The following is a 55,380-nucleotide window of genomic DNA, read 5'->3' on the forward strand; positions in this document are numbered from 1 at the left end:
CGATGGGTCTCGTCAATGCGGTCGTTCCTGACGACAAGCTGGATGAGGAAGTGGAGGCCTGGTGCGCCGAACTCGTCGAGCGCAGTCCGACGGCGATTGCCATCGCCAAACGCTCTTTCAATGCCGACAGCGACAATATCCGTGGCATCGGCGGCCTCGGCCTTCAGGCCTTGCGTCTCTTCTACGAGACCGAGGAGTCTAAGGAAGGCGTGAAGGCACTCAGCGAAAAGCGCAAACCGGAATTCCGGAAGCATATGAAGTAGGTGGCATCTCGGACTTGGCATTCACGTCCGACCAGGAAGCCATTCGCGGCACGATTTGCGCGTGAGCGGCTTGCGCCCGGCTACAGGGCGCGCGCTGATCGGCCTGCAATGCCCCGGATCGGCCGCCGCCTCGCTGGAAGAAACCTGGAAATACATCACCGAGCGGACGGCCTTTGGCAATCCGCTCGCAAAATATCAGGGCGTGACGGAGCCGCTCGCCGAAGCCGAGACCTTTCTCGAGGCCGCCAGACTGCTCTGTTACAAGACGCTCTGGCTCAGGGAAATGGTCTGCCGCATACCGCCGAGGCGGCGATGTGCAAATGGTGGGTGCCCAAGACCGCTTTCCAGACGATTCACCGCTGCCTGCTGACACATGGTCATGGAGGCTACAGCACCGATCTTCCGCATCATCCGTGAACGACAGGGTCGCACCAGATCCTTACACGATTCCGCTCGACCGGATCGACGTCAGCGATCCGGAGCTCTACAGATCGAACCGGATGTGGTCTTACTTCGCGCGGCTGCGCCATGAAGACCCGGTGCATTACTGCGCCAACAGCGCTTATGGTCCTTTCTGGTCCGTGACCAGGTACAAGGACATCATGCACGTCGAATCCAGTCACGACGTATTCTCATCCGATGTCGCTTATGGCGGCGTTACGCTGCGCGAAGGCAATGCCGGCCTGATGCTGCCGATGTTCATCGCCATGGACCCGCCCAAGCACGATGTGCAGCGCAAGGTCGTGAGCCCGGTCGTTGCTCCCTCGAATCTGGCGAAGCTCGAGGCCACCATTCGTGAACGCGCCGGGAAGATATTCGACTCGCTCCCGCGGAACGAGCCCTTCAACTGGGTGGACCGCGTGTCCATCGAGCTCACGACGCAGATGCTGGCGACGCTGTTCGACTTCCCCTGGGAGGAGCGTCGGAACCTCACCCGCTGGTCGGACATGGTGACGTCGGAAGAAGCCTATCTGAGCAAGGAAGCCGAAGAGGAGAGAACGGCGCAACTCGGTGAGGCCGCCGCCGCATTCCTCGGCATGTGGAACGAACGCGTCAACGCGAGCGAGCCGGGCGGCGATCTCATTTCCATGCTGGCGCATGGCGAGGCCACGCGGAACATGTCTCAGGAAGAATATCTCGGAAACTGCTTTCTCCTGCTCGTCGGCGGCAACGACACGACGCGCAACTCGATCAGCGGCGGCCTGCTGGCATTGAGCCAGAATCCGGACCAGTACAAGAAGCTGCGGGACAATCCAGCGCTCGTCGAAAATATGGTCCCGGAAATCATCCGCTATCAGACGCCGCTCTCGCATATGCGCCGCACGGCGCTCTGCGACACCGAGCTCGGCGGCAAGCAGATCAGGAAGGGCGACAAGGTCGTCATGTGGTACGTCTCCGGCAACAGGGACGAAGACGCGATCGAAAATCCCAACAGCTTCATCGTCGAGCGCCCCCGGCCGCGCCAGCACCTTTCGTTTGGCTTCGGCATTCATCGTTGCATGGGAAACCGGCTTGCCGAGATGCAGCTCAGAATTGTGTGGGAAGAGATCCTGAAGCGCTGGCCGGACAAGCCTATCGAGGTGGTGGGCGAGCCGAAGCTCGTCTTCTCCAACTTCATCAAGGGCATCGAGGAATTGCCCGCGATAATCCGGGATTGATCCCGCGCCGCGCGCTACTTTCTGCGCGGCGCGAGGCCGTTCACGAGCAGGGCGATATATTCCTCGATCATTTTCTGGCCGGCGAGTTCGGTGTCGCGTTGATGCCAGTGACCGATTGAATTGAGCGCGCCCGCGAGCGCGAAAGCCGTGATCTTCGGGTCTGACGGGGCGATCGAGCCGTCGGCGATGCCATTGGAAATCAGCTCGCGAAGTTTGCGGTCGATCTCGGTTTTGACGCGCCTGACCTTCTTGCGGCTGGTGTCTGACAATTCGGCGTCGCTGATGCGAACGGCGCAACGGCCGAAATCCGTTTCGTTGATCCCGGCATAGCGTTTGAGATAGGCGACCAGGCGATCCAGGCCCGTCGTCTCCTCTGCGTCCGGCATCGCCTCGCCCGCGGCTTCCAGCGTATCGAGCCCGTGCTGGATGCAGGCAAACAGCATCGCTTCCTTGTTCTTGAAATAATAATAGAGCGTCGGCTTTGTCACGTTGAGAATCTGCGCGACTTCGTCCAGCGAGGCGCGGTGATAGCCCCGCTCCGCGAATACCCGCGCCGCCGCCGCCAGGACAGCCTCTTGCTTCAGGTTGCGTTCGCTCCTGCGATCGGGTGCCTTTTTCCACGGCGACGAGATTGCCTGACCCGACATCGATTCTTCTCCTTGTTCTCGGATTCGCGAGCATAGAGCGGGGCTTTGATTTGACAAGATACCATCCAGAAACTATGTTACCAAGAAGTAGAAACGGTCGTCGGAAATCGGCCGGTGGGGAGATTTGTCCTTGTATTTGACGCAAGCCATTCATCGCGCCGCCGCGACGACGCCAAGCGCCGTTGCAACGACATGCGCAGGCCGCAATCGCAGCTGGACCGAGGTGAAGGAACGCGTCGCGCGTCTTGCCGGCGCCCTGCAGGCTCTTGGCGTCGGCACGGGTGACCGCGTCGCTATACTGGCAATGAATTCGGACCGCTACTTCGAGACATATTTCGCCGTGCCCTGGTCGGGGGCGGTCATCGTGCCGATGAATGTCCGATGGTCGGTCGCAGAGCATGTCTATTCGATCGAGGATTCGGGCGCGACGATCCTCATCGTCGACGATGTCTTTCTTCCGACCGGTCTGGCCGTCCGGAAGGAATGTGAGCGCATCCGCCATGTGATCTATGCCGGTGACGGGCCTGTCCCCGAAGGTCTTCTCGGATATGAGGCGCTTGTCTCGGAAGCCGCCCCCGCACCCGACGCGGGACGCAATGGCAACGATCTCGCCGGCATCTTCTATACGGGCGGCACGACGGGTTTTCCCAAAGGCGTGATGCTGTCGCATCAGAGCCTGTGGACGAGTTCGCTCAGCATCGGCGCTGGCATCGGCCTCACCTCCTCGGTGCGTTACATTCACGCCGCGCCGATGTTTCATCTGGCTGACGGCGGAATGACCTATGCCGCCACGATCTATGGCGGATCGCATGTCTTCCTGCCGTCTTTCGACGCGAGCGCCTTCATCGCCCTCGTCGAGGCCGAGCGCGTCACCCATGCCTTGCTCGTCCCCACCATGATCCGGCTTCTGCTCGATTGCCCCGATCTGGCGAGCCGCGACATTTCATCGTTCGAACGCCTCGTCTACGGCGCCTCGCCCATGGCGGAGTCGCTGCTGCGCACGGCCATGGAACTCCTGCCCGGCATCGGCTTCGTTCAGGCCTATGGCCAGACGGAACTCTCGCCATTGGCAACGGTTCTCGGCTCCGAATGGCATGTCCTTAAAGGCCCGAAGGCCGGCAAGCTGCGTTCGGCCGGGCGGCCCGGACTATGTGTCGAGATCAGGATCGTCGGTGCGGATGGCAGCGAAGTGCCGCGCGGCTCGGTTGGCGAGGTCTGCGTCCGCGGTCCGAACGCAATGCTCGGTTACTGGAACCAGCCCGAGCAGACGGCGGCAACGCTCGTCGACGGCTGGATTCATACGGGCGACGGCGGATATCTGGACGAGGACGGCTTCCTCTACATCGTCGATCGCATCAAGGACATGATTGTTTCCGGCGGCGAGAATGTTTTCTCGGCGGAAGTGGAAAACGCGCTGATGCAGCATCCCGCCGTCAGCGAATGCGCCGTCATCGGTGTGCCCGACGAGAAATGGGGCGAGCGGGTGCACGCGATCGTCGTGCCGAAAGAGGGACATGCCGTGACGGCCGACGACATCGTCGCCCACTGCAAAGCGCTCATCGCCGGATACAAATGTCCCCGCAGCGTCGATGTGCGAAGCGAGCCTTTGCCCAAATCCGGCGCGGGAAAAATTCTGAAAGTCGACCTCCGCAAACCCTATTGGGCGGACAAGGGTCGAAACGTCAACTAGCGAAGGAACGGATCGATGAGTAATCGCGTCGTCGTGGCGGGGGTTGGCATGCTCCCGTTTGTAAAGCCTGGAGCGAGCGCCAATTACGACGAGATGGGCGCCGAGGCGATCCGTCTCGCGCTGGCGGATGCGGGGCTCTCTTATGAAACGATCGGGCAGGCCTATGCCGGCTGGGTCTATGGAGATTCAACCTCCGGTCAGGCCGCGCTCTACAAGGTCGGCCTTACCGGCATTCCGGTCGTCAACGTCAACAACAATTGCTCGACGGGCTCGTCGGCGCTCTTCCTCGCGCGCCAGGCCGTCGCGAGCGGCATCGTCGATTGCGCGCTTGCCTTCGGTTTCGAGCAGATGTCGCCGGGTGCACTCGGCACCGTCTTCAACGATCGTCCGGGACCGCTCGACGAATTCCTGAAAATTGCCGATGAATCCTTCCAGGGCGCCGATACGGTGCCGATGGCGCTGCGTCTCTTTGGCGGCGCGGGATATGAATACCAGCAGAAATACGGCGCGAAGGACGAGACCTTCGCCAAGGTGCGCGAGAAGGCAAGCCTGCATGCCATCCATAACGAGCGCGCGATCTTCCGGACCCATGTGACGGTCGACGAAGTACTCCAGTCGCCCAAGATGTTTCTCAATCTGACGCGGCTGCAGTGTTGTCCGCCGAGCTGCGGCGCGGCGGCGGCCGTCATCTGTTCGGAAGATTTCGCGCGCAAGCACAATGTCGATGCGCGGATCAGGATCGCCGGTCAGGCAATGACGACGGACTACCCTTCGACCTTCTCCGAGCGCAGCCTCATCAAGGTCGTGGGCTCGGACATGACGAAGGAAGCCGCGCGCAGCGTCTACGAGCAGGCGGGCATCGGACCGGAAGCGGTCGACGTCGCGGAACTGCACGACTGCTTCACCACGAACGAAGTCATCACCTATGAAGGTCTCGGCCTTTGCCCGGAAGGCGGCGCCGAAAAGTTCATTTGGGACGGCGACAACACCTATGGCGGCAAGGTCGTGACGAACCCGTCGGGCGGCCTCCTGTCCAAGGGGCATCCGCTGGGCGCCACCGGGCTCGGCCAATGCGCGGAACTCACATGGCAGTTGCGCGGTGCGGCCGGCAAGCGGCAGGTCGAAGGCGCGCGCGTTGCCCTTCAGCACAATCTGGGTCTGGGCGGCGCCTGCGTCGTCACCATGTATGAGCGCGCGGAGTAGACGTCATGATCGACAGGAATTTCATCGGCCATGAATTTCCTCCGGTCACCGTCGAGGCGGAGAAGGGGCGGCTGCGCTTCTTCGCCAAGGCGACGGGAAGCACGGACCCGATCTATTCGGATGAAGAGGCGGCTCGGAAGGCCGGGTACCGCGCCTTGCCGGCGCCCCCCACGTTTCTCTTCTCCCTCGAGATGGATCGGGACAATCCCTTCGACTTTCTCGAGCTTCTCGACATCGACATCGGGAAGATTCTGCATGGCGAGCAGGTATTCACCTATCACGCGCCGATCTGCGCGGGCGATCGCATCACCCTCAAATCGAAAATCGCGGATATCTACGACAAGAAGGGCGGCGCGCTCGAATTCCTGGTGATCGACACCGAAGCTCGAAATCAGGATGGCGCGCATGTTGCCGACATGCGCCGTTCCATTGTCGTGCGGCATGGCTAGGGGATGGAAATGACGAATATTCGAACGGCTGAAAAAGGCGCGGTCATCGGTCAGCTGACGACGGCCCCCATCATCCGGCACACGCTTGCGCTCTATTGCGGGGCCTCTGGCGATCACAACCCGATTCATGTCGATATCGACTTCGCCAGGGCGGCCGGCATGCCAGACGTCTTCGCGCACGGCATGTTGTCGATGGCCTATCTCGGTCGCCTGCTCACCGATCTTGTGCCGCAGACGACCTTGCGCAGCTTCTCGACGCGCTTCACCTCGATCACGCAGCTCGGCGCCGCAATAACCTGCACGGCAAAGCTGCTGGAGCGTTTCAAGGAGGGTGGGGAAGACCGCGCCCGCCTGGAACTGAGCGCCGTCGACCAGAACAACGACGTGAAACTGCTTGGCGAAGCCGTCGTCGCCTATTCAAGTTGAGGACAGAACAATGAAGAAACTCGAAGGCAAGGTCGCGCTCGTTTCCGGCTCGGGCCGCGGCATCGGCCGCGCGGTGGCGTTGAAGCTCGCAAGCGAAGGCGCGCGCGTCGTGATCAACGATATGGACAAGGACCCCGCGCAGGAGACGATCGAGGAGATTCGCGGTCTGGGCGGCGAGGCGACCGCCTGCATCGGCAGCGTCACCGAGGCGGATTTCGGCGACCGCTTCGTCAAGACGGCGCTCGATACCTATAACGGTCTCGACATCATCGTGAACAATGCGGGCTATACCTGGGACAGCGTCATTCAGAAGATGAGTGACGACCAGTTCCAGGCCATGCTCGACGTTCATCTCATGGCGCCATTCCGCATCTTGCGGGCCGCCGCCGAGCCCATCCGCATTTTCGCGAAGAACGAAGCGCAAAGGGGTGAGGAAGTCTTCCGCAAGGTGGTGAACATCTCTTCTCTGGCAGGGCTCGGGGGCAATGCCGGACAGGTGAGCTATTCCTCGGCAAAGGCGGCTCTGTCCGGAATGACAAAGACGCTCTCCAAGGAATGGGGGCGCTACAAGGTCAACGTCAACTGCGTTGCCTTCGGCCTCATCAAGACCCGCTTGACGCAGCCATTGACGGGCGAGGGCGCCAACATCGATGTCGAAGGCCGCAAGATTGCGGTCGGGGTGCAGCCCGCCTTCATCGACGCGATGGAAAAGCAGATGATCCCGCTTGGCCGTGGCGGTACGCCGGAAGAAGCGGCGAACGGCGTCTATCTCTTCTGCACGCCCGAGTCGAACTACATCAGCGGCCAGGTCATCGCTGTGAGCGGCGGCGCATCGCTCTAGAGGGTGTCGCATGACCTGCTCGCACATCCTCGTCGAACAAAAGGACGGCATCGGGCGGATCACCCTCAATCGGCCCGATATTCTGAACCCGCTCTGCACCGACATGCTGGCCCAGTGCCGGGAGGCGCTTGCCGGACTTCGCGAGAGCGGTGCCACCGTCATTGTCCTGACCGGCGCGGGCCGTGCGTTTTGCGCGGGCGCCGATCTGAAATTTCTGGAGCGAATGCTGCAGGAGAGCGAAGCCGGCGAGGACAGGCGCTACGAGGAAATGAACGGCACGCTGCTCGAAGGCCATGCGCTCATTCGGGATTTGCGGGCGTTTCCCGGCCCGGTCGTCTCGCTGGTGAACGGTCCCGCCGTCGGCGGCGGCGTCGGGCTCGCGCTCGCAGCCGACATCGTGCTGGCAGCGAAGTCCGCCTATTTCAGCCTTCCATTTGTGCCGAAGCTCGGCCTTGTTCCCGACCTCGGAGGCTTCGCCTCTATCCAGAACAGGATCGGCGCGGCCCGCGCGATGGGCCTCGCCTTGCTGGGCGACCCGCTGGATGCCGAAACGGCGGCCGATTGGGGATTGATCTGGCGTTGCGTCAAGGATCGTCACCTCGAAGAGGCAGCTGCGGAGCTTGCCGGCCGTCTGTCGTCCTCGCCGAAATCCGCGGTCGTGGCGCTCAAGCAGATGTCGGCACAGGCTTTGACGGATACCTTGCCCGCCTTTCTCGATCACGAACGGATGTTGCAGGCGAGCCTTTTCGCTGGCAGCGACGCAGCCGAGGGCCTCAGGGCCGTCATCGAAAAACGTCGCCCGGACTTCCGGCCGGCGTGACCGGTCTCGCCGCTCACACGAAGCTTGTCGCGACCTCGCCGATCCCCTGATCGAAGCGGCAAAGAACTTCGTCGCCCGCCGTCACCGGAAGCACGCGCACGAAGGAGCCCGTGAGGATCGTGTCTCCCGGCTCGAACGACGTGCCGAACTCGCCAAGCTTGTTCGCGAGCCAGGCGACGGCGGTCACCGGATTGCCGAGCACGGCGGAGGCTTCGCCCTCCAGTTCCTTCTTTCCGTTCATGTGCAGCGCGCCGCTGACGCGCCGGATGTCGATCTGGTCGAGCCGCCGCGGGTTCGCGCCCAGCACCACCGCGCCGCAGAAGGCCATGTCCGCAATATTGTCGATCACATTGAGACCCGGCTCGCGCTGAACGCGGAAATCGACGATCTCGATGGCCGGAAGCACGAAGTCCGTCGCGCGGATGACATCGACGGGCAGCACGCCCGGCCCCTTGAGCGGCTCCTTCATCACGAAGGCGATTTCCATTTCGACCATCGGCGCGAAAAAGCGGGACATCGGAATGGGCGTGCTCTCCGGCACGAAGAAATCGTCGGTGACGGCGCTGAAATCCGGCTCCGTCGTGCCGGAAAATTCCTGCATCGCCTTGGAGGTCAGGCCGACCTTGTAGCCCTTCACCTTGCCGCCTGCGGCAATCTTCCGCGCCACGAAGGCCTGCTGGATCCGGTAGGCGTCCTCCACCTCGATCCCCGGCCAGGTCTTGGTCAAAAGCGGCATGGGCTGCCGGCTGCGATAGACCTCGAAGAAATCGTCGACGATTTTTTCCCGCGTCGCGTTGTCCAGCATCTCAGTTTCCTTCTTTCTGCGCGGCCTTCACCGCTTCGAGATCGCCGCGCGCCGCCATGGAAAGGGCGTTGATGTCGGTCGTGGTTGAAATCATCTGGAAGCCCTGTTCGATGCGTAGCGGCGCGACCTTCGCATTCGACAAAACGGCCGTCGCGATATGGGCGGCGCGGGCGGCGGCGGACACCCGGGCGATGGCCTCGTCGAAGGCGAGTTTGCCGTCATTGTCGCCCGGCGGCAGGCCGAGCGCGATCGACAGGTCGAACGGGCCGACGAAAAGCGCGTCGACGCCCGGCACCGCGGCAATCTCTTCGACGGAGGCCAGCGCCTCCGGCGTCTCGATCATCGGGACGACGGCAACGCGGCTGTTCGCTTCGAGGAAATAGCCGGGCCCGTCGCGCATGCCGACGCGAACGGGGCCGAAGCTCCGCCGCCCCTTCGGCGGGTAGAGACACGCCTCCACCGCGTGCTTCGCGTCCTCGGCCGTCTGGATCATGGGAATGACGACGCCAAGCGCGCCCGCATCGAGAACGCGGCCGATGATGCCGGGGTCGTTCCACGGCACGCGCACGATGGGCACGGCGGGCGTCAGGTCGATGGCGCGGATCATGTTGAGCGCCGTCTCGTAATCCATACAGCCATGCTGCATGTCGACGAGCACCCAGTCGAAACCGGCGCGGCCGAGCGCTTCGGCGGTGAGAGGTTCGGGTATCATGCACCAGGCGCCGAGCGTGACCTCGCCCTTTGCCCAGCTTGCTTTCAATGACTTCGACAAGACGACGCTTCCCCCGGGAGCGCGGCCACCTGCAGCCGCAATTACTGAGTGTAATCAGAATTGATGAAAATCAGCAATAGGGCTTCGCCGCCGCGCCGCCTACGGCGCGATGCGCCGCTTCGCCGTCTCCACGCCCTGCAGTCTCAGCCCGTCGATCGAAAGCGCGAGCTTCGTGCGCAGCCTTTTCAGGAATGCCTGCTTCGTCGTCTGCCCGCTGAGCCAGCCGATGAGCCCGAGATAGTAGATGCCGAAAAAGGTCTCGCCGGCGAGCGTGAGGTCGATGTCGGACCTGATCTTCTCCCGCGCCCGGATGTTGACGATGATGTCGCCGATGCCGTCATAGATGATGCGCATCAGCAGGCGCACGTCTTCGCGACGCTCGGGTCCGGACAGGATGGTGATTTCCCGGATGAGCGCCCGCGCGAGCGGGAGGTCGCGATTGTGATAGGCGACCATGGCGCCGAAGACCTGCATGAGCTGATCGATCAGCGGCGCATCGGATGAGACTTTCCGGAAGGCCGTCTGCGACGTCTCGATCATCTCGTCCTTGAAGACCATGATGAGCAGGTCTTCCTTGGTCTTGGCGTAGAGAAAGAGGGTCCCCGTGCCGATATCGGCGCGATCGGCGATTTCCTGCGTGGTCGTCTCGTTGAAACCCTTGGCGGCGAAAAGATCCTTGGCGGCAGCGAGGATACGGTCGAGCTTTTCCTGCTTGTTGCGCTCGCGCCGTCCCATCGGAGGTGCCTTCTGGGGCGCGCGCTTCGCCGCCGGTTTCGTCCCTGCCTTGGTCACGCCGAGCCTGCTCTTTCTCGCAAATCCGTCAGGAGTTTCGATAGCGGAACAACTTGGCTGATCGTACCCCATTGTCAATCGCGCCTCTCGCATTCGCAGCACATTCTCCGGCTTGACTCCCGGCATAAAAATGAGTGTAGTCACAAATGAATTGAATCACAAACGGCGCGCCCCTGCAGGCGAAGCCGCTAATCGAGGGGAGGAGCCGCCATGCCGGCACGGACAGGCAGTGAGTTTCTGAAGGGACTGAGGGGAAGCCGGGAAATCTGGCTCGGTTCCGAAAAGGTCGCGGATATTGTCGACCATCCGGCCTTTGCCGGTGCGGCGCGCGGTCTCGCCGCCTTGTTCGATCTCCAGCACGAACATGCCGATGAGTGCCTGATGCCCGATCCGGAAACGGGCGAGATGATCAACGCGAGCCACATGATCCCGCGCTCGAAGGACGACATTCTGCGCCGCCACAAGGCGCTGCAGCGTCACGCCGAATATACCGTCGGGGTCATGGGCCGCTCGCCGGACTACATGAACGTCACCTATGCGGGCTTCGCCGGCCGCGCCGACGAATGGGGCGCGAACGGCAACGAGGAAGGCGCGGAGAATCTCGTCAATTATCAGAAATTCCTGCGTCGCAACGATATCTCGCTCACACACACGATCATCCACCCGACCGTCGACAAGGCGAGCGGCGATCTCGTGGGCCCGCCCAACGATGTGCCCCTGCACAAGGTCGGGGAGACGGAGCACGGCATCATCGTGCGCGGCGCCCGCGTGCTGGCGACGCTTGCGCCCTTCGCGGACGAGCTCGCCGTCTATCCGGCGCATCCCGTGCGCCCCGACGCGCATGACTACGCGCTCGCCTTCTGCATCCCGATGAGCACGCCCGGTCTCAAGTTTCTCTGCCGCGACAGCTGCTCGGGAACGCTGAACGTCCACGACCATCCGCTGTCCTCGCGCTTCGACGAGCAGGATGCCTTCGCGATCTTCGACGACGTGGAAGTGCCGTGGGACCGCATTCACATCAATTGCAATGTGCAGGTCTACAACCAGGTCATGTCGACGGGCTGGTTCCCCAACGTCATGCAGCAGACCATGATCCGGGCGCAGACCAAGCTCGAATTCGCCTGGGGCATCGCCACGCGCATGACGGAAGCCGTCGGCGGACTTCAGCCGCCCTCCGTCCAGATGCTGGGCGAACTCTGGAGCTACGGCGAATTCGCGCGTTCCTGCATCCACAGGGCCGAAGAAGACGCCTACGAGTTCGGCAATGGCGTCTGGTTCCCGCATGGCGCGCCGATGACGGCCCTGAAGTCGATGCTGCCGACCTGGTTCCCCCGGGTGAACGAAATCATCCGCCTCCTCGGCTCGCACAATCTCCTTGCCGCGCCCACAGAGGCCCAGCTCGCCAATCCCGAGCTGCGTCCCCTGATCGACCGCTACATGCATGGCGCGAACGGGATCGACGCAGAAACGCGCTCGCGTCTTTTTCGCCTCGCCTGGGACTTCACGGGCAGCGCGCTCGGCAGCCGCGGCGAGCAGTATGAACGCTTCTACCTCGCCTCCGGCGCGCGCAACCAGCAGGTGGCGCACATGATCGCCGACCGCGCCCGCGCGGACCGGCTCGTCGACCGCTTCATCAAGGAAGACACGGTCCTGGCGCCGGAACTTCAGCTCGCGGAGGCGGTGTGATGGCCGGTACCGTGAAAGTTGCAGGCGTCGAGGTTTCGGCCGATCACTGGATCGGCGGAAAGCGTGTCGCCTCGAAGCAGAAATTCGCCGACTTCTCGCCCGTCGACGGCTCGCATCTCGGCGACCTGTCGGCAGGTGGCGAGGCGGAGGCGGATGCGGCGGTCGCAGCGGCGCGCAAGGCCTTTCCGGCCTGGGCGGCGCTCGGCCCGAAGGGGCGTCTGCCGATCCTCAAGAAGTTCGCCGAGGGCATCAAGGCGCGGGTGAACGAACTCGCTGCGGTCGAGACCATGGACAATGGCTCGCTCCTCATGGGCAACGTCCATCGCGTCGTGCCGCGTGCCGCGCAGAATATCGAGTTCTTCGCCGACTGGGCGCTGACGCTCGACGGGCATTCGATCGAAGGGCCCGAAGTCGTGAACCATGTGAAATACGATCCTTCCGGCGTTGCCGTGCTCATCACACCGTGGAACGCACCCCTGATGCTGACCACATGGAAGGTCGGTCCGGCACTCGCGGCGGGCAACACGGTCGTCGTGAAGCCGCCGGAATGGGCGCCGCTCACCTGCTCCCTCATGGCCGATATCGCGCATGAGGCCGGTCTGCCGGCCGGCGTTCTCAACGTCGTGCAGGGGATCGGCGAGGAGGCGGGCGATGCGCTTGTGAACCATCCCGACGTCGACCGCATCAGCTTCACCGGCTCGACCGACACGGCGAAGATCATCGGTCAGGCCGCCGCGCGTTCGATCACGCCCATGAGCGCCGAGCTTGGCGGCAAGTCGCCTTTCATCGTCTGTGCCGATGCCGATCTCGATGCAGCCGCGCAAACGGTCGCCGGGCAATACATGAATGCGGGTCAGGTCTGCCTCGCGGGCACCCGCATCATGGTCGAGAAGAAGATCGAGAAAGAGTTCCTCGAAAAAGTGCGCGGCGCCGCAAGCCACATGATCGTCGGCGACCCGCGTGACAAGGATACGCGCGTCGGTCCCTTGATCCACAAGGAGCACTTCGAGCGCGTCGCCGGTTTCGTCGAGCGGGCCAGGGCGGATGGCGCCGTACCGCTCTGGGGCGGGGGACGCTCCAACTTCGGCGAACTCTATTTCGAACCGACGCTCTTTGCTCATGTGACGCCGGAACTCGAAATCGCGCAGCGCGAGGTCTTCGGCCCGGTCCTCACCTGGCAGAGCTTTTCCTCCGACGACGAGGTGATCGAGCTTGCCAACAACACGCGTTACGGTCTCGCAGGCACCTTGTTCAGCCGCAACGAGAAGCGCGCAATGGACATTGCCTCGCGCGTCACGGCCGGCACGCTCTGGGTCAACTGCTTCTTCGTCCGCGATCTCGCGGCGCCTTTCGGCGGCGCGAAGGACTCCGGCCTTGGCCGCGAGGGCGGCACCTGGAGCTTCGACTTCTACACAGACATAAAAAACATTTCGGTCCGCAAGGGATCGTTCGCCTGAGGGGAGGCATACATGGTTCAGGTAACGGAACTCGGCTACATGGGGCTCGGCGTGAAGAGCCTCAACGACTGGAAGGACTACGCAACGAAGATCCTCGCCCTCGAGGTCGCCGATGAGGGCGAGGCGGGCCGCTGCTATCTCCGCATGGACTACTGGCATCACCGCATCATCCTCGAAGAGGACGGCACGGACGATCTGAATTTCCTCGGCTTCCGCGTCGCGGGCGTCGAGGAGTTTCGGGAGATGCACAGGAAGCTCGTCAATGCCGGTATCGACGTGCGGATCGGCTCTTATGAAGAAGCGGCGGACCGCCGCGTCCTCGAAGTGATGAAGCTCAAGGATGCAAGCGGCTTCCCGATCGAGATTTTCCACGGGCCGCAGGTTCAGTCCGACAAGCCTTTCCATCCCGGGCGGCGCATGCATGGCCGCTTCAAGACGGGCGAGGGCGGGCTCGGCCATCTTATCCAGAAGGAAACGGTCGGCTTCGACAAGACCTATGAGTTCTACAAGCTGCTCGGCATGCGCGGCGGCATCGAATACCGCATTCCCTTCCCCGGCCTCGACAGGCCGTTCGACCTCATGTTCATGCATTGCAACACGCGCGACCACACGGTGGCCTTCGGTCCGCCCGGCGAAAAGCGCATCAACCACCTGATGCTCGAGGTGGAAAGTTTCGACGATGTCGGCCTCACCTATGAGATCGTCCGTCAGGCGGGCATCCCCATCACCATGACGCCGGGGCGCCACGCGAACGATCACATGTATTCCTTCTACTTCCTCAACCCGTCCGGCTTTATGTGCGAAGTGGGCTGGGGCGCGCGCGAGGCGACGCATCAGTCGGAATATTACCAGCGCGACACCTACGGCCATGAGCAGAACGAAGAAGTCATGAAAAAGGGGCTGATGGAAGTGTGACGCGGGCGTCCATTCCACATCGCCGAACAAAAGAGGGAGGAAAACATATGTCGGTTCTGGACGGTCCGCGCGAGGAATGGCGGCGCATCCTGCATCAGGGAACGCCTGTCTGGGTGAAACCGGAGGAGGGCGGCAAGCTACGTCTCGGAGACGGGCGGACGGTGGAGGAAGCAAGTGCGACCTATCTTCCGCCCTGCGATCCCACGAAAATCATCTGCATCCATCTGAACTACGATTCGCGCCGCGTCGAGTTCAAGGCGCCGCCGCTCGTCACGCCGACTTACTTTCAGAAGCCGCTGACGACGCTCAATTCCCATCGCGGCTTCCTGAACCGTCCGGCGGATTGCCGCTACCTGAACTACGAAGGCGAGATCGCGGCGATCGTCGGCAAGCCCATGCGCAATGTCGCACCCGACGAAGTGTGGGACTGCCTCGCGGGTTTCGCCCCGGCCAACGATGTCGGCGCGCAGGATTTCCGCGACACGGATGCGGGTTCCATGTTGCGCGTCAAGGGGCAGGACGGCTTCTGCCCCGTCGGTCCGGGCATCGTGCGCGGCGTCGACATCCGCAAGGAGAGAGTGCGCACCTATATCAACGGTAAGGCGGTGCAGGACGGTCCCGTCAGCGAAATGACCTTCCCCATCGACTATATTTTCGCCGACCTTTCGCGCCACATCACCTTCCTGCCGGGCGACATCGTCTTGACGGGCACGCCCGCCAACTCGCGGCCCATGAATATCGGCGACGTCGTCGAGGTCGAGGTCACGGGCATCGGCCGCATCTCGAACACGGTGCAGGAAGCGCCCGCGCCTGCGCATAATGTCGGCCACCAGCCGACCGACAGCGACGCCGTGCGCCGCGTGGCGCTCGGACAGTTCTGACAATACGTGCTCGCGCTGTGGAATGGGACCGCCGGACGGCGGTCCCTTCCGTCGTGCCTTGCGTCTTCTCCCCAAAGCTCTGCTATCCTCCCGGAAACGCATTTCGGCCGCCCTCGCGCCGGGCAGGAAAATCAGGGAGACGTCCGATGACCGATACCGCCTACACGCCGCCGAAGGTCTGGACCTGGGAAAAGGACCGGAACGAAAACCGCTTCTCCAACATCAACCGGCCGATCGCCGGTGCGACGCATGAGAAGGAGCTCCCTGTCGGCAAGCATCCCCTCCAGCTCTATTCGCTGGCGACGCCGAACGGCGTCAAGGTCACGGTGATGCTGGAAGAACTGCTGGAAGCGGGCCACAAGGGCGCCGAGTACGACGCCTGGCTCATCAATATCGGCGAGGGCAATCAGTTCGGCTCGGATTTCGTCGCCATCAATCCGAATTCGAAAATTCCCGCCCTCATGGACCGCAGCACGAACCCGCCGACGCGCATCTTCGAGAGCGGCGCGATCCTTCTCTACCTCTCGGAAAAATTCGGCGGTGCTTTCCAGCCCAGGGATCTGACGAAGCGCGCCGAATGCTGGTCCTGGCTCATGTGGCAGATGGGCTCGGCCCCCTATCTCGGCGGCGGCTTCGGCCATTTCTATGCCTATGCGCCGGTCAAGATCGAATATGCCATCGACCGTTTCGCGATGGAGGTGAAGCGCCAGCTCGACGTGCTCGACAGGCGCCTTGCCGAAAGCGAATACATCGCCGGCCCCGACTACACCATCGCCGACATGGCGATCTGGCCGTGGTACGGCGCGCTGGCAAAAGGCCTCCTCTACGGCGCGGCCGAATTCCTCAGCGTCCACGAATACAAGCACGTCAACCGCTGGACCGAGCAGATTTCAGCGCGCCCCGCCGTTCAGCGCGGCCGCATGGTCAACCGCACCTGGGGCGAGCCCGGAAGCCAGCTTCCCGAGCGGCATGATGCCTCGGACTTCGAGAAAGTCGCGAAGGCCGAAAGCTGACCGCATCTTTTTCCGCTTTCGTATCGAGGACAGGAATGCTGACGACCGAAAAGCTTGCCGAGCCGCTTTCTCTCGCGCACGGACCGGCCATGAAGAATCGCTTCATGCTGGCGCCGCTCACCAACACGCAGAGCCATGCCGATGGCCGCCTCTCCGACGATGAATTCCGCTGGCTCACCATGCGCGCGGAAGGCGGCTTCGGCCTCACCATGACCTGCGCGGCCCATGTCCAGGCGGGCGGACAGGGCTTTCCCGGCCAGCTCGGCGTCTGGGACGACAGGCACCTCGAAGGCCTCACCCGTCTCGCGGCCGCCATCAAGGCGCAGGATTCGGTTTCGTCCCTCCAGCTTCACCACGCGGGCATCCGCTCGCCGAAGGACATCGTGGGCGATGTCGTCGGCGCTTCGGACGACAAGGACACCGGCGGTCGCGCGCTCAAGACTGCCGAGGTCGAAAAGCTGCGCGACGATTTCATTGCTGCGGCAAAGCGTGCGGAGAAAGCAGGCTTCGATGGCGTCGAGGTTCATGGCGCGCATGGCTACATTCTCGCGCAGTTCCTCTCGCCGGAGGTGAACCAGCGCAACGACATCTATGGCGGCTCGCTCGAAAACCGCGCGCGTCTGATTTTCGAGATCGTCAACGGCATCCGCGCCGCCTGCCGCCCGGACTTCCAGCTGGGCATCCGCCTGTCGCCGGAGCGTTTCGGCCTGAAGCTCGCCGAAGTGCGCGACGTCGCGACCGAACTTCTCTCCGCCGCGAAGATCGACTTCCTCGACATGTCGCTATGGGACGTGAAGAAGGAACCCGTCGAGGAAGAATTCCAGGGCCGTTCGCTGATGAGCTTCTTCACGGACTTGGCCCGCGGCAATGTCCGCCTCGGGGCGGCGGGCAAGATCATGAGCACTGAGGACGCCGCCGGCGTCATCGAGGCCGGATGCGACTTTGCGGTGATCGGCCGCGCCGCGATCCTGCACCACGATTTCCCGCGCCGGGCCCTGGCAGACGCCGCCTATGTCGCGCCCTCGCTCCCGGTCACGGAACAGCATCTCCGCGACGAGGGGCTCGGCTCTGCCTTCATCGCCTATATGAAGGGTTGGAAGGGCTTCGTCGTGGAAGAAGCCGCCTGAGCCCTCACCACGTATCGATAAACGGGCGAGACGGCTTCGCTTCCATCGGCGGCAGGGACTTCAGTCCGCGGACGATCCAGTGCCGCGTCTCCGCCGGGTCGATCACCGCATCGATCTCCAGGAACGACGCCATGTTGGTCGCCTTGCCGTTCTCGTAATAGCGGTCGACCATCTTGCGGTAGAAGGCGTCGCGCTCCTCCATATCCTCGATCGCCTCCATCTCGCGGCGATAGCCGAGCCTCACCGCCCCTTCGAGCCCCATACCGCCGAATTCGCCCGTCGGCCAGGAGATATTGAAGAAGGGTGCGTGGAAGCTTCCCGCTGTCATCGCCTGCGCGCCGAGCCCATAGCCCTTGCGCAACACAACCGCGAACAGCGGCACGGTCATATTCGCCGCCGTCACGAACATGCGGCTCACATGCCGCACCTGCGCTTCTTTCTCGATCTCGGGGCCCACCATGAAGCCCGGCGTATCGCAGAGCGACAGGATCGGCAGCCCGAACGCGTCGCAAAGCTGCATGAAGCGCGCCGCCTTGTCGGCCGCTTCCGCGTCGATGGCGCCGCCCAGATGATAGGGATTGTTCGCGATCAGCCCCATCGGCCGCCCCTCCATGCGGATAAGCGCTGTCTTGATGCCGATGCCGAAATCCTTGCGCAGTTCGAGCACCGAGCCCTTGTCCGCCAGCCCCTCGATCACGCGCCCGACATCATAGGCGCGCAGGCGGTTCTCCGGGATCGCGTGGCGCAGCAGCCGCTGGTCGCCCGCTTCCCATGTCTCCACAGGCCCCTGGAAATAGGAGAGATATTTCTGGCAGGCCTCGATCGCCTCTTCTTCGTCCTGCACGAAAATGTCGATGACGCCGTTCTTGCGCTGCACCTCGGCGGGGCCGACTTCTTCAGGCTGATAGACGCCGAGCCCGCCGCCCTCGATCATCGCGGGCCCGCCCATGCCGATATTGGAATCGGCCGTCGCGATGATGACGTCGCAGCAGCCGAGCAGCGCGGCATTCCCCGCAAAGCAGCGCCCCGCCGTCATGCCGACGAGAGGCACCTTGCCTGAAAGCGTCGCGAAGGTGTGGAAGCTCGGCGTGTCGAGCCCCGCCACGCCCGCCACGTCCGTGTCGCCCGGCCTTCCGCCGCCGCCTTCCGCCAGCAGCACGATGGGCAACTTCTGGTCCCGCGCAAGGAAGAGCATGCGGTCCATCTTCTTGTGGTTCATCGCGCCCTGCGTGCCCGCGAACACGGTGAAGTCGTAGCCCATGACGAGCGCGCGCGCCTTCTCCTCGCCGAAGAGCGAGGCGTTCACCGTGCCGATCCCGGAGACGAGCCCGTCCGCCGGGCTCATCTTCAGAAGCTCTTCCATGCTCCGCCGCCGGCGCTGCGCGGCAAGCGCCAGCGCGCCATATTCGATGAAGCTTCCCTCGTCGCAGAGATGCGCGATGTTCTCGCGCACCGTGCGCTGGTTGCGCTTGCGCCGCCGCGCCACGGCGTCGGGCCGGTTCTCGTCGAGGCCCAGTGCATGCCGGTCAATGACGTGTTGCAGGTCCGGCCGGATGTAATCCGGATCGACCGTCTCTTCCGCTACCGTCAGCGCATCGCCGTCCGCGCCTTCCTCGATGAAGAGGATCGGTTCGCCCTCCATCAGCGTCGCATTCGCAATCGCCGCCACCTTGCGCACCGTGCCGCCGAAGGGCGCGGCGATGGTGTGTTCCATCTTCATCGCCTCCAGCACGGCGATCTGCTGCCCTTTCGCCACGCGGGCGCCTTCCGCCACGTCGACGGAAATGACCTTGCCCTGCATCGTCGAGGGAACGGGCGTCGTCCCCGCCGGTCCTTCCACATGATGTCGCGCCGCTTCCGCCGCCGCATGGCCGTTGCCCGCGAAGAAGCGGGGCGCCTCCGCTTCCGCCTTCGCCAGTTCGCCCGCATGTTCGGCGATGAAGCTCGTATGGACCTCGTTTGCCTGCACGTCACTCCGCGCCATCAGCGCCTGCAGGAAGGAAAGATTGGTCGTCACGCCCTCGATCTGGAATTCGCTGAGCGCGCGCCGCGCGCGGGCAGCGGCCGAGGCATAGTCCGGCGCGGGCGAATGCGCGATGAGCTTCGCGATCAGCGAGTCGTAATGCGGGCTCGTGCGATATCCGGCATAGCCGAACGTGTCCACGCGGATGCCCGGTCCCGAAGGCGGAGAGAAGGAAGTGAGCGTGCCGCCCGTCGGCACCGCTTCGCCCGCCTCGTTCATCCGCTCCATGTTCACGCGAAGCTCGATTGCAAAGCCGCGCGGGGCCGGCGTCTCCGTCAGCCCCACATCCTTCAGCGTCTCGCCCGCCGCGATCCTGAGTTGCGTCTTCACGAGGTCGACGCCCGTCACTTCCTCGGTGACGGTATGTTCCACCTGCAATCGCGGATTGGCCTCCATGAAGGCGATGGCGGCGTCGGGCGTCGCCGCCTCCATGTCGATCAGGAATTCGAACGTGCCGAGACCCTTATAAGCGGCGGCACTCGCAAGCTTGCGCGCCGCATGCACGAGCCGCTGGCGCATCTCATCGTCGAGCGTCGGGCTCGGCGCGATTTCCACGACCTTCTGGTTGCGCCTCTGCAGCGTGCATTCGCGCTCGCCGAGATCGACGACGTTCTTCCCGTCGCCCACGATCTGGATTTCGATGTGCCGCGCGCGTGCGATCAGCTTCTCGACATAGATATCCCCGCTGCCGAAGGCCGCCACCGCTTCCGAGCGGCAGCGCTCATAGGCTTCAGCAAGGTCCTTGGGGTCGCTCACCGCGCGCATGCCGCGCCCGCCGCCACCCGCCAGCGCTTTCAGCATCACGGCCGCGTTCGGCCCCAGCCCCTCCATGAAACCGCGCGCCTCATCGAGGCTCGTCGCAGCTTTCGTGCCGGGAAAGAGCGGCACGCCGAGCGTCTCCGCCAATGCGCGCGCTTTCGCCTTGTCGCCGAACAGGCGAAGTGCTTCCGGCGAGGGCCCCACGAAGACGATGCCCTCCTTGGCGCAGGCTTCCGCGAAAGCCGCATTCTCGCTCAGGAACCCGTAGCCCGGATGGATCGCGTCGCATCCCGCCTTTTTGGCCTCGGCGACGATCTGCGCGATGTCGAGATAGGCGGCGGCGCCCGTGCCGGTCAACGGCAGCGCCTCGTCGGCGGCCCGCACATGCAGCGACAGCGCATCGTCCTCGGCGAACACGGCGACGGTCCGCAATCCGAGTTCCGCACCCGCGCGCGCGATGCGCACGGCAATCTCGCCGCGATTGGCGATCAACAGGCTTTTCATGGAATAGGGCCTCCCTCGCCCATCAATTGCTTTTGACAATTTGAGTAGGGAGGTGCGGCCCGCCTGTCAAACGCCGTTCGCTCGGGGAACAGACAGGAAACGCGCCAGAGGCCGCCGGAGGGAACCAATATCCCGCCCATGACTTGATTTGTGAAAGCAGCGGCGAAGGAAAGGAAAGATGAAAGCCATCGCGCTTAACGGAACCTTGAAGCGGAGCGGCGGCGAGCCGTCCTCGACCGACAGGATGCTCGAACTTGTTCTGGAACATCTCGGCAAGGAAGGGGTGACGGGCGAGATTATCCGCCTTGCCGATTGCGACATAAGGCCAGGCGTCAGGTCGGATGAAGGCGAGGGCGACGAATGGCCCGGCATCCGCGCCCGCCTTCTCGATGCGGACATCGTGATCCTCGGCACGCCGGTCTGGCTCGGCCAACCCTCCAGCATCGCCAAGCGCGCGCTGGAACGGATGGACGCCTTCCTCTCCGAGAAGGACGACGGCGGCCGGATGGTGTCCTACGGCCGCGTCGCGGCCGTCGCCGTCGTCGGAAACGAGGACGGTGCGCATCATGTTTCCGCCGAGCTCTATCAGGCGCTGAACGATGTCGGCTTCTCGCTCGCGCCCAATGCCGTTTGCTACTGGGTCGGCGAAGCGATGGGCGGCACGGATTTCAAGGATCTCGACAAGGTACCCGACGCCGTGTCCTCGGCCGCGAAGATGCTCGCGCGAAACGCCGCTCATCTCGCGCGGCTCCTTCGCGAGCAGGGCTATCCCGCCATCGCTTGATCGAAGACGCGCATAGCGCACCCCAGGAAGAACAGGAGAAGATCCCATGTTGAAGAAACAGGAAGCTCCCGTCGCCCAGGAACAGGATCGCCAGCCGGGTTCGGAGGCGCAGATGCATCCACCGCCGGAATACGACCCGCGCTATCCCGGTTCGCGCAGGCTCGAGGGAAAGGTCGCCATCATCACCGGCGGCGATTCCGGCATCGGCCGCGCCACGGCAGTGCTCTTCGCCCGCGAAGGCGCGCGCATCGGCATCCTCTACAAGAACAAGACGGAAGAGGAAGACGCGACGAAGACGGCCGGCCTGATCGGGAAGGAAGGCGGCGAATGCTTCCTCCTGGCCGGCGATGTCGCCAAGCCTGCCGTCGCGCGGGCATTCGTGGATGAAGCCCTGCGGAAGTTCGGGCGTCTCGACGTCGTGGTCTGCGGCGCGGCCGAACAGCATTTCCAGCCGAAGTTCGAGGAAATTCCGGAGGAGCAGATCGAGCGGACCTTCGAGACCAACGTCTTCGGCCAGTTTCATGTGATTCAGGCCGCGCTGCCGCATCTGGAGAAGGGCGCCTCGATTATCTGCGTGACCTCCGTCACCGCCTATCGCGGCCAGCCGGTGCTGCTCGACTATTCCTCCACCAAGGGCGCCATTCTCGCGCTGGTGCGCGCGCTCGCCGCCAATCTGGCGTCGAAGGGCATCCGCGTGAACGGCGTCGCGCCGGGGCCCATATGGACGCCGCTCATTCCGGCATCCTTCCCGGAAGACAAGGTGAAGAACTTCGGCAAGAGTTCGCCCCTCGGCCGGCCCGGCCAGCCGAATGAGGTGGCGCCGTCGCTTCTCTTCCTCGCCTGTGAGGACAGTTCATACATGAGCGGGCAGGTGCTGCATCCAAACGGCGGCGATCCGGTCGGCGGCTGACGGTGAAGCGAACGAGGGCGGTCCGCGTCAGACGCCGAAAGGATAAGTGTCCGGCACATCCGCTCTGATGTGTTCCGGCCCCAGCGGCTCCACGGCATGCGTCTCGTCGAACCAGACATAGGCATCGAATTGCTCGGAGAGCGATGCCTCCGCGTAATGGCTCGCGAGTTCCGTGCCAGGCCGGTAGATCACGCCGATGAAGCGTTCGAGGCGCGGCGTCTTCAGCCGGTAGCGCAGCTCGTCGTTGCGCTTCATGTCGAGAAGGAAGCGTGCGATCCCCGCATCGTGGCACACGCGTTCATAGCTGTCGGCGCGCGAGGGCCTCACGCGCATCGTTTGCGTCTCGCCGTCCCAGTCGTTCGCCGCCGTCACCGTGCCCGAATGCGTGCCGAAGCCGATCAGCACAGCCTGCTTGCCGAAACGTTCGCGGGCGAGCTGGCCGATATTGATCTCGTCGCGCAGCGAGCCCATGTCGGTGTGCCGCGCATCGCCGATATGTGAATTATGCGCCCACACCACGGCCTTTGCCGTTCCGTCCTTCGCTTCGAGAAGATTGGTCAGTGTCTCGAACATATGCGTGTCGCGCAGGTTCCACGCATCCGCGCCGCCATAATACATGATGCGATAATAGCGCTCGGCGCTCGCGACGAGCCGCGCGCTTTGCGCCGCGTCGATGAAGCTGTCGTCGCCGATATGGTCGAGCCGCCGTTCGAGAAGCTCGCGGCATTGCAGCGCCACAGCTTCCTCGCAGTCCCGGTAGGTTCCGCGCAGCACCGCCCGCCCATAGGTTGCAGGTTCCTTCTGCCATGGCGTCAGGCAGCCATAGCGCTCACGCGCCACGGCGGCGGCCTCCGGGTCTCGCGCGTCGAGATAGTCGAGCACCGCCGCAATGGCGTCGCTCATGTTGTAGAGGTCGAGGCCGTAGAAACCGGCGCGCTTGTCCGGCGCTTGCGCCGCGTTGTAGTCGGTGAGCCAGTCCACGAACTCCGCCACATCCCTGTTCCGCCACATCCAGGTCGGAAAGCGGCGGAAGGCGCGTTCCGTTCTTTCCGGTCCCGGCCTTTGCCGCACATGGCGGTCCACCGCCGCCGCATCCGGCCAGTCCGCTTCCACCGCGACGATGTTGAAGCCGTGTTCCTCGATCAGCCGCTTCGTGATCGCGGCGCGCGCCCGGTAGAATTCCGAAGTCCCGTGGCTCGCCTCGCCGAGCATCACCACGCGCGCGCTTCCGAAGCGGTCGAAAAAGGCGCCGAAGCGGGGATCGTCAGGGTCGGGCAGGGGCTCCGCCGCCTCCGCCACCACCTCGCTCAGCCGGTAGAGCCTCGCTGGCGCGGCCGCCTCCACGGCCGGTTCCGGCCGCTCGCGCGCCTTCCAGCCTTCCTCGCCGATCAGCGGCACGAACATGACGCCGCCGAGATCTTCTTCCTCGTACTGCTCCCGGTCGATCCGCGTCACGCGCAGAAGCCTTTGTTCGCGCTGCTCGCCGCCCACCGGAATGACGAGCCGCCCGCCAACGGCAAGCTGATCCTTCAGCGCCTGCGGAACGGCGGGCCCTCCCGCCGCCACCAGGATTGCATCGAAAGGCGCTTCCTCCGGCCAGCCGCGCGTGCCATCGCCCCGTCGCACTTCCACATTGCGGTAGCCGGTCTCGGCCAGGCGTTTCTCCGCCGTCCGGCAGAGCGCCTCGTGCCGTTCGATCGTGAAGACCTTTTCCGCGATAAGGCTCATCACCGCCGCGGCATAGCCCGAGCCCGTGCCCACTTCGAGCACGCGGTCGCCGGGCGCGATACGGGCGGCCTCGATCATCAGGGCGACGATATAGGGTTGCGAGATCGTCTGCCCTTCGCCGATGGCGAGCGGCGTATCCTCATAGGCGAACTCTTCCGAGCCCGGTTCCACAAAGGCTTCGCGCGGCACGCGGCGCATCGCGTCGAGCACGAGCGGCGAGCGGATGCCGCGCGCCTCAAGATGCGCTTCGATCATGCGCTGGCGGGCTCTTGAGAGGTCTTTCATCTTCTGTACCCCTCGCGCGGTTTGCGAACCTTGCGCCTTATGGCGTGGCGGAGACGGGTAGCCTGTGTTCCCGGCCTCTTCGGAGGGCCTCGGGAAACCGGGGATAACCTTATCGCGTCCGGAACGTTTGAGGTACCCGAAAGCCACGGGGATTGTTTTTTGGCGCTCTGCCTCTGGCCCGGCTCAGCCGGCTAAGGCGAGCTTCCTTGCCTTTGCCGGGCTTGTCCCCAGAAGCCGAAGGATGCTCTCGCAGGTCTGCCGTGTAAGCGCGAGGTTCCGTCCGCCGTGAATCTGCGCGCGCAGCGCCACGCCGATCAGTGACGCCACCTGATCGAGAAGGAAACCCGTCACCTCCACGTCGAACTTGCCCTGTTCCACGCCCAGTTCGATGTCGCTGCGCAGATAGCGGTAGATGTCCTGCCGCACTTCCGGCATCACCTCCGCGCTGCCGAGCAGCACATGCGCCCAGTCGGGTTCGTGGACGACGATCTCGATGAAGCGCGTCGTCGCGGTCACGACGCGCCGTCCCGCATCCTCGATCCCGGTCATCTCCTCGTCGAGCTGCCGGCCCACCGCCAGGGCGATGCCATAGGCAGCCTCGCGCAGGATCGATTCCTTGTCCTCGAAGTGATTGTAGAAGGTTCCGTTCGCGAGCCCCGCCGCCTCCGTGATGTCGAGGATCTTCGTGGCCTCCATGCCCTTCGCCGCGACAACGCTGACGGTCGCGTCGAGCAGCGCCGAGCGGGTCCGCTCCCGCTTGCCGCCGCCCGCCGTCTGTCCCTGGAAATAACCTTGCTGCACGCCGCTCTCCTTCATGCCCGAAGGATAGCCCGGGAGAGGGCTTGACAAAAGTCATTTATGAGAAGTATCTCAATTATGAGAGTAATCTCATTTATGGAGTCCGCGCATGTCCCGCCACCCCGTTCTTGTCGTCGGCGCAGGTCCGGTTGGCTGCCTTGCGGCCCTTCTCCTTGCGCGGCAAGGGGTGGCGTCCCGCCTTGTCGATCGCCGTCCGTCGCCGGGCACGGCTCCGAGGGCGCATGCCGTGAACCCGCGCACGCTGGAAATCTGCGACAGCATCGGCGTCTCCGCCGCGGCGTTGAGGCGGGCAGGGGCCAGCGCCAACGATGCCGGCTTCGTCCGATTCATGGGCAGGCTGGCGGGGCCAGAATTCGGCGCCCTGCCATACGAGCGCCAGGACGATGCGGCGCTCGCCTACACGCCCTTTCCGCTCACCAACATCCCGCAACCGGTTTTCGAGGCGGCGCTCTTCGAGGCCATCGCCGCCGAACCGCTCATCTCCTTCGAGCGTGGCGTCGCCTGCACGGGCCTGGAAGAAAACGCCGCTGGAGTCACGGCAACGCTCCTTGGCGAAAATGGAACCTCGCGGCTCGAATGCAGCTATGTCATTGCCGCCGATGGGGCGAACTCGCGCCTGCGCGAAGCGCTCGGCATCGCCATGGAAGGGCCCGAAGCGCTTCAGCACTACATCATGATCCATTTCGAGGCCGATCTGCGCGCTCTCACGGATGCGCGGCCGGGCGTCCTCTATTTCCTCTTCGATCCGGACACAAGCGGCGTTCTGGTCGCTTACGATCGTGCCGGGACCTGGGTTCTGATGCACCCTTACGATCCGGCGGCCACGGCGCCGGAGAGTTTCGATGAAGCGAAATGCCGCCCGCTGGTCGAAGCGGCAATCGCCGCGCCGGTCTCCTTCTCCATTCGCAACATCAGCCCCTGGGCCATGTCGGCGCAGATCGCCGAACGGTACCGCAAGGGCCGTGTCTTCCTCGCGGGCGATGCCGCACACCGCTTTCCTCCGACAGGCGGCCTCGGCCTCAACACGGGCGCGGTCGATGCCCAGAACCTCGCCTGGAAGCTCGCCGCCGTTCTCAATGGCGAGGCGGGCGAGGCGCTTCTCGACACATACGAGGCCGAGCGCCGCCCGGTCGCCGTCGCGAACAGCGAGCAGAGCCTCATGAACGCCTCGAAACTCTTCGAGCTTTTCGGGGTGCTCTACGGGCCGGACCCCGCTCGCATGATGGAACATTACGGCGCTCTCGCGGCGAACCCGTCCGCCAGCGCCGAACTGCCTGCCGCCATCGAGGCGCAGCGTCCCCATTTCGACAGCTTCAATCTTCAGCTCGGCTATCGCTATTGCTCCGCCGCGCTGTCCGATGCGCCGCCGCTTGCTCCCGCCTCGGAAATCGACATCAGCCGCTACGAGCCTTCCTGGGATGTCGGCGCGCACCTGCCGCATCGCTGGGTCTCTTGCAGGGGGAAGACAGTCTCGCTTCTCTCGCTGCGCGATCCCGCGCGCTTCACGCTTCTTGCCGGTCCCGCCGCTGCCGCCTGGGCAAGCGCCGCCCGCGCGCAAGACCTGCATTGCCTCGTCGCGGGGGAGGACTTCACCGGCAGCGAGGACTGGGAGACGCTCACCGGCTTGACACCCGAAGGCGCGCTGCTCCTCCGCCCCGACGGCCACATCGCCTGCCGCTTCGCCGCGCCGATAGATGCGCCCCGGGAATTGCAGCGTCGCATGGCCCTGCTTCTCGGTCTGCCCGCGCTCGCGCTGCCCGCTCACGCCATCTAGCAAAGGAAACCTCTCATGGATATCGGTCTGACGGACAGGAAGGCGATTGTCTGCGCGTCGTCGCGCGGCCTCGGCAAGGCCTGCGCCGCCGCGCTCGCGCGCGAGGGCGTTCATGTCGTGTTGAACGGCCGCAACGCGGAGGCGCTCGACAGGGCGGCCTTCGAAATCTCGGATGGTGCGACAGGATCGGTCACGCCCATCGTCGCCGACCTCAATACGCAGGAGGGAAGGGAGAAGCTCGTCGCCGCCTGTCCCGACGCCGACATTCTCGTGAACAACAATGACGGTCCCCCGCCCGGCAACTTTGCTCACTGGGGCGAGACCGAATGGCGCGCCGCGCTCGACGCCAACATGCTGGCGCCTCTCTTCATGATCAAGGCGCTGATGGAAGGCATGAAGGAGCGCCGCTTCGGCCGCATCGTCAACATCACTTCCGCCATGGTAAAAGCGCCGCGCTCCGTCATGGGCCTCTCGACCGCCGCGCGTTCCGGCCTCACCGCCATGTGCAAGGGCCTCTCCGCCGATCTCGCGCCCTTCAATGTCACGATCAACAACATGCTGCCCGAGCGCTTCGACACGGATCGTCAGAAGAAGATGGCCGAGCTCGCGATGGCATTCAAGAAGATCACGATGGAAGAGGCGCGCGCCGAAATCGCGGAGTCGATTGCGGCCAAGCGCATGGGCGATCCTTCGGAGTTCGGCGACGCCTGCGCCTTTCTCTGCAGCGCACAGGCAGGCTTCATCACCGGACAGAACCTCCAGCTCGACGGCGGCACCTATCCCGGTCTCATCTGAGGAAACGAAAATGGAAACGTCTTTCGATGCGCTTCTCGTTCCCCGGCTGCTCTTTTCGGCAGTCGCGATCATGATTTTCGTCGGCCCGATCTTTGCCGACTTCAACAGGACCCATGCGACGAACCCGCTCTGGACGCCGCATGCGCGCTTCCATGTCGTCTGGCAGGTGCTGAGCCAGACGGGCGTCTCGTTGGTCATTCTCTGGCTCCTCTGGTCGGAGGCAGCCGACTACTCGGTTCACATCTGGGTCGCTGTAATCCTCAACTATGTCTGGCTTGCGGCCTTCTATGCGACGCTCGCTTCCATGCCGCTTTATGGCGGTGCGCTGAAGGACGTGAACGGCATCAAGCCCTTCCGGTTCAATATATTCGGCAAGATCTATCTCGTGGACACGAATCTCTTCGGTAGCGTCATACTCCTGATCGTGAACACGACCGGCGTCGTCCTTCTGGTGAACTGAAGATGGAGAAGACATGTTTGCGCGCTTTGTTGGAATTCTGCTGATGGGCATGACGGCCTCGCATGCGGCGCATGCCGGCACTTTTGGCACGGTCGAAATCGCGCCCGTCGAAGAGGCGCTCACCTTCGCGCGCGATAAGGCAGGCACCCGCCTCATCCTCGTTTCGTCATATGAAGGTGGTGAGGTCGCGGGTATCGATCTCACCGCGGCCTTCGGTGCGTCCGATCCGGTCGCGCTCTACAATGCGAAGGGCTACGGCGCGATCGCCGCCTTGTCCGGCAGCGAAGTGACGTTGCGAGTGAGCGAGCTTGGGCTCCCGGTCGATCTCACTGCCTCGCACATCGCCGCCGGCACCAACTTCCCCGAGCATGCGGAAGAATCGTCCGTCGAGGAAGGCCCCTTCCTTTTCGCCAAGGAAGTGGAGCCGACATCCTTCGACGCGCCGGTACCGGCGAGGGATGCGCTGCTCGATTACGAGGTCGAACTCGCCTTCGTCGCGCTCGAACCCTTCGACATTTCGCAGGCGCCGGAGGAAGCGGGTCTCATCCTCTGCAACGACGTCACCGACCGCGCGAAGCTCATGCGCAACATCGACGCTTCCGATGTCACCTCCGGCAAGGGCTTCACCACCGGCAAGAGCGCGCCGGGCTATCTGCCTGTCGGCAATCTCTTCGTGATCCCGCGCGACCTGCGCGCCTTCGCCTCCGCTGTCGAACTGCGTCTGTGGCGGGGCGATGAACTGAAGCAGTCCGCTCGCCAGTCGGAAGCAATCTGGGATTTCGACGAGCTCGTTCGTCAGTCCGCCGCTCGTCAGAACGTGCTCTGGGATTTCGAGGGCCGCGAAGTCGGCCTGCCCATCCAGGACGGCATCGTTCCCGCCCGCACCGCCATCCTCGCCGGCACGCCGGACGGCACCGTCTTCCGGGGTGTCGACAAGTCGTCCATGGCGCTCGGGGCATGGGACTGGCTCGCGGGCGGCTGGGACCGCACCCTCGTCTCCCATGTCGTCGAACGGCAGATCGCGAAGGAGCGCGCCGCGCGCCGCTATCTCCAGCCCGGCGAGCGCATCGTCATCTCCGTCGCCCGCATGGGAGAACTCGGCAATCAGATCGTCGAGTAATCCCCGGGGGACGGGACGACCGAGTCCGGACTTGTCCCCGCCTCACGGAAAGAAAATCCGTACACGGAATAGGCGCGCGAGCCTATTGTGACAGTTCGATGACATTCAGATGACAGTCAGCCGGGGAAAAGCCGCTAGCTCTTTGTTTTCGAAGGAAAATCGCCGCCGCGGCAGCGCTTCGTTGACTTCGTCCGAAACTTCGCGGCAACCTCGCCCGCCGGTGTGGCTGACAGTGGGGATATGCGATGCGGTTCACGACGTTCGAGTTCGAGGGAAAAGAGCGGTTTGGTGCCGTTTTTGACGGCGAAGTTGCGGATATCTCGGCCGTTTCCGGCGCGCCGGCCTCCCTCCTCGAAGCGATCCGGGGGGATAAATCCGGCCTCGAGGCGGCAGGCAGGGCGGCGGCCTCGGCTCCGCGCATCCCGCTTGACCGCATCGCCTTCCTCCCGGTTATCCCCAGGCCCGGCAAGATCGTCTGCCTGGGACTGAACTACGCCGCCCATGCCGCCGAGGGCGGGCGCGAGAAGCCCGATTATCCGAATTTCTTCATGCGCAGCGCGACCTCTCTTCTCGGACATGGCCGCCCGATGCTCAGGCCCCGCGTCTCGCAGCAACTGGATTTCGAGGCTGAGCTCGCTGCCGTGATCGGCCGGCCCGTGCCGCGGCATACGCCAAAGGAAAAGGCGCTCGCCTACGTTGCGGGCTATGCCTGTTTCAATGACGGCTCTGTTCGCGACTACCAGCGCCGCACGCCGCAATGGACCATCGGCAAGAACTTCGACGCAACAGGACCCTTCGGACCTGCCTTCGTTCCGGCGGAAGAACTGCCGTCCGGCGCAGCAGGACTCAGGATAGAGTCGCGGCTCAACGGCACCGTCATGCAAAGCGCGAACACCGCCGACATGATCTTCCCCGTGGACGAGACGATCATGCTGCTCAGCCAGTGCATGACGCTTGAACCTGGCGACGTGCTCGTGATGGGGACGCCGGCGGGTGTGGGTTTTGCCCGCACGCCGCCGCTATGGATGAAGCCGGGCGATGTCATCGAAATCGAAATCGAAGGGGTTGGTCTTCTCTCGAACCCCATCGCCGACGAAATCTGACGTCACTCCGCTGCGCGCCGCGCCGGACCTTCGACATTCGTCCAATTCTGCTCCGTTCCACGCCGTGCCGACCGCCGGGCGCGAAGTACGCTCGGCGCCGCGAGCAGCACCGGCACAAGGACAAGCGTCAGAAGCGTCGAAAAGCCAAGGCCGAAGATGATCGCGGTTGAAAGCTGGACCCACCAGACCGAAACCGGACCGCCGATGACGATCTCGCGCGTCACGAAGTCGAGATTGATCTGAAGTGCCATCGGCAGCAGGCCAAGCATGGTCGTTATGGTCGTCAGCATGATCGGCCGCAAACGCTGGCCGGCCGTGCGGAGCACGGCTTCGACGGCATCCATCGCGTCTTCCCGAAGCCGCTGATAGGTGTCGATCAGCACGATCGAGTTGTTCACCACGATACCGGCAAGCGCCACGATGCCAGTGCCGGTCATGATCACCGAGAACGCCTGTCCCGTCACCACCATGCCGATCAGAACCCCGACCGTCGAAAGGACAACGGTCGAGAGCGTGAGCACGGAATGGTAGAAGCTGTTGAACTGGGTCAGCAGGATAATGAACATCAGGAAGAGGGCGCCGATGAGCGCGCCGCCGAGGAAGGAAGCGGATTCGGCCTGCTCTTCATTGGCGCCGCGGAACTTGACCTTCACGGCAGGGTCTATGGTCTGCTGCGAAAGCCAATCCGAAATTTCTCCCACCTTGTCGTCCACATTGATCTTGCTACCCGTCACGGGGTCGACCGCGGTGTTCGCCTTGATCATGATGCGGCGATAGCCGTTGATGCGCTCGATCGTGCTCACTTGCGGCTGCGCCTCGCGACCGACAAAGTTGGAAATCGGAACGAGGCCAGAGGTCGTTTGCACGCGCAGTTGATCGAGCTGATCGAGAACGCGGTAGTCGTCCGGAAAGCGAGCGCGAATATCCACCTCATCCTGTGCATCGTCCGGCCGGTAATCGCCAATCATGATGCCGTTTGTGACAAGCTGAATGACGGCGCCGACGGAAGTAACGTCAGCTCCGAAACGTCCCGCCATCTCGCGGTCCACCGTCATGACCCATTCGACGCCGGGAAGAGGGCGCCCGTCCTCCACGTCGATGAGCCCGCCCACCTCGCTGTCGAGATGCGAGCGGATCAGCGCCGTCGTGGCGAGCAATTTCTGATAGTCGGTCGACGTTAGCTCGATCTGGATGTCCTTGCCGGTCGGCGGTCCATCTTCCTGCTTGCGCAGTTCGACCTTGATACCGGGAATGGACTTCGTGTTCTGCCTTATCTCCTCAAGGATGATCGCGCCCTTGCGCCGCTCCTCATAGGGCTTCAGCTCGATCATCATCTGGGCGATCAGGTCCTTGGGAACGTCGTTGCGCCCCGTTGAGCCGCTGCCGAGACCGGGGCCCGTGCGGGTGAAGACTGTCTCCACGCCGTCCGTGTCGAGCACGATCTGCTCCACGTCTTGCGCAAGCGTCAGCGTGTCCTGCGCGGACAGGTTGCCGCGGGCGCTCACGAGCACGATGGCGCGCTCCGGTTCCGTGTCCACGAAGAACTCGACGCCGTTACTGAACATCGAAAAAAGGATGATGGTGGAGACCAGTATGGCACCCGTTGCAGCGAGCACGAGACCCGGAAACCGGACCAGCCGGTCGAGCATCCGCACATAGGAGCCCGTAAGTCCCGGCAGCGCCCTGATGTCGCCCGTCTCAGCGCCGGCAAGCTGCTTCAGAACATCGTCATTCTCGCTCTCGGCCTTGCCGAAGATCGTGCCCATGGTGGGCACGAAAACGAGTGCAGTGAGAAGCGAGGCCGAAAGAACCACGATGAGTGTGATCGGCAGGTAGCTCATGAACTTGCCGCTGACGCCCGGCCAGAGCAGCATCGGCAGGAAGGCTGCCAGCGTTGTTGCGGTCGATGAGGCGACGGGCCAGAACATACGCTTGGAGGCGAGCGTATAGGCCTCGCGCCGATCAAGACCTTCCGACATCTTGCGGTCGGCATACTCGACCACGACGATTGCGCCGTCGACAAGCATACCCACCGCGAGCAGCATGCCGAACATGACCATCATGTTGATCGTGTAGCCGGCCGATGCGAGGAAGAAGAAGCCGATCATGAACGAGGTCGGAATCGCGATGCCCACCAGCATGGCGGAGCGAAGGCCAAGTGCCGCCACGACAACGATCATCACGAGCACGATAGCCGTTGCGATGGACGATTGCAGCGACCCAAGCGACCGGAAAATCCAGTCGGAGGCATCGAGCGTGTAGTTCACATGAATGGCTTCGGGCCATTGCGCCGTGAACTCGTCCACGATCTGACGCACATGCTGATTGTTGTCGATAATGTTGGTGCCGATGCGTTTCGTGATCTCGATCGCGATTGCGGGATGGCCGTTGAAACGCGCATAGCCATCGGCATCCTTGAAGGTGCGTCGGATATCGGCGATGTCGGACAACGTGACGACGCCCTCGCCGGACACCTTGACCGGAAGGTTGAGAACGTCTTCGCGATCCTCGAAGAGACCGGGAACCTTCACGGAGAAGCGGCCCTGGCCCGTGTCGATGTTGCCTGCGGCAACGAGACGGTTGTTCAGCGAGACGACATTGATGAGCTCGCCCTGCGAGACATTGTAGGACTCGAGCTTCGCCGGGTCGATCACGACCTCCAGCAATTCTTCCCGGTGGCCGACGAGTTCCGCCTGCAGCACGGTCGGAACACCTTCGATCTCGTCTTTCAGGCGCCGCGCGGCATTGTAGAGCGTGCGCTCGGGTACGTCGCCGGACAGCGTGACGATCAGAACGGGAAACAGGGCCGCATTGAACTCGCGGACGATGGGCTCTTCCGTATCGCTCGGAAGTTTGGCGCGGGCAAGATCAACCTTCTCGCGAACGTCCTGCAGCGCCGCATCCTTGTCGAAGTTCACATCGAACTCGAGCACGATACCGGCATGGCCCTGAGAGGCGATGGCGGTGATCTCCTCCAGCCCTTCGAGCGAGCGCAGTTCCGTTTCCATCGGCCGAATGAGCAGGCGCTCTGCGTCCTCGGGCGAGATGCCTTGATGGACGATCGAGACATAGAAAATCGGAATTGGAATGTCTGGATCGGCTTCCTTCGGGATCGATATGAAGGAAATGATGCCGGCCGCGACCAGCAGCACCATCGATGTCAGAACGGTGCGCGAATGTCCGATGGCGGCTTCGATAAAAGCGTTCACAACGACGCTCCAACCTGGTTGCTGGCGACAGGCTCGACCTTCTGGCCTTCCTTGACGTAGTCCTGCCCGACCGTGATCACCGTGATCTTCTCGGGCAACCCGGTAACCCAGAGGCCTTCGGGCGTATCGTCGATGAGCGTGACCCGCTTGAATTCGACCCGCTCGTCTGCACCCACTGTGCGGATGCCGATGACGCCATTATCGTCGAGCGAGAGAATGCCGCTCGGGATCCTGTGAGCGAGCATTTCCTGGCCCGGCACGACGATCTCGGCAGTTACGCCGGACCGCTTTGACAGGTCTTCGTTCGGCACCTCGAGTTCGACGCGGAAAGTGCGGGTCGCAGGGTCCGCCGTCTTTGCGACGAAGCTGATCTTGCCTTCGGCCGTTTCGCCGGTGACGAGCCGAGCCGAGCCGTGCTCGCCGATTTGCAGCGAAGCGACACGGTCTTCCGCGACTTGTCCCACGATCAGGAGCGGATTGAGTTCGACGACAAGCCCGCAGACATCGCCCACGCGCATGTAATCGCCTACCTCGACAGGCCGGCCGTCGAAGACGCCGTCGAATGGCGCCCTGATCTTCGTTTGGCCGACTTCGACTTCCATCTGCTTGAGACGGGCCTGCGCGGCGTCGTAGGCGGCTTTCGAGCCCGCGGCGACCGTCGGCGCGCGATAGCCTTTCTCCGCAAGCTGGCGCGAAGCGTCGTATTCGAGGCGCCGCTGCTTGACGAGCGCCTGTGCCTCGGCGAGTTGTGCGTCTCGGGCATTGAGCGCAAGTTCGCAAAGAACATCGCCTTTGACCACACGCTCTCCTTTTTCGACCGGAAGCTTTGCCACCGTACCCTGCGTTTCCGCACGCACTTCGACCGCGCGCTTCGCCTCGGTGCGCCCGCGAATGATGAAGGAGCCCCGGCGCATCGTCGCAGCCGATTCCATCACACGAACGCGTACTGCCGCGTTGCTGGCGGCATCCTGTTCGGCAGCGGTCAATTCGGGGCCGGTGCTCCCGTTGCCGTTGAAGATGCCCGTCGCGAACCAGAGAGCGATTGCGACTGCAATGCCGATCGCAATCATGTGGGAGCGGTGAAGCCGTCCGCCGGTCGCTCTGGTGGTTGTCTCTTTCAGCCGGTCAAACATGCGCTTCTTCTTCGGTTGCGATCTCTTCGATCAGATGTCGGTTGTTTTCGAGGAAGTCCACGGAAGCCGAGTAGACCGCGTAACCATACTGGCGCGCGAAATCCATGCCTGGCGTGTCGTCTGTTCCGGGCTTGGCGAGTTCGGAGAGCTTCTCCTTCATCGTCGCAAGGCGCTGGTCCACCATCAGGCGGACGCGGCTGCGCGGAAGCAGCTGTGCAAAGAGAAGCGTAAAGAGAAATTCCGAACGATACTTGTCGTCCGCGATGGGCTGTTGCAGCGCGTCCCGCAACTTCAGGCGGCCCTTGTCGGTGAGCGAGTAGATTTTCTTGTCGGGCCGCTTCTCTTGCGCTTCCGCCTTGCAGGTAACGAGACCCTCTTCCGTCAGCCGCGTCAGCGCCGGATAGATCGAGCCATAGCTCGCATCGAGGAAGTGGCTGAAGGGGCCATCCTCGAACATCTTGTTGATTTCGTATCCCGTGGCATCGCCGAAAACGAGCGCGCCCAGGCAGAGCGTCGTGACTTGCATAGAGAGGCTGTCCTTGCCCCGGGGCTGCTATCGGTCCGAGGTATATAGAGGCGATATATCGGGGCTATATATTATGGTTCAGCCGGATTCCAAGATCACACAGGCCCGATTTTCCTCCCGCCGCCCATATTTTTTGCGCTGCGGCATAGAAGTCACACCGCGCGAGGGAGGAAGACAGGGCAACAATGCTCAAACACCCCATAATCAATGTTCCCCAGCGTAAATAGGGAGGGGTGGTGGCGCCCATCAAGGGCGGCAGACTGCTTTTGCGTCTTTCCCTGTAATTGCCGCGTCAGGAGGCGAGGGCGGCGAGCAGCGCGCGCCGGTAGAGCCGGTCCTTGATGCTTCGGGGAGTGGCCAGACCCATCCGTTCCAGCCCTCTCCTGGCCTCCGCCGTCTCTGGGCCCCCGCGCAGAACGAACTTCAGCAAGTCTTCTCTGGAAGCCCCGCGAAGGCGGCCGAGTGCCGGCATCAGCGCGACTTCCTCCTCCGTGAAATCGCTGCCGAAAGGGAAAAGTGGCAGCAGGCCGGCCATCCGGGCGTGGCTGAGGGCAGTGTCGATCCGCTGAGGTGTGTTGTGGCGCTGGCTCTCCGGAATTTGGTAGTTGGCGGCAATCTTGCCCGCCTTCTTTGCCTGGGCGAGCAACTGGTCCTGAAAGCGGGAATCCGCAATCGAGAGCATTTCGGCTACCACTTCGCCATCGGTCTTTCCGCGCAGGTCTGCGATGCCATATTCCGTCACCACCATGTCGCGCAGATGTCGCGGGATCGTCGTGTGGCCGTAGGAGAAGACGATGTTCGATGTCGCCTTGCCGTTCTTGCTGCGCGTCGCCCGCATCGTGACAACCGAGCGCGCGTCTCCCAGTGCGAAGGCCTGTGCCACGAAATTATACTGCCCGCCGACACCGCTGACCACGCGGCCGTCTTCAAGCCCGTCGGAGACGACGGCGCCCGTCAGCGTCGCCATCATGGCTGTGTTGACGAAGCGCGCCTTCTTGCGGGCGGCACGTTTGCACATCTCGTCGCCATGAAGCTCGTTCACGAAGGCGACCGGCACCATGGCGATCCGTGCACGCTGCTGCGGGGTCATGTCCCTCAGCCGCTGGTAGAGCGTGCGAGAGCCGAGAAAGAAGCCGCCATGCACGAGGACGCCGTCCACCTCGCGCTTCACGACACCCGCCTCGATCAGGTCGATGAAACACTCGACGAGCATTTCGCTCGCGCCGTAAAGCCCTTCCTCGAAACGGCCGCGTTCATCGCCGCGCACATCGAGGCGGTTCGCCATGTCGCAGAATGCGCCGTTGTCACGGTGGCGCAGAACCAGCGCCTGCCCCACCGCATCCCCGATGGAACCGATACCGATCTGCAGCGTGCCGCCATCGGGAACAAGGCTCGCGACCTGTAGCCCGATCGCGTAGTCCGTGGGCGAGACGGGCTCGCGCGGCGGCGCGAAGAGAGGAAACTGTAGAGCTTCGCTGTCGAGCAGTAAGTCGAACTCGGAAGCTTCTGCTTCCGCAGCGCCCGCCATGTAGGGAAGCTCGAAATTGGTCTCGCCCGCGAAAATGAAGTCGGCCCGGCCTTCCCGCCTCGCCTGGAGAAGGTCGAGGGAAATATCCGGATTGCAGCTCAGGCTGAAACGGTCGCGTGCCGGCGCCGGGGCGACAAGCTGGGCGACCACATTCACGTTCGTCTCCAGCACATAACGAAGGGCATGTGTGTAGTTGGCCGAAATGTAGTTCTGCTGTTGCCGGGGGGAATTGAGCCAGCGCCCGGCCTGCATGAAGAACTCGTTGACCTGGATATTCTGGGGCAGAGTTCCGGCGTGTAGCGCGCTCGCATAGGCAAGTTCGGGATACCCCTCGAACAAGCGCTTCAGCACCGGAGCCATGAAGCGCCGTTCGATGTCGCTTGATGGACGCGGTACCTCGAGCGTCAACGCCGTGAATATCCGCAGGGAGATCGAGGGATCTTCCATCGCCCGCCGCACAAGCGCATTGGTCAGATGGTTTGGCTTCCCGAGCCCCAGCGGCAACGCCAGGACGATCTTCTTCCCGACACGATCAATGATCGCGTCGGCTATGGTTGCGGCGTCGTCGAACGTCTTTGGATATCTGGGCAAGATCGCACCGTCACGGGATTTCAAGGGCCTCTGGTTCTTCGCGAGTCTACCAGCCGACGAATCCTTGCGCACCCTCGCACGCGACCGCTCTCACATGCGTGCCGCCTGCGCGGACCTTCCAGTTTCGCGCTGTTCTCCGCCCATCCCGTGAAGGGCAAGCTCCTCCGGCGCAAAATCGTCGACCGCTATGACGGCGGCCACGGCCTTCCGGTATTCGGCGACCTGCTCGGCTTCGGCTGCCGTGATGTTCCCGGTGGCGACGGCGGTCTCAGGGTCGTCGATCGCCGCCTTGCGCATTGCGTCTCTTGATTTTTCTGTCAGCACGGAAAGGCTGAATGCCCGCTCCAGTGTGGCGATGGCGTCGTTTCCGCGGCCTCGATGGAGGCCCGAGGTGAGGCGGTCCCTGGTAGCTGAAGGAGCCATCAGGATTTCGGCGCACCTCACGGCAACCTTGTCTCTTGGCCCATGCCGGTGGGGACCGAGTGGCTGGATCAGAAATTTGCACAGCCCCGCGGCGAAGCGGTTGGGCAGGTTGGCAAAAAGTTCTGCAAAGCGACGGTCGATCGTGGCAAGCCCTTCTTCCATCGAGTAGGCGAGAAGCGGAAGGTCCTCCGTCTGTCGCCCGTCGTCCTCCCAGCGTTTGAGCACGGCGGAGAGGAAATAGAGCTCCGAGAGAATGTCGCCGAGCCGCGCCGAGAGCATTTCCTTGCGCTTCAGTGCGCCGCCGAGCGTCAGCAATGCGAAATCGGAGAGAAGGGCGAAGCTGGCGGCTGCGCGCGAGAGCTGCCTGTAGTATGGGCGCGCCTTCCCGGCCTTTGGCGAGGGAGAGATGAGCCCGCCGGACCAGTTGCGTATCCACGCGCGCCCCGCCGTTTTGAGCCCGTGTCCGACATGCGCCCAGAAGGCTTCGTCGAACCTGGTGAGGGCCAGCTCCCTGTCTTCCTCTTCGAGTGCATTCATCTCCTTCAGAAGGTAGGGGTGCGCACGGATCGCCCCCTGACCGAAGATAATGAGGTTGCGCGTGAGAATATTGGCGCCCTCGACCGTTATGCCGACCGGCACCGCGCGATAGAGATTGCCGAGATAGTTGGACGGGCCGTCGATGACGGCCTTGCCCGCGTGGACGTCCATCGCGTCATTCACCGCCTGGCGCATCTGGTCCGTCGCATGCGCCTTCATGATGGCGGATATGACGGCGAGCTTCAGCCCGCTGTCGAGTCCGGCACAGGTGAGGCGTCGTGCCGCGTCGAGCCGGTAAGCCGTGGCCGCGATTGCACCGAGCCGCTCCTGCACGCCTTCGAACTTGCCGATGGGAATGCCGAATTGTTCGCGGACCCGCGCATAGGCGCCTGTCGTGCGGGCACAGAAGGCTGCAGCCGCCGCCGAGAGCGAAGGAAGCGATATGCCTCGCCCGGCTGCAAGCGCCGCCATCAGCATCTTCCAGCCCTTGCCGAGCTGTGCCTCGCCGCCGATGACGTGATCGAGCGGAATGAAGACGTCCTTGCCTTCAGTGGGACCGTTCTGGAACATCTGGAAGGAAGGAAGATGACGCCGCCCCGTCGTCACGCCGGGCAGGTCGGTCGGCACCAGCGCCACGGTGATGCCCAGCTCCTCCTCATCGCCGAGAAGATGGTTCGGGTCGCGCAGCTTGAAGGCGAGCCCGAGAACCGTTGCGACGGGTGAGAGCGTGATATAGCGCTTGTGCCAGTTGAGCCTTATGCCGAGGACCTCTTCTCCTTTCCATGTATCGCGGCAGATGATGCCGCTATCGGTCATGGAGGCGGCGTCGGACCCGGCCTCCGGGCTCGTAAGTCCGAAACAGGGCACTTCTTCGCCGCGCGCGAGCCGGGGCAACCAGTATTCGCGCTGCTCTTCCGTGCCGAACTGCATGAGGAGTTCACCGGGGCCGAGGGAGTTCGGCACCATCACAGTGACGGCCGCCGTCGCCGACCGGCTTGAAATTGTTCGGATCACTTCGGAATGGGCAAAGGCAGAGAATTCAAGACCGCCATACTTTTTCGGCACGATCATGCCGAAGAAGCGGTTGCGCTTGATGAAGGTCCACATTTCGTCCGGAAGATCGCCGTCTTCCCACGTGATCTTCCAGTCGTCGAGCATGTCGCACAGCTCTTCGACCGGACCGTCCATGAACGCGCGTTCTTCGGAGGTCAGCTCAGGTCTCGGCGTGTCGAGGAGCCGCTGCCACTCCGGGTTGCCGGTGAAGAGGTCGGCCTCCCACCACACGTCGCCCGCTTCGAGAGCTTCACTCTCCGTCTCCGACATTGTCGGCAGCACGCGCTGCGCCCAGCCGAAAATCGGCTGGGAAATTCTATTCCGACGGAATTGATGCCAGTCCATGCTTCATGAACTTGTCCGGGCGAGCGGAAAGTCAAGGCGCACGGCCGCCGCATGGCTGTGGTCGTTTCGGCTCACACAGCGAAAACGGCTCACTTGTCCGTGTAGGGAGGCGCAATGACCGGCCGCGCGCCGCCGCGCGAAATCGAAAGACTGAGCAGGACGGCGGGTATGAGACCAAGCACAACGATCATGAGCGCCGCGGTGCTTGCCTCGCCGAGTTTCTCGTCAGATGCGAGGCGATAAGTCCGCGTCGCAAGCGTCTCGAAGTTGAAGGGACGCAACAGCAACGTCGCCGGAAGCTCTTTCATCACGTCGATGAAGACGATGAGCGCCGCGCTGGCGAGGGCGCCCCGCAGAAGGGGGATGTGGACGGCCGAAAGGACGCGGCGGGGTGTCGCGCCGAGGCTTCGGGCGGCGGCATCGAGCGTCGGATGAATTTTCTCGAGCCCGCTATGCGTCGCGTTGTAGGCGGCGGTCAGGAACCGCGCGATGTAGGCGAATGTCAGTCCCGCGATCGATCCCGTGAGAATGAGGCCAGGCGAGAAGCCGAACCTGTCCATCGCGCCGGCAAAGGCGTGGTCGATCCCGGTCGAAAGCGTGAGAATGCCAATAGCGATCATGGCGCCGGGAAGGGCATAGCCGAGCGTCGCGAGCCTTATCGATATGCGATTGAAACGCGTGGGGTGCAGCCTCTCGCCATAGGCGAGTAGAAGCGCGAGCGCTGTCGCGATTGCTGCCGCCACGGCGGCGACGAAAAGACTGTTCCATGCAAAGCCGAAGAAGCTGCGTCCGAGCAGCGGATCGCCTTGAAGAATGGCATAGCGCAGCAGCACCCCGGCAGGAATGACGAACCCGAGAATGACGGGAAGGGCGCAGGCGATACTTGCCGCCCAGCGCGCAACACCATGGAGCGCACGCGGTTCCGCGGCCCGGTCGCGGGCAAGCGGATTGGCGACGCGCCCGCGCCGTCCGATGATTTCGATGAAGACAAGTGCGATGGCGAAGACGAAGAGCCATGCCGCGATCTGGGCTGCCGAAAGCACATCACCAAGATTGAACCATGTCCGGAATATGCCCGTGGTGAGCGTCGGCACGGCGAAATAGTCGACGACCCCGAAATCGGAAATCGTCTCCATCAGGGCGAGAGCGAGCCCGCCCGCTATGGCGGGACGCGCGCAGGGCAGGGCGATCCGCAGGAAGGCTCGCCAGGGCCGCGCGCCGAGCATGCGCGCGGCATCGAAGAGCGCCGCCGACTGCCGCTCGAAGGCGGTGCGCGCGAGGAGATAGACGTAAGGGTAGAGAACGAGGCTCAGCATCATCGCCGCGCCGGGAAGCGAGCGCACCGGCGGAAAGTGATATTCACCGCCCTCCCAGCCGGTGATGCCTCTCAACGCACTCTGCACGGGTCCTGCGAAGGAAAGAAGGTCGGTATAGACATAGGCGACGATATAGGCCGGCGTGGCGAGCGGCAGCACCAGCGCCCAGTTGAAGAGCCGCCTTCCGGGAAACTGCGCGGAGACCGTGAGCCAGGCGGTGCCGACGCCGATCAGGGCTGTCATCGTGGCGACGAGCGCCATGAGTTTGAGCGTGTTGAGGATGTAGTCCGGAAGCACCGTCGAGCGCAGATGCGCCCAATTCTCGCTGGCCGGAGCGCTCAGGCTCCAAAGCACGGTAAGGGACGGCGCAAGCACCACGAGCGCGACGGCGAGCGCCGCCAGCGTCCACCCCGAGCCGAGCCGCAGCCTTGCCCGCTCCGCGATGCGCAGGCCGCGGGGGCGGCGATCTTTTTCCGTGACTGACATGGCGCAGTTGTGACAAATACCGCGGCGGGCGGCAAAGTAATTTTGCCACGCATTTGCATGTGATGCGGCGATAAGTCCCGCCCCGAGAGGAGCTTTGATGTCCCTGGCGTTCCGGAACGTCGGCCATAGCTATGGCAGTCATCGGGTGCTGTCCGGCGTTTCGCTGGAGGCGCGGCCGGGAGAGATCCTTTGCCTGCTTGGACCGTCCGGCAGCGGCAAGACGACCCTGCTGCGGCTGGCCGCCGGGTTGGAGGTGCTGCAGGAAGGCAGTATCGACCTTGGCGGCGCGCGGCTCGCGGCGCCTGGCCGCGACGTGCCGCCCGAGCGGCGCTCCTTCGGCATGGTTTTTCAGGACCATGCCCTTTTTCCGCATCTGACAGTGGCGGAAAACATAGCCTTTGGCATTGCCGGAAGGCCCAGGGACGAGATCCGCGGCATTGTCGCCGAACGTCTGGCGTCGGTGGGACTTGCGGGCTTTGAAGAACGCTATCCGCACACGCTCTCCGGCGGTCAGCAGCAGCGCGTGGCGCTTGCCCGGGCGCTTGCACCTTCGCCGGCTGCCATGCTGCTCGACGAACCCTTTGCGAGCGTCGACGTCACGCGCCGCCGCGCGCTTCGTGAGGAGGCGCGGCGGGCCCTCAAGGCCGCCGATGTGGTGACGCTCGTCGTGACGCATGATCCCGTTGAAGCCATGGAGATTGCCGACCGCATCGCCGTGATGGAGGGCGGCCGGATCGCGCAATGCGCCACGCCCGAAGAGCTCTACACAAATCCGGCAAGTGCTTTGGTGGCATCGCTTTTTGGCGAGGCACAGCGCTTTCCCGCCGTTGTCGGCCGGGGCGCCGCGGTAACCGCCTATGGCGCCATTCCCACGGAGGATTTTGAGGATGGCGCGGCGGTCGAAGTGATCGTGCGGCCCGAAGCGGTCACGCTTGAACCGGCAAGCGGGCCGAACGACGCTTTCAAGGTCGGCGACATCCGTTTTCTTGGCCGCGACTGGCTGATCCTGCTTTCAAGCGAGGCCTTCCCGGCGCTTGAACCGCTCCGCGCCAAATTGTCCGATCTCGACAGCCTTGCGGTTGGCGAGATGGTCTCGATCCGCTTCGACCCGCGCGGAACCTTCATTTTCGGCGTCTGACGCGACCTTTCGCCCCGCCAGGCCGTCTTGCGCCTGCTTTGTCCAAGGGTTAGGCTTTCAGTGCAATTGCAAATCGTTATCAAAGAAAGTCGCGGTTTCCCTATGTTTCGCTTGCTTGCCGCCGTCCTCATCCTTGCTTCGGGTCTTGCCACCGCCGTTGGTGCGAAGGCCGAGACGCAGGAGGTCAACATCTATTCGGCCCGTCACTACGACACCGACCTCGCCCTCTATGACCACTTCACCGAGGAAACGGGCATCCGCGTGAACCTGATCGAAGGCGAAAGCGACGAACTCATCGCCCGCATCGAGCGTGAAGGAAAGTACAGCCCGGCGGACATTCTCGTGACGGTGGATGCGGGGCGGCTGTGGCGCGCGGAGGAGGGGGGGCTCTTCTCGCCGGTGCAATCGGAAGTGCTTGAGACAAGGATTCCCGCGCATCTGCGCCATCCCGACGGGCTCTGGTTCGGCCTGTCGAAGCGCGCGCGGATCATCGTCTACAACAAGAAGATGGGCCGCCCCGACAAGCTCGAAACCTATGCCGATCTCGCCGACCCTTCGCACAAGGGCGAGATCTGCATGCGCTCCTCATCGAACATCTACAACGTCTCGCTGCTCGCCTCGATCATCGAGCATGAGGGCCAGAAAGCCGCAGAAAACTGGGCGAATGGCGTGGTTGCGAATCTTGCGCAGCCGCCGCAGGGCAACGACACGTCGAACATCGAGGCGGTGGCGGCGGGCGAGTGCCGGATTTCGGTGGTGAACACCTATTATGTCGGACGCATGCTCGGTTCGGACGATCCCGCAACCGTCGCGGCGGCGGAGAAGGTCGGACTGATCTTTCCGAACCAGGACGATCGCGGCACGCATGTAAACATCTCCGGCGCGGGCGTGCTGAAATATGCGCCGAACCGCGAAAACGCCATTAAATTCATAGAGTTCCTGACGGGCGATTGGGCGCAGAACGCCTTCACCGAAAGCAATCACGAATATACGGCGGTGCCCGGCGCGATGAAGAAGTCGCCGGTGAAGGGCACAGGACCCTTCAAGGAAGACGAGATCAACGCGAGCGCGCTGGGCGCAAACCAGGCGGAAGCCGTGCGCATCTTCGACAGGGCCGGCTGGAAGTAGAACCGGGGATAAACACGGTCCACTGTCATCGTAATGTCATCGAACCGTTACAATTGAAAAACAGGCCGGGTACGGAGCAATTCGTACCCGGCATTTTTTATGCCCGGATGGGGGATAACTAGACGAGAATCGCGCGCGATCCGTTCTCGCGGGTGAGGATTTCCACCTCGACCTCGAAACAGGCACCGAGCCCGGGACCCGTCATGACCTCCTCCGAGGGACCGGAGGCGAGCACGCGCCCGCCGCGCAGCAGGATGACGTCATCCGCATAGGCGATGGCGAGGTTGAGATCGTGAATGGCGGCAAGGACGCCGACCCCCTCTCTGGAGAGGCGGCGCGCGATGTCGAGCACCATGCGTTGATGGCGAAGATCGAGGGCGGAGGTCGGCTCGTCGAGAAGGAGATAGCGCGCGGAACGCCGCGTCTCCTCCGGACGGCGCCAGATCTGCGCGATGGCACGCGCGAACTGCACACGCTGCTTCTCGCCGCCCGACAGCGTCTGGTACGAGCGGTGGCGGAAGGCATCAATGCCCGCGAGACGGCAGGCGGCGGCGATGGCCGCCCCGTCGTCGAGCTGGTCGGGCGTACCCGAAAAGGGAAGGCGGCCAAGCTCCACCACTTCTTCGCAGGTGAAGGCGAAGTCGAGCGCCGAATCCTGCAGCAGCACGGCGCGGCGCTGCGCGAGCGCACGGCCCGGAACGGCGGTTATGGACGCGCCTTCGAAATGAACCTCGCCCGCATCCGGACGGCGCTCGCCCGCGAGAACGGAAATGAGCGTCGATTTGCCCGCGCCATTCGGTCCGATCAGCGCGGTGAGGCGGCCGGGCGCGACCCTCGCATCGACGCCGTCGAGAAGACGCTTGCGGCCGACGAGAACGGAAATGTCGTGACACTCGATCACATCGACCTCTTGCGGTTGATAAGAAGCCAGAGGAAGAAGGGGCTGCCGATGGCCGCCGTGACGAGACCGATCGGAAGTTCGGCGGGAGCGACGACGACCCGCGCGAAACTGTCGGCGGCGAGCAGGAGCGCTGCGCCCGCGAGAACGGAGCCCGGCAGCACGATGCGGTGATCGGGCCCGGCGAGCATGCGCACCACATGCGGCACGACGATGCCGACGAAGCCGATGACGCCGCTCACCGCGACGCAAGAACCGACGGCGAGCGCGCCGGCGATCATGACCGTGTGCTTCAGCCGGTGGACGGGCACGCCGAGATGCAGCGCCTCGCGCTCGCCGAGCAGCATGGCATCGAGCGCGCGGGACTTCGCAAGGATCACGCCCATAGCGAGCGTCACGGGAAGGGCCGTGAGCGCGACGGCGTGCCATCCACCGGAGGCAAGACTGCCCATGGTCCAGAAGGTGAAGTCGCGGATCTGCGTGTCGTTGGCGAGATAGACGGTGAAGCCGGTGAGCGCGCCGGTGAGCGCATTGATGGCGATGCCCGCGAGAAGGAGCGTCGCCGTCGCGGCCTGGCCGCGCGACTGCGCCAGACCCTGAATGGCGAAGGTGGCGCCGATGCCGCCCATGAAGGCAAAGAGCGGCAGAAGAAAGGGCGAGGCGAGGAAAGGCGCGGCGCTTGCGACGAGACCGCCGAAAACGATGATGACGACGGCCCCGAGCGCCGCGCCGCCTGAAACCCCGATCAGGCTCGGATCGGCAAGCGGATTGCGGAAGAGACCCTGGAAGGCGGCGCCCACGCCCGCAAGCGACGCGCCGGCAAGGACGGCGAGCAGCGCGCGCGGCAGCCGGATCATCTGGATGACGGCGGCGGTCTGCCCGTCGACCTCGAAGCCGAAAAGCGCCCGCAGCACGTTGCCGGCGCTGATCGGCACGGCGCCCGTGACGAGGGAGAGAATGAAGGCGAGGCCGAGCAGCCCGGAAAGGCCGCCAAGGATCGCCGGCCGCCTGAGCGCGCGAGAGGCGTGAAGGCTGCTTTCGGCGATCTCGCTCATTCGGCCTCCGTCCAGGGGCGCGCCGGGAGAGCCGCGAAATCGTGCTCGGGATGAAGTTTCGCGGCGAGGTCGTGGACCGCATGGGCAAGGCGCGGCCCGAAGCCCGCAAGATAGAGCGCATCCATCGCGACGAGGCGTCCCTCGCGCGCGGCGGGGGTCGGCGCGAGCGCGGCCTGCGAGAAAACGGCCTCCGCCCCGCCAAGCGCCGCGACCGTGTCTTCGGTCATGAGGATGACGTCCGGCGCGGCAAGCGTCGCCGCTTCCGGCGAGAGAGGCTTGTAGCCGCTGAACGCGGTGACGGCGTTCTCGGCGCCCGCGAGTTCGATCATGGCGTTGGCCGCCGTGCCCTTGCCGGAGACAAGCATCGGACCGCGCCCCGCCTGCAACAGGAAGAGGACGCGCGGCCGCGATGTCACGCGCGCTACATCCGCCTGCACAGCGGCGATATCGGCGCGGAAGGCGCCGGCGAGTTCGGCGGCCTGCTCTTCGCGTCCGAGCGCCGCGCCGAGCGCTGCGATGTGCTCTGCGACGTCATCGGGCGTATAGCCGTCCTTCAGCTTCACCACACGGACGCCCGCGGCGGCGGTCTGCGTCAGCGCTGCTTCGGGGCCTGCCTCCGAGCCCGCGAGGATGAGGTCGGGCCTGAGCGAAAGAAGTCCTTCGGCGGAGAGCTGGCGGACATAGCCGACATCGGGAAGCGCATCGGCCGACGAGGGATAGAGGCTGGTCGTATCGACGCCGACGAGACGGTCCGCCGCGCCGAGCGCATAGACGATCTCGGTTGTCGAGCCGCCGACGCTGACGATGCGGGTTTCGTCGGCATGGGCGGGGAGGGTGAGGGGGAGGACAAGCATGATGCCGTACCCATTCCTCGTCATGACCCGCTTCATGCGGGTCATCCACGTCTTGGCCTTTTGGCTGAAGGAAGAAAGACGTGGATGGCCCGGACAAGCCGGGCCATGACGATTTTGGGATATGGATACGTCCCTCTTCAACATATTCATGCTCACGCCGCTTCCCTTTCCGTCAGGCCGTTGACGATTTCGCGCCAGGCGAGGTCTTCGGGAACACCGGGCTTGCGCTTGCCGAAGAGCGTTGCGATCAGCGTGCCGTCCTTGTCGAAAAGTTCGAGCGAGGTGACGGTGCCGTCCTCAGTCGGCTTCCAGACGACCCAGGCGCTGTCGATGTGATCCTCGCGCAGATGCAGGTTGAACTTCTCGTCCATCACGTTGAACCAGGGGCCCATGGGCTGCAGGTTCTCGACGGGGCCGGTATGAATCTGGATCATGCCGGGATTGCCGACAAAGACCATGACCGGCACCTCGCGCGACCGCGCGGTTTCGAGCGTGGCGCGGAGCGAGGCGGCGGGCACACGGGCCGCGCGGCCATCGCCCGCGAGACGGAGGCCCTGAAGGCGCTCGACCTTGAACGTCGTGAGAAGGCCGTGGAACTCATGCGTGTCCGTCAGCGCATCCCAGGCGGCGCGGAAACCCGCGACATCGATGTCGCTGTCGGGCAGCGCCTTTTTCGGCGCCGGGCGCGCGGTGACCTCGATGGGCCCCGGCTCGGTGGCGAAGCGTTCGATCAGCGCGTCGAAGGCATCGCAATCCGATCCTTCGGTCTGGTAGATCTTGTGAATTGCCGTGCCGTGCGCGTCGAAGAATTGCAGGCTGCGGCGCAGGCTCTCGTCCTGCATGGTCTCGGTGACGGCGAAGCCGAATTTCCACTGCGTGAAGAAGATGCGCAGGTCGATGTCGTCGCCGACGATGAGGCCGACATGCGCGCCGCCTTCAAGCGCGCCATAGACGCCCTTGCGCTCATGGACGACGGATGCGTTGCGCGTCAGCGCCATGACGCGGCCAAGTGCGCCGACGCCGCCGATGATCTGCGTCCATTCCGGGCGAAGCCGCGTGACAATGGATTTCTCGTTACCGAGCGCGACGAGCTCCGCCTCGCTGATGCCGAGCTTCCCGGCGAGATCGCGCGCGCGAAGGTTCGGTTCCGCGGCGAGGATTGCCGCGCGGCGTTCCATGAGGGATTGGGTGGATGAGGTGACAGACATGATGCTTCCTTTCATCTGCCGTTGTTAGCGGGCGCCCCGATCATCTGGAGCCGGTGAGAACGAACTCGACGGGCATTTCGACGAAGGCGATGACGGGCCGCCCGTTGCGGATCTCCGGCTCGAAGCGCCATTTGCGGGCGGCCATGAGCGCGGCGTGGTCGAGCAGCGCATAGCCCGAGCTCGCGAGCACGGCGACGTCCATCGGATCGCCCCTGCGGTCGAGCTTGATGCGGACCTTGACGATGCCTTCCTGATTGAGGGAACGGGCGCGATCGGGATAGCGCGGCGGGCGCGGCCTGTCGCGATAGCGAGGATTGAGGACGAGAATTTCATCCGCCTGCTGACCGTTGGTTTTCTCGAGGCCCTTCGGGGCGCCTTGCCCGGCGCCCGTGGCGAGGGTTGGCGCTAGAGATGCCGTCTGCTGCGGTGCGGCTGGCTTCACGAGGGCCGCGCGCGCCTCGGGGCGCGGTTCGGGCCTGGCGTCGAGCGCCACTTCCGGTTTCACCGGAATGGCGGGCGCGGCGATGGGTTCGGATTCGATTTGCGGCTGCGGCTCGACCGGCGCGGCGGGAGCGGGAGACGGATCGGAAAGTTCGATAAGGGTGACGGAAAACCCGTCCGGGAGACCGCGCGGCGCGGGCGCGCCTTGCGCGTGCCACCAGGCGAAGAGGCTCGCAAAGACGGTGGCGTGGAGAAGAAGAGAGACCGCCACCGGCTTGCCCAGCGCGCGATGGTTCCAGGCGAGAGCGGAGGAACGGTCGCTCGTGCCTTTCATCATTGGCTGGCTTGCGGTGGCGGTCATGCTCATCGGATCGGGCTCCTCAGAACTTGATCGTCGCGTTGACGCCGAAGTTCCGGCCCGGCTGCGCATAGCGGCCGACGATGGCGCTGCCGGCGGCGAGGCCGGAGACATCCTGCGAGTTGTAATATTCCTCGTCGAAGATGTTGAAGACGCCGGCGTTCAGCGTGAAGCGCTCCGACATTTCGTAATAGGCCATCAAGTCGACCACCGTGTAGGACGGCGCTTCGAAGTTGCCGGTGGTGACGCGATCGTGACGCCAGGCATGGGTCGCGACGAGCTGCGAGCCCCAGACATTGCCTTCATAGGCAAGGCCGGCAACGGCCTTTACGGGATCGACGGAGTCGAGCGGCGCGCCCGTGCCGTCGTCCTCGCCATGCGCATAGGCGAGGCTGCCGCGAAGCGCCCATTCCGGCAGGAAGCGGTATTCGCCCTTGGCTTCCGTGCCGTAGATCGTGACTTCCGACAGGTTCTGGTACTGGAACTGCATCAGGCCGCCGCCGGAGAAGCCGACGAACACGGTGTCGATGAAGTCTTCATACGTGTTGTAGAAGCCGGACAGCGAGAAGCTCGAGCCATCGGCATAGCCGCCGCGCAGACCCGCCTCGAAGCCGTCGGACGTTTCGGGCTTCAGGTCGGCGTTCGGCAGGATTTCATAGCCGTAGCCCGGATTGGAGAAGGCGAAGTTCGCGTTGTCGTAGGGCGGCGCGCGGAAGCCGTGCGCGTACTGGCCGAACAGCGTGTACTCGTCCGTCACGTCGAAGGTGAGACCGAGCTTCGGCGAGACTTCCGTCTCTTCCTGATCGTGAACGGGGATCGAGCCCGCCGTCGAGTTGAGGAAGAGCTGGTCCACTTCCGGATGCATCTTGAAGTAGTCGACGCGCACGGTCGGGATGACGCCGAGCCGCCCGATATCGATGCTGTCCTGAACGTAGAGACCGGCCTTGATGGTCTTCGTGTCCGGGAAGTTCTTGTTCGGGAAGGTTTCGTCGTTGAACGGGAAGTAGGACGAGGTGGTGTTCGTCGTGAGGTTCGTTTCTGAACGGTAGCGCGGGCGCGAGGTTTCGGTGTAGTCGACCGTGCCGCCGTAAGTGAAGTTGTGCGAGACGCCCGCCCAGTCGCGCGAGAGGCCGAACTGCAGGTCGGCGCCGAAAATATCCTGTTCGAATTCAAAATCCGACACGCGGTAGTAGTTGGTGAGGCCGTCGGTGAGCGTCTGTGTCGTGTGCTCGGTGCGGTCGACACGCGTGTAGAAGACCTTCGCTTCCAGATTGTCGGCGATGGCGAAGGGCGTGTTGTGCGAATAGGCGGCGCTCAGAAGTGTGCGCTGCGTATCGTCCTCCGCCCGGGAGCCGGTGACGGTCGAGAAGAAGAAGGGCGAGGTCGAGGGCACCGCGCCGCCGGCATCTGTGAGGAGATCAGTATCCGTCTGGTCCTCGTCGTGCTGGGCGGTGAATTTCAGCGAGTTGCCCCAGAGACCGTTGAAGACGAGCTTGCCGAGGAAGGAGTTAGACGAATAGTCCTGCGGGTTGTAGAGCGCGTTCGAATTCGGCTCGGTCTCGTGCCCGTCGCGGCGCGTGAAGATGCCGAGCATCTCGACATTGCCCGCGCGCTTCACGCCGGTGAGCGATTCCGTGAAGCTCTGGTCGGCGCTGTCGTAGCCGCCCTTGATGCTGGCGTACCAGTCCTTGTCGAGACCTTCGAGGTAATCCGCCGGGTCCTTGGTGACATAGGCGACGGTGCCGCCGATGCCGTCCGAACCGTAAAGGGCGGAGGACGGACCGCGGATGATTTCCACGCGCTTCATGCTCTCGAGGTCGACATAGTCGCGCGTGTAGCTGCCGGCCGCCGTCGAGGTGATCGGCGAGTCGGGCACCGGCAGACCGTCCACGAGGACGAGCACGCGATTGCCGCCGATGCCGCGGATGACGAAGTTGCCCGATCCGGCGCGGCTGGACGAGTCGCCCACAGAGACGCCGGGCTCGTAGCGGACGATGTCTTCCATCGAGTTCGCGTTGTGGCGCTCGAGTTCTTCCGCCGTGATGACGGAGATCGTGCCCGCGACGTCCTTGATGGCGGTCGGGCTGCGCGTCGCGGTGGAGGTCACGGCGTCGAGCTGCGTCGCCTTGGGGGCTGTTTGCTGAGCGGTTTCTTCCGTGGTTGCCGATGTGCCGGCTTCCTGCGCCTGAGCGGCGGAGATCGCGAGGAGGGATGCCGTCGCGAGAAGGAGGGAGAGAAGGGACCGCGGTCCCGTGTGTTTTGTCATTGCCAGTTCCAGTTATGCGAGAGGAAGCATTCCTGGCTGGCTGGCTCCCCGCGAGGCGGGTCTGGCTGGCTCGGTATCTTCGGTTAAGTGCATCCCGGCGTGCCGCCGGTTCTCCTCACTTGATCAGGATCAGCTTGTTGCTGCTGGTGAGCCGGAGCCGGTAATGCCCGGCCCCGTGGCGAATGACGATTTCGCGGCCCCCCGCGAACAGGTCGGCGCTGTCGATGGCAGGGGTCGCCCCCTCCCGCGTCACGCGGATCGTCCTGTCCGTGGCGGTCATGTCCATAAGTCGTCCACAGGTCTTCCGCCCCAGCCCCATCAGCCCGTAGGATGAGCTAATCAATGAGAATGACTCGCAGTAGCATGAGCAATTGACAGACGCAACCGCTATTTCTCCATACAAAAAGTAAGGACTTTTGCGCGTGACATTTCTGCCGGGTGGCAGGGCCGGTAAGGAGGGTGGAGCGGCGCCGGTCCGGCGCCGCCGCAGACGAGGTCAGGCCGTCTGGAGGCCGGCCCTCTCGAAATTCGCCTCGGCGAATTCCCAGTTCACGAGGTTCTCGAGGAAGGCATCGACATAGTCCGGCCGCCGGTTCTGGTAGTCGAGGTAATAGGTATGCTCCCAGACATCGGTGGTGAGGAGGGGAACGTCCTTCCCGTCCGCGATCGGCGTCTCGGCGTTCGGCGTGCCATAGACCTTGAGCTTGCCGTCCTCGCCGATGACGAGCCAGCAATAGCCCGAGCCGAACTGGCCGGTGGCCGCTTCCTTGAACGCCTTCTTGAACTTGTCGAAGCTGCCGAAATCCTGCGCGATGCTGTCCGCGAGCGCGCCCGACGGCTTGCCGCCGCCCTTCGGCGCCATGGAGCGCCAGTAGAAGTCGTGGTTCCAGACCTGCGCGGCGTTGTTGAAGAGGCTCTTCTTCCCGTCATCGCCGGCCACCTTGCGGATCAGCGGCACGAGTTCGAGACCGGCGAGGTCCGTGCCCTCGATCATCGAGTTCGCCTTGTCGACATAGCCCTTGTGATGCTTGCCGTAGTGGAACGACAGCGTCTCCGCGGAGATGTGGGGTTCGAGAGCGTTCTTCTCGTAAGGAAGGGGAGGGAGTTCCAGCATGACGTCGTTTCCTTTTCCTTTGAGTGCCCGCCTCCCCTTGTCACTTCGACCGCCGGGCCTCCGGTTTCAAGGCCCGCGTCACGGCCTTTCCGGAATAAGGGGTGGAAAAATACGAGGAAAAGCGCGAGGAACGCTCGCCTTGCAACGCATGGGCGCGATCCCCACATATTTCTACGAAGCGGTGCCGCCTGGCGGGCCGCAAATGGCAAAGTCGCCTGGATGCGGGACTTTGGGACATGACACGCGTGATGCAGTTCAACAGCCCCTTTCTGCTGGGCTTCGATGCGCTGGAGCGGATGCTCGAAAGAGCCGCGAAGGCGTCCGACGGCTATCCGCCCTACAATGTCGAGCAATTGCCGACGGTTGAGGGCGAGGCGCTTCGGATCACGCTGGCAGTCGCCGGATTCTCCCGTGAAGAGCTGTCTGTCACGGTCGAGGAAAACCATCTCGTCATTCGCGGCCGGCAGCTCGAAGAGGAAGAGCGCACCTATCTTCACCGCGGCATCGCCGCACGCCAGTTCCAGCGCTCTTTCGTGCTGGCCGACGGCATCGAGGTGAAGGGCGCGCGCCTCGAGAACGGTCTTCTTGTGATCGATCTCGAAAAACCGGAACCCGCGCGCACGCTGCGCACGATCGAGATTGCGGAAGACGAGCCCGCAGCTCCCGCACGCCGCGTCACGCGCGATGCGGCCCGCTCCCCGGCGACCGAGTGAGCCCTTCGCTTCGTTGAGTAAGGAAGGGCCGGAAAGGAGAAGAACAATGCAGAACGAATCCGATTTCGATGCCGCAGGCGACGAAACGACCGGCTGGGGCGTGAGCGACTTCCGCAAGCTGACGCCGGAAATGTTCGCACAGGCAGGCATGCCGAACATCGTTTATGTGCGCGAGATCCTCGCCGGCGAACTGGCGGGTGAACTCGGCTCCGAACTCGACGTTCCTGCCGACACGCGTCTCTATTCCGTGCACGCCGCGAACGGCCAGCGCATGGCCGTGCTCGACGATCGCGACGCCGCCTTTGCGGGCGCGCGCCAGTACGATCTCGAGCCGCAAAGCGTGCACTGAACGCACGACACGACAAACGGAAAAGCCCCGCTCGGGAGAGCGGGGCTTTTGTTTTACGTATTGCGTGAAATCTCGGGAATGTTCAGGAAGTAACGCGTGTGCCGGAGTTCACCGCTGCGCAGGAGCGCGCCCTTCGTCGTCAGGTCCCGTAAATCCCTGGTAGCCGTTGCACGCGATGTCTGCGCGATGGAAATATAATTCTCGGCGCTCAATCCGCCCGTGAAGCCGTCGGGGCCCTCGCGGAACATACGCGCAAGAACCTTGTCCTGCCTCTCATTCAGAAGGCCCCGGAAGCGGTCGTAGAATTTCGTCTTTCCGATGAGAAATTCGATCTGGCGATGCGTCTCTTCCTGGGCAGCGAGTACAGTGTCCGCGAAATAGACCAGCCAATCCGTGATCTCATTGCTACGATTGGCGTGCGCGAGGGCGTCGTAGTAGTCGTTGCGCCTGCGCTCGATCGTGCGCGCGAGCGCGATGAGCGCCGGTGCGCCCTGCGACTGCGCGAGAGATTTTTCCGAGACCGCCCGGCCGATACGGCCATTGCCGTCCTCGAAGGGGTGGATGGACTCGAAATAGAGATGCGCGGTGCCCGCACGTGCAAGCGAGGACAGGGGGGTTCCCCTGCCCGGGCCGGTGCCGTTGAACCAGTCGATGAAGCGTTTCATCTCGGCCGGGACTTTCGCCGAGGGCGGGGCCTCGAAATGAATCTTCTGCTTGTGAATGAGCCCGGATACGATCTGCATGGCGTCTTCATGCGTCCGGAAGGCACCGATGTCGCGAAGATCTGTTCGGCCCTGCATCAGCAGGGCGTGCCACGCACAAAGCATGTCGCCGGACAGCGGCGTCTCCCATGAACGGTAAAGACCGACCATCATTTCGGCGATGCCCCGCTCTGCAGGCGTGGCCTTGCGGTTGTCCGCCGCGAGGCCGAGCTGCTTGCGGATGGAAGACTGGATGCTGTCGCGATTGAGGCGTTCGCCCTCGATTTCGGAGGTCTTGAGCGCTTCGGTACTCATGAGTTCGACCGTCAACAGCTCGCGGTCCCCGGCACCCAGATGAATGAAGGCGCCAAGCAGCAGACCCGAATTGCGAAGAAAGCGGGTTTCCCGGGCCTCGAGGACCTGTTGGTTCCAGGAAAAATCCGGCCAGTCCGGTTGCTGCCAGTTCCAGGTCATGAGCTATAGAAATCCCTTTCTATAGCTCACGATATACCGCTTTGTGAGTTATAGAAACCTTTCCTATAACTCACGCTGGAACCTCGAGCGGGAACCCACGCTGGTGCGGCCGACAGAGGCCTCAGGCCGCGTTCGTTGCCGCCGGTTCGGTGAGGATGGCGAAAAGGGCGGAGGCGTCTTCCGAGGCGCGCAGCTTCTCGACCACGGACGGATTGCGCAGGAGCCGCGAGATGCGGGCGAGCGCTTTCAGGTGGTCGGCGCCGGCGCCTTCCGGCGCGAGCAGCAGGAAGATGAGGTCGACCGGCTGGTCGTCCACGGACTCGAAATCGATCGGCGTGTCGAGCCGCGCAAAAAGACCGTGGAGACGGTCGATTTCCGGCAGCTTGCCGTGCGGGATGGCGATGCCCTGGCCGACGCCCGTCGAGCCGAGGCGTTCGCGTTCGAGCAGGGTTTCGAAGATTGCCCGCTCGGAGAGCCCGGTCACCTTGGCAGCGCGCTCGGAAAGCTCCTGCAGCGCCTGCTTTTTGCTGGTGACTTTCAGATGGGCGATGACGCCCTCCGGCTGCACCAGATCTTCAAGCTCCATAATCCGAATCCTGTTCTGCGAAGCCGCCAGACGCACGGGGGTTTCCCGCGTCTCCGACTGGGGCTTGCCCGGAACGGCGCGGCTGCTGCCGGGCCGGGGTTTCGCCTTCAGAGTTTCAAGCCTTTTGAGCATCGCGGCCTGTGTCGATCCAGCCGATATTCCCATCGGGGCGGCGATAGACGAGGTTGAGACCGCCGCTACCGCCGTTTCGGAAAACAACGAAAGGAGCGTCGCTCAGATCCATTTGCATCACGGCATCGCCCACGCTGAGCGCGGGGATGGAGGTCGTGCCTTCCGCGATGATGACGGGCTGTGCATCTTCGGCCATCTCCTCATGTTCGTCGCCGGCTTCGATGACGAAGGAGGGATAGGCTTCGGCCGGAAGTGCGGCCTTGTTGTTGTTATTGTGATTCTTCAGCCGGCGCTTGTAACGGCGCAGAC

Annotated in this window: 49 protein-coding genes and 1 pseudogene; 26 read left to right on the top strand and 24 right to left on the bottom strand. The window is 63.7% G+C overall.

Features of this window, described 5'->3' with window-relative positions; all coding sequences use genetic code 11:
* From ACKUUH_RS04950 to ACKUUH_RS04960, 3 genes and pseudogenes are all read left to right on the top strand, one after another.
* On the top strand, nt 1-263 hold a 263-nt coding region (locus ACKUUH_RS04950; protein WP_407948759.1), incomplete at its 5' end, for an enoyl-CoA hydratase-related protein.
* Between the two features lie 61 nt (nt 264-324).
* Nucleotides 325-680: pseudogene (locus ACKUUH_RS04955) on the top strand (acyl-CoA dehydrogenase family protein).
* The gene (locus tag ACKUUH_RS04960) at nt 677-1,921 is read left to right on the top strand and encodes a cytochrome P450 (protein ID WP_407948760.1); all 1,245 of its coding nucleotides are present in this window, start codon (nt 677-679) and stop codon (nt 1,919-1,921) included. The pseudogene ACKUUH_RS04955 and the gene ACKUUH_RS04960 overlap by 4 nt, the downstream one beginning before the upstream one ends.
* A 14-nt stretch (nt 1,922-1,935) precedes the next feature.
* Here the strand turns inward: ACKUUH_RS04960 and ACKUUH_RS04965 are convergent, their stop codons facing one another.
* Entirely contained in the window at nt 1,936-2,568 is a 633-nt protein-coding gene (locus ACKUUH_RS04965) for a TetR/AcrR family transcriptional regulator (RefSeq protein ID WP_407948761.1), read from the bottom strand.
* A gap of 130 nt (nt 2,569-2,698) precedes the next feature.
* Between ACKUUH_RS04965 and ACKUUH_RS04970 the strand changes: the two genes are divergently transcribed.
* Genes ACKUUH_RS04970 through ACKUUH_RS04995 form a run of 6 tightly spaced genes read left to right on the top strand, consistent with a single transcriptional unit; the run spans nt 2,699 to nt 7,997 of the window.
* Complete coding sequence (locus tag ACKUUH_RS04970; RefSeq protein ID WP_407948762.1) at nt 2,699-4,258, top strand: long-chain-fatty-acid--CoA ligase; 1,560 nt, start codon at nt 2,699-2,701, stop codon at nt 4,256-4,258.
* Between the two features lie 15 nt (nt 4,259-4,273).
* On the top strand, nt 4,274-5,461 hold the full coding sequence (locus ACKUUH_RS04975; RefSeq protein WP_407948763.1) for a lipid-transfer protein: 1,188 nt from the start codon (nt 4,274-4,276) through the stop codon (nt 5,459-5,461).
* Between the two features lie 5 nt (nt 5,462-5,466).
* Complete coding sequence (locus tag ACKUUH_RS04980) at nt 5,467-5,910, top strand: MaoC family dehydratase N-terminal domain-containing protein (protein ID WP_407948764.1); 444 nt, start codon at nt 5,467-5,469, stop codon at nt 5,908-5,910.
* A 9-nt stretch (nt 5,911-5,919) separates the two neighbouring features.
* Entirely contained in the window at nt 5,920-6,336 is a 417-nt protein-coding gene (locus ACKUUH_RS04985) for a MaoC family dehydratase (protein WP_407948765.1), read from the top strand.
* A 10-nt stretch (nt 6,337-6,346) separates the two neighbouring features.
* Entirely contained in the window at nt 6,347-7,177 is an 831-nt protein-coding gene (locus ACKUUH_RS04990; protein ID WP_407948766.1) for an SDR family NAD(P)-dependent oxidoreductase, read from the top strand.
* 10 nt (nt 7,178-7,187) lie between these two features.
* Nucleotides 7,188-7,997 carry an enoyl-CoA hydratase-related protein gene (locus tag ACKUUH_RS04995; RefSeq protein ID WP_407948767.1) on the top strand — a complete coding sequence of 270 codons (810 nt, stop codon included), beginning with the start codon at nt 7,188-7,190 and terminating at the stop codon, nt 7,995-7,997.
* Nucleotides 7,998-8,010: 13 nt separating this feature from the next.
* Here the strand turns inward: ACKUUH_RS04995 and ACKUUH_RS05000 are convergent, their stop codons facing one another.
* The 3 genes from ACKUUH_RS05000 to ACKUUH_RS05010 form a co-directional block, all read right to left on the bottom strand.
* Nucleotides 8,011-8,802 (bottom strand): 2-keto-4-pentenoate hydratase, encoded by a 792-nt coding sequence (locus ACKUUH_RS05000; RefSeq protein WP_407948768.1) that lies wholly within the window; start codon nt 8,800-8,802, stop codon nt 8,011-8,013.
* A 1-nt stretch (nt 8,803) separates the two neighbouring features.
* Complete coding sequence (locus tag ACKUUH_RS05005; RefSeq protein ID WP_407948769.1) at nt 8,804-9,574, bottom strand: HpcH/HpaI aldolase family protein; 771 nt, start codon at nt 9,572-9,574, stop codon at nt 8,804-8,806.
* 99 nt (nt 9,575-9,673) lie between these two features.
* Complete coding sequence (locus ACKUUH_RS05010) at nt 9,674-10,366, bottom strand: TetR/AcrR family transcriptional regulator (protein WP_407948770.1); 693 nt, start codon at nt 10,364-10,366, stop codon at nt 9,674-9,676.
* A gap of 210 nt (nt 10,367-10,576) precedes the next feature.
* On the opposite strand from ACKUUH_RS05010, the gene ACKUUH_RS05015 reads away from it, so the two are divergent.
* The 6 genes from ACKUUH_RS05015 to ACKUUH_RS05040 all read left to right on the top strand — a co-directional run bounded on the left by ACKUUH_RS05015 (nt 10,577) and on the right by ACKUUH_RS05040 (nt 17,445).
* Nucleotides 10,577-12,052 carry a 4-hydroxyphenylacetate 3-hydroxylase family protein gene (locus tag ACKUUH_RS05015; RefSeq protein ID WP_407948771.1) on the top strand — a complete coding sequence of 492 codons (1,476 nt, stop codon included), beginning with the start codon at nt 10,577-10,579 and terminating at the stop codon, nt 12,050-12,052.
* Nucleotides 12,052-13,509, top strand: a complete 1,458-nt coding sequence (locus tag ACKUUH_RS05020; protein ID WP_407948772.1) for an aldehyde dehydrogenase — start codon at nt 12,052-12,054, stop codon at nt 13,507-13,509. Before ACKUUH_RS05015 ends, ACKUUH_RS05020 begins: the two co-directional genes overlap by 1 nt.
* A gap of 12 nt (nt 13,510-13,521) precedes the next feature.
* Nucleotides 13,522-14,424, top strand: coding sequence for a VOC family protein (locus ACKUUH_RS05025; protein ID WP_407948773.1), 903 nt, complete (start codon nt 13,522-13,524; stop codon nt 14,422-14,424).
* Nucleotides 14,425-14,471: 47 nt separating this feature from the next.
* Nucleotides 14,472-15,305, top strand: coding sequence for a fumarylacetoacetate hydrolase family protein (locus ACKUUH_RS05030; protein WP_407948774.1), 834 nt, complete (start codon nt 14,472-14,474; stop codon nt 15,303-15,305).
* Between the two features lie 146 nt (nt 15,306-15,451).
* Nucleotides 15,452-16,318, top strand: a complete 867-nt coding sequence (yghU, locus tag ACKUUH_RS05035) for a glutathione-dependent disulfide-bond oxidoreductase (RefSeq protein WP_407948776.1) — start codon at nt 15,452-15,454, stop codon at nt 16,316-16,318.
* A gap of 35 nt (nt 16,319-16,353) precedes the next feature.
* Nucleotides 16,354-17,445 carry an NADH:flavin oxidoreductase gene (locus ACKUUH_RS05040; RefSeq protein WP_407948777.1) on the top strand — a complete coding sequence of 364 codons (1,092 nt, stop codon included), beginning with the start codon at nt 16,354-16,356 and terminating at the stop codon, nt 17,443-17,445.
* 4 nt (nt 17,446-17,449) lie between these two features.
* Here the strand turns inward: ACKUUH_RS05040 and ACKUUH_RS05045 are convergent, their stop codons facing one another.
* On the bottom strand, nt 17,450-20,731 hold the full coding sequence (locus ACKUUH_RS05045) for a carboxyl transferase domain-containing protein (protein ID WP_407948779.1): 3,282 nt from the start codon (nt 20,729-20,731) through the stop codon (nt 17,450-17,452).
* 178 nt (nt 20,732-20,909) lie between these two features.
* Here ACKUUH_RS05045 and ACKUUH_RS05050 point away from each other — a divergent pair, with 178 nt between their 5' ends.
* Both ACKUUH_RS05050 and ACKUUH_RS05055 read left to right on the top strand, forming a co-directional pair.
* Nucleotides 20,910-21,515, top strand: coding sequence for a flavodoxin family protein (locus ACKUUH_RS05050; RefSeq protein ID WP_407948780.1), 606 nt, complete (start codon nt 20,910-20,912; stop codon nt 21,513-21,515).
* Nucleotides 21,516-21,561: 46 nt separating this feature from the next.
* Nucleotides 21,562-22,425: an SDR family oxidoreductase gene (locus ACKUUH_RS05055; protein WP_407948781.1), complete on the top strand. Its 864-nt coding sequence runs from the start codon at nt 21,562-21,564 to the stop codon at nt 22,423-22,425.
* 27 nt (nt 22,426-22,452) lie between these two features.
* Here the strand turns inward: ACKUUH_RS05055 and ACKUUH_RS05060 are convergent, their stop codons facing one another.
* Both ACKUUH_RS05060 and ACKUUH_RS05065 read right to left on the bottom strand, forming a co-directional pair.
* The gene (locus tag ACKUUH_RS05060) at nt 22,453-24,438 is read right to left on the bottom strand and encodes a protein-L-isoaspartate(D-aspartate) O-methyltransferase (RefSeq protein WP_407948782.1); all 1,986 of its coding nucleotides are present in this window, start codon (nt 24,436-24,438) and stop codon (nt 22,453-22,455) included.
* Nucleotides 24,439-24,621: 183 nt separating this feature from the next.
* Nucleotides 24,622-25,239 carry a TetR/AcrR family transcriptional regulator gene (locus ACKUUH_RS05065; RefSeq protein WP_407948784.1) on the bottom strand — a complete coding sequence of 206 codons (618 nt, stop codon included), beginning with the start codon at nt 25,237-25,239 and terminating at the stop codon, nt 24,622-24,624.
* Between the two features lie 106 nt (nt 25,240-25,345).
* On the opposite strand from ACKUUH_RS05065, the gene ACKUUH_RS05070 reads away from it, so the two are divergent.
* The 5 genes from ACKUUH_RS05070 (at nt 25,346) to ACKUUH_RS05090 (ending at nt 30,509) form a co-directional block, all read left to right on the top strand.
* The gene (locus tag ACKUUH_RS05070; protein WP_407948785.1) at nt 25,346-27,031 is read left to right on the top strand and encodes an FAD-dependent monooxygenase; all 1,686 of its coding nucleotides are present in this window, start codon (nt 25,346-25,348) and stop codon (nt 27,029-27,031) included.
* Between the two features lie 15 nt (nt 27,032-27,046).
* Nucleotides 27,047-27,826 carry an SDR family oxidoreductase gene (locus ACKUUH_RS05075; RefSeq protein ID WP_407948786.1) on the top strand — a complete coding sequence of 260 codons (780 nt, stop codon included), beginning with the start codon at nt 27,047-27,049 and terminating at the stop codon, nt 27,824-27,826.
* Between the two features lie 10 nt (nt 27,827-27,836).
* Nucleotides 27,837-28,286 carry a DUF6640 family protein gene (locus ACKUUH_RS05080; protein ID WP_407948787.1) on the top strand — a complete coding sequence of 150 codons (450 nt, stop codon included), beginning with the start codon at nt 27,837-27,839 and terminating at the stop codon, nt 28,284-28,286.
* A gap of 13 nt (nt 28,287-28,299) precedes the next feature.
* On the top strand, nt 28,300-29,406 hold the full coding sequence (locus ACKUUH_RS05085) for a fumarylacetoacetate hydrolase family protein (protein ID WP_407948788.1): 1,107 nt from the start codon (nt 28,300-28,302) through the stop codon (nt 29,404-29,406).
* Between the two features lie 245 nt (nt 29,407-29,651).
* Nucleotides 29,652-30,509, top strand: coding sequence for a fumarylacetoacetate hydrolase family protein (locus tag ACKUUH_RS05090; RefSeq protein WP_407948789.1), 858 nt, complete (start codon nt 29,652-29,654; stop codon nt 30,507-30,509).
* Nucleotides 30,510-30,511: 2 nt separating this feature from the next.
* On the opposite strand, the gene ACKUUH_RS05095 is transcribed toward ACKUUH_RS05090, so the two are convergent.
* The 6 genes from ACKUUH_RS05095 to ACKUUH_RS05120 all read right to left on the bottom strand — a co-directional run bounded on the left by ACKUUH_RS05095 (nt 30,512) and on the right by ACKUUH_RS05120 (nt 41,656).
* The gene (locus ACKUUH_RS05095) at nt 30,512-33,718 is read right to left on the bottom strand and encodes an efflux RND transporter permease subunit (RefSeq protein WP_407948790.1); all 3,207 of its coding nucleotides are present in this window, start codon (nt 33,716-33,718) and stop codon (nt 30,512-30,514) included.
* Nucleotides 33,715-34,851 (bottom strand): efflux RND transporter periplasmic adaptor subunit, encoded by a 1,137-nt coding sequence (locus ACKUUH_RS05100; protein ID WP_407948791.1) that lies wholly within the window; start codon nt 34,849-34,851, stop codon nt 33,715-33,717. Before ACKUUH_RS05100 ends, ACKUUH_RS05095 begins: the two co-directional genes overlap by 4 nt.
* Entirely contained in the window at nt 34,844-35,377 is a 534-nt protein-coding gene (locus ACKUUH_RS05105; protein ID WP_407948792.1) for a PadR family transcriptional regulator, read from the bottom strand. The genes ACKUUH_RS05100 and ACKUUH_RS05105 overlap by 8 nt, the downstream gene beginning before the upstream one ends.
* 292 nt (nt 35,378-35,669) lie before the next feature.
* The gene (locus ACKUUH_RS05110) at nt 35,670-37,496 is read right to left on the bottom strand and encodes an acetyl-CoA hydrolase/transferase C-terminal domain-containing protein (RefSeq protein WP_407948793.1); all 1,827 of its coding nucleotides are present in this window, start codon (nt 37,494-37,496) and stop codon (nt 35,670-35,672) included.
* A 90-nt stretch (nt 37,497-37,586) separates the two neighbouring features.
* On the bottom strand, nt 37,587-39,854 hold the full coding sequence (locus ACKUUH_RS05115; RefSeq protein WP_407948794.1) for an acyl-CoA dehydrogenase: 2,268 nt from the start codon (nt 39,852-39,854) through the stop codon (nt 37,587-37,589).
* Nucleotides 39,855-39,943: 89 nt separating this feature from the next.
* Nucleotides 39,944-41,656, bottom strand: a complete 1,713-nt coding sequence (locus ACKUUH_RS05120; RefSeq protein WP_407948795.1) for an ABC transporter permease — start codon at nt 41,654-41,656, stop codon at nt 39,944-39,946.
* Nucleotides 41,657-41,753: 97 nt separating this feature from the next.
* Between ACKUUH_RS05120 and ACKUUH_RS05125 the strand changes: the two genes are divergently transcribed.
* Both ACKUUH_RS05125 and ACKUUH_RS05130 read left to right on the top strand, forming a co-directional pair.
* A complete protein-coding gene (locus tag ACKUUH_RS05125; protein ID WP_407948796.1) occupies nt 41,754-42,794 on the top strand; it encodes an ABC transporter ATP-binding protein in 1,041 nt (346 codons plus the stop codon).
* A gap of 102 nt (nt 42,795-42,896) precedes the next feature.
* Nucleotides 42,897-43,922: a Fe(3+) ABC transporter substrate-binding protein gene (locus tag ACKUUH_RS05130; protein WP_407948797.1), complete on the top strand. Its 1,026-nt coding sequence runs from the start codon at nt 42,897-42,899 to the stop codon at nt 43,920-43,922.
* Between the two features lie 118 nt (nt 43,923-44,040).
* Here ACKUUH_RS05130 and ACKUUH_RS05135 read toward each other — a convergent pair whose 3' ends face one another.
* From ACKUUH_RS05135 to ACKUUH_RS05170, 8 genes are all read right to left on the bottom strand, one after another.
* The gene (locus ACKUUH_RS05135; protein ID WP_407948798.1) at nt 44,041-44,823 is read right to left on the bottom strand and encodes a heme ABC transporter ATP-binding protein; all 783 of its coding nucleotides are present in this window, start codon (nt 44,821-44,823) and stop codon (nt 44,041-44,043) included.
* Entirely contained in the window at nt 44,820-45,875 is a 1,056-nt protein-coding gene (locus tag ACKUUH_RS05140; protein ID WP_407948799.1) for a FecCD family ABC transporter permease, read from the bottom strand. Before ACKUUH_RS05140 ends, ACKUUH_RS05135 begins: the two co-directional genes overlap by 4 nt.
* A complete protein-coding gene (locus ACKUUH_RS05145; RefSeq protein WP_407948800.1) occupies nt 45,872-46,753 on the bottom strand; it encodes a hemin ABC transporter substrate-binding protein in 882 nt (293 codons plus the stop codon). The genes ACKUUH_RS05140 and ACKUUH_RS05145 overlap by 4 nt, the downstream gene beginning before the upstream one ends.
* A 128-nt stretch (nt 46,754-46,881) precedes the next feature.
* On the bottom strand, nt 46,882-47,937 hold the full coding sequence (locus ACKUUH_RS05150; protein WP_407948801.1) for a hemin-degrading factor: 1,056 nt from the start codon (nt 47,935-47,937) through the stop codon (nt 46,882-46,884).
* 40 nt (nt 47,938-47,977) lie between these two features.
* Nucleotides 47,978-48,745, bottom strand: a complete 768-nt coding sequence (locus tag ACKUUH_RS05155) for a TonB family protein (RefSeq protein ID WP_407948802.1) — start codon at nt 48,743-48,745, stop codon at nt 47,978-47,980.
* Nucleotides 48,746-48,758: 13 nt separating this feature from the next.
* Nucleotides 48,759-51,002, bottom strand: coding sequence for a TonB-dependent hemoglobin/transferrin/lactoferrin family receptor (locus ACKUUH_RS05160; protein WP_407948803.1), 2,244 nt, complete (start codon nt 51,000-51,002; stop codon nt 48,759-48,761).
* A 115-nt stretch (nt 51,003-51,117) separates the two neighbouring features.
* On the bottom strand, nt 51,118-51,288 hold the full coding sequence (gene hemP / locus ACKUUH_RS05165; protein WP_407948804.1) for a hemin uptake protein HemP: 171 nt from the start codon (nt 51,286-51,288) through the stop codon (nt 51,118-51,120).
* 210 nt (nt 51,289-51,498) lie between these two features.
* Nucleotides 51,499-52,116 carry a superoxide dismutase gene (locus tag ACKUUH_RS05170; protein WP_407948805.1) on the bottom strand — a complete coding sequence of 206 codons (618 nt, stop codon included), beginning with the start codon at nt 52,114-52,116 and terminating at the stop codon, nt 51,499-51,501.
* A 236-nt stretch (nt 52,117-52,352) separates the two neighbouring features.
* Between ACKUUH_RS05170 and ACKUUH_RS05175 the strand changes: the two genes are divergently transcribed.
* Complete coding sequence (locus ACKUUH_RS05175) at nt 52,353-52,829, top strand: Hsp20 family protein (protein ID WP_407948806.1); 477 nt, start codon at nt 52,353-52,355, stop codon at nt 52,827-52,829.
* A gap of 46 nt (nt 52,830-52,875) precedes the next feature.
* Nucleotides 52,876-53,178, top strand: a complete 303-nt coding sequence (locus ACKUUH_RS05180) for a DUF1150 domain-containing protein (protein ID WP_407948807.1) — start codon at nt 52,876-52,878, stop codon at nt 53,176-53,178.
* Nucleotides 53,179-53,231: 53 nt separating this feature from the next.
* Here ACKUUH_RS05180 and ACKUUH_RS05185 read toward each other — a convergent pair whose 3' ends face one another.
* The 3 genes from ACKUUH_RS05185 to ACKUUH_RS05195 form a co-directional block, all read right to left on the bottom strand.
* On the bottom strand, nt 53,232-54,353 hold the full coding sequence (locus ACKUUH_RS05185) for a Fic family protein (RefSeq protein WP_407948808.1): 1,122 nt from the start codon (nt 54,351-54,353) through the stop codon (nt 53,232-53,234).
* A gap of 121 nt (nt 54,354-54,474) precedes the next feature.
* Nucleotides 54,475-54,939 carry a PTS IIA-like nitrogen regulatory protein PtsN gene (ptsN, locus tag ACKUUH_RS05190; RefSeq protein WP_407948809.1) on the bottom strand — a complete coding sequence of 155 codons (465 nt, stop codon included), beginning with the start codon at nt 54,937-54,939 and terminating at the stop codon, nt 54,475-54,477.
* A 115-nt stretch (nt 54,940-55,054) separates the two neighbouring features.
* A partial coding sequence (locus tag ACKUUH_RS05195; RefSeq protein ID WP_407948811.1) for a sigma 54 modulation/S30EA ribosomal C-terminal domain-containing protein occupies nt 55,055-55,380 on the bottom strand: 326 nt, incomplete at its 5' end.

The organism is Parvibaculum sp., assembly GCF_045863935.1.
Taxonomy (GTDB): domain Bacteria; phylum Pseudomonadota; class Alphaproteobacteria; order Parvibaculales; family Parvibaculaceae; genus Parvibaculum.

Excerpts from the sequence above, each read along its gene's own strand:
- ACKUUH_RS05120 (WP_407948795.1), bottom strand. The coding sequence starts at position 41,656 with ATGTCAGTCACGGAAAAAGATCGCCGCCCCCGCGGCCTGCGCATCGCG.
- ACKUUH_RS04995 (WP_407948767.1), top strand. The coding sequence starts at position 7,188 with ATGACCTGCTCGCACATCCTCGTCGAACAAAAGGACGGCATCGGGCGG.
- ptsN (WP_407948809.1), bottom strand. The coding sequence starts at position 54,939 with ATGGAGCTTGAAGATCTGGTGCAGCCGGAGGGCGTCATCGCCCATCTG.
- ACKUUH_RS05155 (WP_407948802.1), bottom strand. The coding sequence starts at position 48,745 with ATGAGCATGACCGCCACCGCAAGCCAGCCAATGATGAAAGGCACGAGC.
- ACKUUH_RS04980 (WP_407948764.1), top strand. The coding sequence starts at position 5,467 with ATGATCGACAGGAATTTCATCGGCCATGAATTTCCTCCGGTCACCGTC.
- ACKUUH_RS05025 (WP_407948773.1), top strand. The coding sequence starts at position 13,522 with ATGGTTCAGGTAACGGAACTCGGCTACATGGGGCTCGGCGTGAAGAGC.
- ACKUUH_RS05160 (WP_407948803.1), bottom strand. The coding sequence starts at position 51,002 with ATGACAAAACACACGGGACCGCGGTCCCTTCTCTCCCTCCTTCTCGCG.
- ACKUUH_RS04985 (WP_407948765.1), top strand. The coding sequence starts at position 5,920 with ATGACGAATATTCGAACGGCTGAAAAAGGCGCGGTCATCGGTCAGCTG.
- ACKUUH_RS05130 (WP_407948797.1), top strand. The coding sequence starts at position 42,897 with ATGTTTCGCTTGCTTGCCGCCGTCCTCATCCTTGCTTCGGGTCTTGCC.
- ACKUUH_RS04975 (WP_407948763.1), top strand. The coding sequence starts at position 4,274 with ATGAGTAATCGCGTCGTCGTGGCGGGGGTTGGCATGCTCCCGTTTGTA.
- ACKUUH_RS05070 (WP_407948785.1), top strand. The coding sequence starts at position 25,346 with ATGTCCCGCCACCCCGTTCTTGTCGTCGGCGCAGGTCCGGTTGGCTGC.
- ACKUUH_RS05085 (WP_407948788.1), top strand. The coding sequence starts at position 28,300 with ATGTTTGCGCGCTTTGTTGGAATTCTGCTGATGGGCATGACGGCCTCG.
- ACKUUH_RS05020 (WP_407948772.1), top strand. The coding sequence starts at position 12,052 with ATGGCCGGTACCGTGAAAGTTGCAGGCGTCGAGGTTTCGGCCGATCAC.
- ACKUUH_RS05045 (WP_407948779.1), bottom strand. The coding sequence starts at position 20,731 with ATGAAAAGCCTGTTGATCGCCAATCGCGGCGAGATTGCCGTGCGCATC.
- ACKUUH_RS05125 (WP_407948796.1), top strand. The coding sequence starts at position 41,754 with ATGTCCCTGGCGTTCCGGAACGTCGGCCATAGCTATGGCAGTCATCGG.
- ACKUUH_RS05050 (WP_407948780.1), top strand. The coding sequence starts at position 20,910 with ATGAAAGCCATCGCGCTTAACGGAACCTTGAAGCGGAGCGGCGGCGAG.
- ACKUUH_RS04965 (WP_407948761.1), bottom strand. The coding sequence starts at position 2,568 with ATGTCGGGTCAGGCAATCTCGTCGCCGTGGAAAAAGGCACCCGATCGC.
- ACKUUH_RS05080 (WP_407948787.1), top strand. The coding sequence starts at position 27,837 with ATGGAAACGTCTTTCGATGCGCTTCTCGTTCCCCGGCTGCTCTTTTCG.
- ACKUUH_RS05030 (WP_407948774.1), top strand. The coding sequence starts at position 14,472 with ATGTCGGTTCTGGACGGTCCGCGCGAGGAATGGCGGCGCATCCTGCAT.
- ACKUUH_RS05075 (WP_407948786.1), top strand. The coding sequence starts at position 27,047 with ATGGATATCGGTCTGACGGACAGGAAGGCGATTGTCTGCGCGTCGTCG.
- hemP (WP_407948804.1), bottom strand. The coding sequence starts at position 51,288 with ATGGACATGACCGCCACGGACAGGACGATCCGCGTGACGCGGGAGGGG.
- ACKUUH_RS05015 (WP_407948771.1), top strand. The coding sequence starts at position 10,577 with ATGCCGGCACGGACAGGCAGTGAGTTTCTGAAGGGACTGAGGGGAAGC.
- ACKUUH_RS05170 (WP_407948805.1), bottom strand. The coding sequence starts at position 52,116 with ATGCTGGAACTCCCTCCCCTTCCTTACGAGAAGAACGCTCTCGAACCC.
- ACKUUH_RS05000 (WP_407948768.1), bottom strand. The coding sequence starts at position 8,802 with ATGCTGGACAACGCGACGCGGGAAAAAATCGTCGACGATTTCTTCGAG.
- ACKUUH_RS05145 (WP_407948800.1), bottom strand. The coding sequence starts at position 46,753 with ATGACGAGGAATGGGTACGGCATCATGCTTGTCCTCCCCCTCACCCTC.
- ACKUUH_RS05060 (WP_407948782.1), bottom strand. The coding sequence starts at position 24,438 with ATGAAAGACCTCTCAAGAGCCCGCCAGCGCATGATCGAAGCGCATCTT.
- ACKUUH_RS05040 (WP_407948777.1), top strand. The coding sequence starts at position 16,354 with ATGCTGACGACCGAAAAGCTTGCCGAGCCGCTTTCTCTCGCGCACGGA.
- ACKUUH_RS05090 (WP_407948789.1), top strand. The coding sequence starts at position 29,652 with ATGCGGTTCACGACGTTCGAGTTCGAGGGAAAAGAGCGGTTTGGTGCC.
- ACKUUH_RS05175 (WP_407948806.1), top strand. The coding sequence starts at position 52,353 with ATGACACGCGTGATGCAGTTCAACAGCCCCTTTCTGCTGGGCTTCGAT.
- yghU (WP_407948776.1), top strand. The coding sequence starts at position 15,452 with ATGACCGATACCGCCTACACGCCGCCGAAGGTCTGGACCTGGGAAAAG.
- ACKUUH_RS05150 (WP_407948801.1), bottom strand. The coding sequence starts at position 47,937 with ATGTCTGTCACCTCATCCACCCAATCCCTCATGGAACGCCGCGCGGCA.
- ACKUUH_RS05105 (WP_407948792.1), bottom strand. The coding sequence starts at position 35,377 with ATGCAAGTCACGACGCTCTGCCTGGGCGCGCTCGTTTTCGGCGATGCC.
- ACKUUH_RS05180 (WP_407948807.1), top strand. The coding sequence starts at position 52,876 with ATGCAGAACGAATCCGATTTCGATGCCGCAGGCGACGAAACGACCGGC.
- ACKUUH_RS05055 (WP_407948781.1), top strand. The coding sequence starts at position 21,562 with ATGTTGAAGAAACAGGAAGCTCCCGTCGCCCAGGAACAGGATCGCCAG.
- ACKUUH_RS05100 (WP_407948791.1), bottom strand. The coding sequence starts at position 34,851 with ATGTTTGACCGGCTGAAAGAGACAACCACCAGAGCGACCGGCGGACGG.
- ACKUUH_RS04990 (WP_407948766.1), top strand. The coding sequence starts at position 6,347 with ATGAAGAAACTCGAAGGCAAGGTCGCGCTCGTTTCCGGCTCGGGCCGC.
- ACKUUH_RS05115 (WP_407948794.1), bottom strand. The coding sequence starts at position 39,854 with ATGGACTGGCATCAATTCCGTCGGAATAGAATTTCCCAGCCGATTTTC.
- ACKUUH_RS05185 (WP_407948808.1), bottom strand. The coding sequence starts at position 54,353 with ATGACCTGGAACTGGCAGCAACCGGACTGGCCGGATTTTTCCTGGAAC.
- ACKUUH_RS05140 (WP_407948799.1), bottom strand. The coding sequence starts at position 45,875 with ATGAGCGAGATCGCCGAAAGCAGCCTTCACGCCTCTCGCGCGCTCAGG.